Origin of the sequence: Sinomonas humi (assembly GCF_000802235.1) — a bacterium.
Lineage (GTDB): Bacteria > Actinomycetota > Actinomycetes > Actinomycetales > Micrococcaceae > Sinomonas > Sinomonas humi.
The window spans coordinates 1-57671 of sequence record NZ_JTDL01000089.1 but is presented as its reverse complement, the minus strand read 5'-3'; the positions used below and the strand labels follow the sequence as shown (position 1 = coordinate 57671).

Annotated in this window: 45 protein-coding genes (1 of these 45 running past the window's edge); 14 read left to right on the top strand and 31 right to left on the bottom strand. The window is 68.8% G+C overall.

Annotated elements, in window-relative coordinates; translation table 11 throughout:
• From LK10_RS07705 to LK10_RS07690, 4 genes are all read right to left on the bottom strand, one after another.
• Window positions 1–3391: the 5' portion of an ATP-binding protein gene (locus LK10_RS07705; RefSeq protein WP_043121952.1), read on the bottom strand. 41 nt of this gene lie to the left of the window's left edge; 3391 of the gene's 3432 nt are visible here — the first part of the coding sequence; it begins with the start codon at window positions 3389–3391; its stop codon lies off the left edge, out of view.
• Window positions 3388–4179 carry a DUF4194 domain-containing protein gene (locus LK10_RS07700; RefSeq protein ID WP_043121950.1) on the bottom strand — a complete coding sequence of 264 codons (792 nt, stop codon included), beginning with the start codon at window positions 4177–4179 and terminating at the stop codon, window positions 3388–3390. Before LK10_RS07700 ends, LK10_RS07705 begins: the two co-directional genes overlap by 4 nt.
• Window positions 4176–5717, bottom strand: a complete 1542-nt coding sequence (locus LK10_RS07695) for a DUF3375 family protein (protein WP_081998373.1) — start codon at window positions 5715–5717, stop codon at window positions 4176–4178. Before LK10_RS07695 ends, LK10_RS07700 begins: the two co-directional genes overlap by 4 nt.
• A gap of 203 nt (window positions 5718–5920) precedes the next feature.
• Window positions 5921–6844 carry a hypothetical protein gene (locus tag LK10_RS07690; RefSeq protein ID WP_043121947.1) on the bottom strand — a complete coding sequence of 308 codons (924 nt, stop codon included), beginning with the start codon at window positions 6842–6844 and terminating at the stop codon, window positions 5921–5923.
• Between the two features lie 288 nt (window positions 6845–7132).
• Between LK10_RS07690 and LK10_RS07685 the strand changes: the two genes are divergently transcribed.
• On the top strand, window positions 7133–8332 hold the full coding sequence (locus LK10_RS07685) for a toxic anion resistance protein (RefSeq protein ID WP_043121944.1): 1200 nt from the start codon (window positions 7133–7135) through the stop codon (window positions 8330–8332).
• Window positions 8333–8354: 22 nt separating this feature from the next.
• Here LK10_RS07685 and LK10_RS07680 read toward each other — a convergent pair whose 3' ends face one another.
• The 4 genes from LK10_RS07680 to LK10_RS07665 form a co-directional block, all read right to left on the bottom strand.
• Window positions 8355–9536 (bottom strand): hypothetical protein, encoded by a 1182-nt coding sequence (locus LK10_RS07680; RefSeq protein WP_043121942.1) that lies wholly within the window; start codon window positions 9534–9536, stop codon window positions 8355–8357.
• Between the two features lie 82 nt (window positions 9537–9618).
• Entirely contained in the window at window positions 9619–11049 is a 1431-nt protein-coding gene (locus LK10_RS07675; protein ID WP_197061888.1) for an MFS transporter, read from the bottom strand.
• The gene (locus LK10_RS07670) at window positions 11046–11630 is read right to left on the bottom strand and encodes an isochorismatase family protein (protein ID WP_043121937.1); all 585 of its coding nucleotides are present in this window, start codon (window positions 11628–11630) and stop codon (window positions 11046–11048) included. The genes LK10_RS07675 and LK10_RS07670 overlap by 4 nt, the downstream gene beginning before the upstream one ends.
• A 47-nt stretch (window positions 11631–11677) precedes the next feature.
• Window positions 11678–12145, bottom strand: a complete 468-nt coding sequence (locus LK10_RS07665) for a MarR family winged helix-turn-helix transcriptional regulator (RefSeq protein WP_197061887.1) — start codon at window positions 12143–12145, stop codon at window positions 11678–11680.
• A gap of 94 nt (window positions 12146–12239) precedes the next feature.
• Between LK10_RS07665 and LK10_RS07660 the strand changes: the two genes are divergently transcribed.
• The 3 genes from LK10_RS07660 to LK10_RS07650 are packed head-to-tail and all read left to right on the top strand — an operon-like array spanning window position 12240 to window position 13974.
• Entirely contained in the window at window positions 12240–12758 is a 519-nt protein-coding gene (locus LK10_RS07660) for a hypothetical protein (RefSeq protein ID WP_043121935.1), read from the top strand.
• Window positions 12758–13345 (top strand): TerD family protein, encoded by a 588-nt coding sequence (locus LK10_RS07655; protein WP_043121933.1) that lies wholly within the window; start codon window positions 12758–12760, stop codon window positions 13343–13345. Before LK10_RS07660 ends, LK10_RS07655 begins: the two co-directional genes overlap by 1 nt.
• Entirely contained in the window at window positions 13345–13974 is a 630-nt protein-coding gene (locus tag LK10_RS07650) for a hypothetical protein (protein WP_043121927.1), read from the top strand. Before LK10_RS07655 ends, LK10_RS07650 begins: the two co-directional genes overlap by 1 nt.
• A gap of 37 nt (window positions 13975–14011) precedes the next feature.
• On the opposite strand, the gene LK10_RS07645 is transcribed toward LK10_RS07650, so the two are convergent.
• Window positions 14012–15037: an LLM class flavin-dependent oxidoreductase gene (locus LK10_RS07645; protein WP_043121925.1), complete on the bottom strand. Its 1026-nt coding sequence runs from the start codon at window positions 15035–15037 to the stop codon at window positions 14012–14014.
• Window positions 15038–15271: 234 nt separating this feature from the next.
• Between LK10_RS07645 and LK10_RS07640 the strand changes: the two genes are divergently transcribed.
• Complete coding sequence (locus tag LK10_RS07640) at window positions 15272–15745, top strand: hypothetical protein (RefSeq protein WP_043121922.1); 474 nt, start codon at window positions 15272–15274, stop codon at window positions 15743–15745.
• 96 nt (window positions 15746–15841) lie between these two features.
• On the opposite strand, the gene LK10_RS07635 is transcribed toward LK10_RS07640, so the two are convergent.
• From LK10_RS07635 to LK10_RS07600, 8 genes are all read right to left on the bottom strand, one after another.
• Window positions 15842–16303: an Lrp/AsnC family transcriptional regulator gene (locus LK10_RS07635; protein ID WP_197061886.1), complete on the bottom strand. Its 462-nt coding sequence runs from the start codon at window positions 16301–16303 to the stop codon at window positions 15842–15844.
• Window positions 16304–16589: 286 nt separating this feature from the next.
• A complete protein-coding gene (locus LK10_RS07630; protein WP_043121918.1) occupies window positions 16590–17510 on the bottom strand; it encodes a hypothetical protein in 921 nt (306 codons plus the stop codon).
• A 23-nt stretch (window positions 17511–17533) separates the two neighbouring features.
• Entirely contained in the window at window positions 17534–18037 is a 504-nt protein-coding gene (locus LK10_RS07625; RefSeq protein WP_043121915.1) for a DUF456 domain-containing protein, read from the bottom strand.
• Between the two features lie 113 nt (window positions 18038–18150).
• A complete protein-coding gene (locus LK10_RS07620; protein WP_052207088.1) occupies window positions 18151–19344 on the bottom strand; it encodes an NAD(P)-dependent malic enzyme in 1194 nt (397 codons plus the stop codon).
• Between the two features lie 395 nt (window positions 19345–19739).
• Window positions 19740–20357: a TetR/AcrR family transcriptional regulator gene (locus LK10_RS07615; RefSeq protein ID WP_043121913.1), complete on the bottom strand. Its 618-nt coding sequence runs from the start codon at window positions 20355–20357 to the stop codon at window positions 19740–19742.
• A gap of 121 nt (window positions 20358–20478) precedes the next feature.
• Window positions 20479–21756 carry an MFS transporter gene (locus LK10_RS07610; protein ID WP_043121910.1) on the bottom strand — a complete coding sequence of 426 codons (1278 nt, stop codon included), beginning with the start codon at window positions 21754–21756 and terminating at the stop codon, window positions 20479–20481.
• A gap of 231 nt (window positions 21757–21987) precedes the next feature.
• A complete protein-coding gene (locus LK10_RS07605; RefSeq protein WP_043121908.1) occupies window positions 21988–24459 on the bottom strand; it encodes a beta-glucosidase family protein in 2472 nt (823 codons plus the stop codon).
• Window positions 24460–24627: 168 nt separating this feature from the next.
• A complete protein-coding gene (locus tag LK10_RS07600; RefSeq protein ID WP_052207081.1) occupies window positions 24628–29106 on the bottom strand; it encodes an ExeM/NucH family extracellular endonuclease in 4479 nt (1492 codons plus the stop codon).
• A gap of 791 nt (window positions 29107–29897) precedes the next feature.
• Here LK10_RS07600 and LK10_RS07590 point away from each other — a divergent pair.
• The 3 genes from LK10_RS07590 (at window position 29898) to LK10_RS07580 (ending at window position 33531) form a co-directional block, all read left to right on the top strand.
• On the top strand, window positions 29898–30569 hold the full coding sequence (locus tag LK10_RS07590; protein ID WP_043121906.1) for a GntR family transcriptional regulator: 672 nt from the start codon (window positions 29898–29900) through the stop codon (window positions 30567–30569).
• A 3-nt stretch (window positions 30570–30572) separates the two neighbouring features.
• Window positions 30573–32255: an ABC1 kinase family protein gene (locus LK10_RS07585; protein ID WP_043121904.1), complete on the top strand. Its 1683-nt coding sequence runs from the start codon at window positions 30573–30575 to the stop codon at window positions 32253–32255.
• Between the two features lie 79 nt (window positions 32256–32334).
• A complete protein-coding gene (locus LK10_RS07580; RefSeq protein WP_043121901.1) occupies window positions 32335–33531 on the top strand; it encodes an MFS transporter in 1197 nt (398 codons plus the stop codon).
• A 2-nt stretch (window positions 33532–33533) separates the two neighbouring features.
• On the opposite strand, the gene LK10_RS07575 is transcribed toward LK10_RS07580, so the two are convergent.
• From LK10_RS07575 to LK10_RS07565, 3 genes are all read right to left on the bottom strand, one after another.
• Window positions 33534–34163, bottom strand: a complete 630-nt coding sequence (locus LK10_RS07575) for a DUF305 domain-containing protein (protein WP_052207080.1) — start codon at window positions 34161–34163, stop codon at window positions 33534–33536.
• Window positions 34164–34242: 79 nt separating this feature from the next.
• Complete coding sequence (locus tag LK10_RS07570; RefSeq protein ID WP_043121898.1) at window positions 34243–34650, bottom strand: DUF6153 family protein; 408 nt, start codon at window positions 34648–34650, stop codon at window positions 34243–34245.
• Window positions 34647–35543: an SMP-30/gluconolactonase/LRE family protein gene (locus LK10_RS07565; RefSeq protein ID WP_043121895.1), complete on the bottom strand. Its 897-nt coding sequence runs from the start codon at window positions 35541–35543 to the stop codon at window positions 34647–34649. The genes LK10_RS07570 and LK10_RS07565 overlap by 4 nt, the downstream gene beginning before the upstream one ends.
• 451 nt (window positions 35544–35994) lie before the next feature.
• On the opposite strand from LK10_RS07565, the gene LK10_RS07560 reads away from it, so the two are divergent.
• A complete protein-coding gene (locus tag LK10_RS07560; RefSeq protein WP_043121892.1) occupies window positions 35995–36915 on the top strand; it encodes a hypothetical protein in 921 nt (306 codons plus the stop codon).
• 103 nt (window positions 36916–37018) lie between these two features.
• Here the strand turns inward: LK10_RS07560 and LK10_RS07555 are convergent, their stop codons facing one another.
• From LK10_RS07555 to LK10_RS07520, 8 genes are all read right to left on the bottom strand, one after another.
• Window positions 37019–38341: an alpha-hydroxy acid oxidase gene (locus LK10_RS07555; protein WP_231567678.1), complete on the bottom strand. Its 1323-nt coding sequence runs from the start codon at window positions 38339–38341 to the stop codon at window positions 37019–37021.
• Window positions 38338–39312 carry a C-terminal binding protein gene (locus LK10_RS07550; protein ID WP_043121890.1) on the bottom strand — a complete coding sequence of 325 codons (975 nt, stop codon included), beginning with the start codon at window positions 39310–39312 and terminating at the stop codon, window positions 38338–38340. Before LK10_RS07550 ends, LK10_RS07555 begins: the two co-directional genes overlap by 4 nt.
• A 178-nt stretch (window positions 39313–39490) precedes the next feature.
• Entirely contained in the window at window positions 39491–41023 is a 1533-nt protein-coding gene (locus tag LK10_RS22575; protein WP_081998371.1) for a carboxyl transferase domain-containing protein, read from the bottom strand.
• Window positions 41020–42216 (bottom strand): CaiB/BaiF CoA transferase family protein, encoded by a 1197-nt coding sequence (locus LK10_RS07540; RefSeq protein WP_043121886.1) that lies wholly within the window; start codon window positions 42214–42216, stop codon window positions 41020–41022. Before LK10_RS07540 ends, LK10_RS22575 begins: the two co-directional genes overlap by 4 nt.
• Window positions 42213–43655, bottom strand: a complete 1443-nt coding sequence (locus LK10_RS07535) for a sodium:solute symporter family protein (protein WP_052207079.1) — start codon at window positions 43653–43655, stop codon at window positions 42213–42215. The genes LK10_RS07540 and LK10_RS07535 overlap by 4 nt, the downstream gene beginning before the upstream one ends.
• Window positions 43655–44008 carry a hypothetical protein gene (locus LK10_RS07530; protein WP_043121884.1) on the bottom strand — a complete coding sequence of 118 codons (354 nt, stop codon included), beginning with the start codon at window positions 44006–44008 and terminating at the stop codon, window positions 43655–43657. Before LK10_RS07530 ends, LK10_RS07535 begins: the two co-directional genes overlap by 1 nt.
• Window positions 44005–45441, bottom strand: a complete 1437-nt coding sequence (locus LK10_RS07525; RefSeq protein WP_043121881.1) for an amidase — start codon at window positions 45439–45441, stop codon at window positions 44005–44007. Before LK10_RS07525 ends, LK10_RS07530 begins: the two co-directional genes overlap by 4 nt.
• Before the next feature lie 212 nt (window positions 45442–45653).
• A complete protein-coding gene (locus LK10_RS07520) occupies window positions 45654–46418 on the bottom strand; it encodes a dienelactone hydrolase family protein (protein WP_043121879.1) in 765 nt (254 codons plus the stop codon).
• A gap of 101 nt (window positions 46419–46519) precedes the next feature.
• On the opposite strand from LK10_RS07520, the gene malQ reads away from it, so the two are divergent.
• Complete coding sequence (gene malQ / locus LK10_RS07515) at window positions 46520–48712, top strand: 4-alpha-glucanotransferase (protein ID WP_043121876.1); 2193 nt, start codon at window positions 46520–46522, stop codon at window positions 48710–48712.
• Here malQ and LK10_RS07510 read toward each other — a convergent pair.
• Window positions 48709–49809 (bottom strand): AI-2E family transporter, encoded by a 1101-nt coding sequence (locus LK10_RS07510; RefSeq protein WP_081998369.1) that lies wholly within the window; start codon window positions 49807–49809, stop codon window positions 48709–48711. The genes malQ and LK10_RS07510 overlap by 4 nt on opposite strands.
• Window positions 49810–49844: 35 nt before the next feature.
• On the bottom strand, window positions 49845–50813 hold the full coding sequence (locus tag LK10_RS07505; protein WP_043122026.1) for an Lrp/AsnC family transcriptional regulator: 969 nt from the start codon (window positions 50811–50813) through the stop codon (window positions 49845–49847).
• 233 nt (window positions 50814–51046) lie between these two features.
• Here LK10_RS07505 and LK10_RS07500 point away from each other — a divergent pair, with 233 nt between their 5' ends.
• The 3 genes from LK10_RS07500 (at window position 51047) to LK10_RS07490 (ending at window position 55489) form a co-directional block, all read left to right on the top strand.
• Window positions 51047–52504, top strand: a complete 1458-nt coding sequence (locus LK10_RS07500) for a sugar porter family MFS transporter (protein WP_043122023.1) — start codon at window positions 51047–51049, stop codon at window positions 52502–52504.
• A 118-nt stretch (window positions 52505–52622) separates the two neighbouring features.
• Window positions 52623–54287: an MDR family MFS transporter gene (locus tag LK10_RS07495; RefSeq protein ID WP_043121874.1), complete on the top strand. Its 1665-nt coding sequence runs from the start codon at window positions 52623–52625 to the stop codon at window positions 54285–54287.
• 134 nt (window positions 54288–54421) lie between these two features.
• Window positions 54422–55489 (top strand): hypothetical protein, encoded by a 1068-nt coding sequence (locus tag LK10_RS07490; protein WP_043121871.1) that lies wholly within the window; start codon window positions 54422–54424, stop codon window positions 55487–55489.
• A 160-nt stretch (window positions 55490–55649) separates the two neighbouring features.
• On the opposite strand, the gene LK10_RS07485 is transcribed toward LK10_RS07490, so the two are convergent.
• The gene (locus LK10_RS07485; protein ID WP_043121869.1) at window positions 55650–55868 is read right to left on the bottom strand and encodes a hypothetical protein; all 219 of its coding nucleotides are present in this window, start codon (window positions 55866–55868) and stop codon (window positions 55650–55652) included.
• Window positions 55869–56060: 192 nt separating this feature from the next.
• Between LK10_RS07485 and LK10_RS07480 the strand changes: the two genes are divergently transcribed.
• Window positions 56061–57503, top strand: a complete 1443-nt coding sequence (locus LK10_RS07480) for an amino acid permease (protein ID WP_052207077.1) — start codon at window positions 56061–56063, stop codon at window positions 57501–57503.
• The last annotated feature ends 168 nt before the right edge of the window (window positions 57504–57671 follow it).

The window sequence follows — 57671 nt, the reverse complement described above, 5'->3', positions numbered from 1 at the left end:
GCGAAAGCGGGCTTCCCTCGCCCTCCTCGCGAGCCTTTCCGAGGCCCTCGAGGAGCCCCGAACGGTTGGTCCGGCGGTCGCGGAGGATCTCCGTCACGGAACCGAGGTGCCGTGAGAGGTCGATGACGTTCTCGGGTGCGGCGAGCAGGAGCTGGAACCCGAATTCGTGCAGCGCCGAGATCCCCGCCCCTGCGAACTCCTCGGATGCCAGCACAAAGGCCTCGTCCATCATCACGGTGCCGTACGTCGTGAAGCCCTGCTCGGCGATGCCGAGCTGGTAGCTGAGCGCCGCGGCCATGATGAACGCCGTGAAGCGCTGCCGCTCGCCGCCGGACATGCTGCCGGTGTCGGAGTGGACGAACACTTCGTCCCGCGTCTGGCCGCCCGGAAGGCTGACGGCACGGTGCTCCTTGCACGAGATGAACACGTGAGTCCGGACGTCCAGGACCTCAGCCCGCCAGCGCCGATCCTCGGGAGCCGACGAGGCGAGGCGCTTCACGAGCGTCTCGAGCGTCTTGTAGCGAGCGGCTAGGGCATCCTCTCGGGCGGGTTCGGCAGTCTCGACGGCATGCCGCGCCTTGAGCGCCGACACGATGGCCTCCTTGAACTGCCGCGCCGAGGCTGGAACGGTCTGCTTGATGTCGAGCTCGAGGTAGCTCCCCTCGTGGAAGCCGACCCCGCCGAGGATGCTGTTGAGCGGCAGGATCCTCGCCGAGATCGCCCGCCGCTCCTCGTCGAGCAGATGCAGGAGCGTGCTGAACGATTCGTGCGTGCGCTGCTGGAAGAACCGGCGGAACTCGGCCTCCTGCGTGGGCAGCCCTTCGGAGACGATCTCGTGGTAACGCGCCTCGAACGCGCTCGCCGCCGCCACCGAGACGCCGTGGTCCGCGGAGACGCCCGGGCCCCAGTCCCGCTCGAATGCCTCGAAGATGCGGGTGAGCCGTTCCGCCGCCGACTGGCCACGGCTCTCGGCCGCGTGCAGTTCCTCGAGCAGGCGGGCCCTGACGTCTGCTGCGAGGGTGTCGAGCGCGTGGAGCTCGGTGAGCTCGGCGGCACCTTCGAAGTACGGCACGAGGGCCTCGTCTCCCGAGGAGGACTCCGCCCCGGGCCGCATCTCGGCCAACTTGTCCCGCGCCGCCTCGAGCAGACGCGCCGCCGAGGACGCGGCGGCGTCGAGATGCCGATGCTCACTCTGGAAGACGGCCGCTGTCTCGGTGGACGCCTGATGGTCGGCCCGCGCTCGCTCGACCTTCGCGCGCAGCGGCTCGAGGTCCGCCTGCCCGGCGCGGGCGTCTTCCAGGCGCTTCTCGGCGCGCCGGAGTTCCTCCTCGGCGACGGCGGCAGAGACTTCTTCCCAAGGCCGCGGGTCGGCCGCCACGCGGCGAAGAGCCTCGAGACGGCGTGCCATGCCCTGATGCGAGTCCTCGCTCGCCTGCGCGGCTTCCGCAGCGCGGGCGAGAGCGGCCTCAAGCTCCGCGATGCGGGCCGTGAGGTCGGCGACCTTCACCGCATTGTCGAAGCCGAGGACCCAGTCCTGGCGCGAAGCGAACCGGTCGTCCTTCTCGACGGTGCCCCGGTGCCGCTTCACGACGCCGCCGAGGCTCAGCCCCCGGTCCAGCAGCGCGAGCTCGTCCGGGTTCTCCAAGCAGGGGTAGGCAAACTCCGTTGCGATGCGGCCGCGCACGTAGTCTCCAGCCTCCCCGTCGAGGATCTGGAGCTTCGTGAGGAGGTCGTCGCCGCGCACGTCGGCGAGCGCCTGGGCAGAGCCGGACACGGGCACCGAGAGGTCGACGGCGCGCAGCGCACCACGGACGGTATGGGCGTCGAGGTAGCGGGTGACGGCGGCGAAGTGCTCGCCGGGGACGAGCAGCGTCGTCGCGAGCGAGCGGAGGGCCCGCTCGGCGGCGGGCCGCCACCTCTCCTGGCCGTCCGCGAGGTCGATGAGCTCCCCCGCGAACGGCATTGCTTCCTCGGGGACGCCGGTGGCCGCGGCGATCGCGGCGCGGTTCTCGACGGACGACGGCGGCAGCAGGCTCTTGCGCACGGCCATCGACTCGAGCTCGCGGTGGGCTTCGGCGAGGTCGCGTTTGGCGGAAGCATGAGCGTCGAAGGCCTCGAAGCGCGCCTCTCGCAGAGCTGCGGAATCGCCCTCGAGCGACTCGGTCGCGGCCGCGGCCTCCTCGTGGGCCGCCGCCCAGCCCTCGGCGGACCATGGAAGCTGCAACCCGGCGTCGTCCAGGCCCTGGCGTGCGGCAGCCTCCACCTCCCGACGAAGCCGCAGGCCCACACGAGCGTTCTCGGTCTGCTGCTCGAGGGCGCTGATCTGGTTCCCGCCCGCGTTGTTGTACTCGGCCTCGAGGGCGCGGAGCTCCTTCGCGAGCGCGTCGCGGACCTTGCGTTCGGCGGCGAGCTCGGCCGCCTTCGACTGGGCGGCCTCGGCGGCCCGTGCCGTAATCCGCTCCTGCACGCCCACGGTGAGCTGCTGCCGCACCCGCTCGAACGCCTCGCCCGAGAGATCGCGGAGGCGGTTGGCGTCGAGGAGGGCCTGCGCGTACTGCTGGTTGAGCGCAGGCACGGGCGCGAGCTGGTCGCGCTGCTCGCGCACGTCCTCGAGGCGCTGCCGTATGGACATGAGGTTGCTGAATTCCTCGACCACCTGATCCGCGGCCGCGAGCGTCTCCGGCGGGTCGAGGACCTGGTCGCGGAAGAAGCTGTTGACGCTTCCGCCGAGCCCCTTCCCAGCCTGGATGACCCGCAGGAGCGGAAGGGCCTGGTCCGACGAGATGCCGAGGAGGCGGCGGAAGCGCTCGGCGAAATTCTTGTGGACGTCGAACACCTGGGCGCCGGGGAACAGCGCTTCGAGCGCCCCGCGCGTGAACCGCCGGTCGGCGATGCCCTCGATGGCGTGGACGTCGAGCGGGGCCTGGTCGATGAGGTAGAAGCGCCCGAGGCTCGATTCGGTGCCGTTCTTCGGCAGGTCGAACAGGGCCGTGAGCGTGTGGCGGGTGCCGGCGGCGTTGTCGAACGTGAGGGCGATCGCGCTCCACGTCGCGCCGGGGCGCTGGAACGCACTGGCCTGGCTCTCGCCGACGGCCACATCGCCGACCTTCCCGCGCATGTACGTGAAGGTCGTACGCCGGTCCTCGCTCTGGCCGGTCCGCGCCGCTGCCGCCTCGTTCGAGCGCGGCCGGGCGTCGAACACCCGGGCGATCGCATCGAAGAGCGTCGACTTGCCGACCCCCGAGTTGCCCGTCAGGAGGGTGCCCGCGCGGTCCACGTGCATCCTGTGCGCACCGTGGAACGTGCCCCAATTGACGATCTGGACCTGGGTCAGCCTGAACTGTCCCGGGTTGATCTGGTCGTCGAGCGGGAGCATGGTCGCGATGCTCATTCGATCCCCTCCTCGTCAGCCGGATCCTCGTCGCCTTCCTGACCCGGCACAACGCCGTCGAGGTCAAGCGTGGGGTGCGCTCCGTCGTCGTCCTCTCCGCCGGCGTCCGCACCGTCCAGGGTGCCGGCGTCCGGGGCCTCTGCGAGCGCCTCGAGATGCCGCGCGACGTCCCCGATGTTCTCGAACGGGAGCGCGAGCGGGAGCGCGTTCGAGATGAGGTAGACGTCGTCGAGCGGTGTGGGCAGGAGGAGCCGGCGCGCCTGCAGCTTCTGGACGGCGCGCGAGATGGTGTCGGCGTCGCGGAGGGCGTCGCGCTGATCGGAGGGCTGGTAGTGGGCGACGACGTCGGAGAGTTCCTCGAGCGTGACCGTCGGCTCGGTCTGGGCTGTCGTGTGGCGGTCGAGGAGCAGCCGGAGGCGCAGGAGCAGGATCGTCTCGACTCGGCTCAAGGCGCGCTGCTGGCGCAGGATCGTCGACCGCGAAGCCGTACCGAGCAGCTCGGGGTCGACGGGGCGGACGACGGCGATCTTCCGCGCGTGGTCGACGTGCAGGCTCAGGAAGAGCTCCGACAGGCGTGAACGCAGCACGTCCTGGCTGTCGAGCAGGGTCGTCCACAGGCGCTCGTCGCGGCCGCCGTCCAGATAGGGACCCTTGAGAAGGCGCACGAGGACCTGCCGCACGCGCAGCGGTAGGAGACCCGTGTCGCCGTCGTACAGGGCCGCCGCGTTGGCGAGCCGGCCAGAGGAGGACTCGGCCTCGCTCACGTCCGGCTCGATGTCCTCGATCATGCCGTGCCCCTCTCTTGGATCTCGCCGACCCTCATCTCGCCGCCCTTCATCTGCCCGCCCCTCGTCGGCGCCCCGTGGACCTCCACGGCCGGCACATACGCGCGGCGCGTCGAGCCGTCCACCTGCTCAAAGTCGAGGGCCTCCCACTCGGCCGCCGCGCCGTCGTCATCGGTTCCGGCGAACAGCGCGCCTCGATGCAGAAGCTCGCCGAGCAGCGCGCGGATCGAGTTGATGTGCTGCTCCTCGGGCGGCAGCTCCCGCCAGACGCTCGCGGCGGTGGCCCGGCCGCCTCCGCCGGCGAGCGCGACGTCGAACGCCTGCCGCAGCGCCGCGGCCCTCGCCTTGCCCGTGCGCGCCGAGCGGACGCGGTCCTCCTCCGCGAACGCGATCGGCTCGGCCAAGCGCGGAGGGGCGACGTACTCGTCGGGATCGAAGAGCTTCACCATCGAGAGCGAATCGAATTCGGCCCCGAACAGCTCAGGCGCGGGCGCAAACGCGGCCTGCTCGCGTTGGTACGGAAGCCGCCGCACGGCCTGCTCGGCGCGCCGGATGGCGTCGCGGAGGCGCACGGACTGGCGGTAGTCGTCGCTCTGAACGTACGTGTTGAGGCTCTCCGAGAGCTTTCCGTAGATGCCCTGGATCTCGGAGTGCTGGTCGCGGAGCTCGGCGACGAGGTGCCGAAGGGTTTGGCGTTCCTCAGCACCCAGGCGGTCGGCGAAATCGCGCGAGAGGACCTCAGCGATGGCGGACCGGAAGCGGAGCTGCTGCTCGGGATTCTCGAGGAACGCGGTGAACGAGCGGAACGTGCGGCCCTCGCTCGACTCGCGCAGCCGCCGGTCGGCCTCGAGGACCTGCGCCATCGTGGCGCCCTTGCTGAGCGACTCCTCGATGATCTGGTTGCGCAGCTGGCCGACGGATTCCTCGATCCGGTCGCGCATGCGTTTGAAGTCGGCCGGCAGCCCGGCCGCGAGGTCGAGGATGTTCTCGGCGGCCTCGACGGCGTCGTCGGCCTCGAGGGCCGCGTCGATCTCCCCGGTCTCGAGCCCGCGGATCATCTCGCGTCGCTCCCCGATCTCGGTCTCGAGCGCCTCGACGCGCGCGCTCGTATCCGGGTTGGTCTCCTGGGCGAGCTTCTCGACGTCCGCGAGCAGGGTGCCGAGGCGCGAGCCGGTCAGCGTGGAGCGGTCGGAGGAGAGCGAGTCCAAGAAGGCGAGAACGCGAGCAGCAGGCTCGGTGAGCTCATAGACGATGCGGCCGCCCTGTGCCCGGCGTGCGAGGAAGCGGCGGCGGGTCCAGTCGTCGGCGACGAGGCGGCCAGTGAGCGCTCCCGCCGTGCTGGGGGCCCCGATCGCGGCATCCCGCGCCCGGAGTTCTGCGAGGAACTCGTCGATCTCGTCGTGGAAGGCCTCGAGCTCGACATGGGGCCGGTTGCGCGTGAACGCAGTCTGGAGGGCTGCGATGACCCACGGCGCCGAGCGGGTGAGGGCCCACGCGGGGCCCTTGGTGAGCACCTCGAGTTCCGCGAGGCGCCCGAGCATCGCGGCCGACGACGGCGCCCCGGAAGCAGGGCGGGGTCGACTCGCGGCGGGTTCTGGCACGGCAGCCCAGTCTACCGGCGCCGCGCCCCGCGCTCGTCCGACGTTCTGCGCGAAACCCGAGCAAACGGACCAAACCGCAGTCCCTTACCTGCGCCGCCGTCCGTTACCTGCGGTGTCGTCACCTGCAGTGTCGGGAACGCCGATCACCGTCCCGCCGCCGCCAGAGCTGTGCCGATCCGCCGACGAAGCCCGATCTCGTCGAAGAGGTCCTTCCACTCGACTCTCAACAGGATCCATCCTTCCTCGATGAGGGCACGCTCACGCTTCCGCTCTCGGAGCAGCACCTCGGCAGTGGGACCGTAGGCGAAGTACTTGATGTCACCGTCGAACTCGAGCCCCACCTTGATCCTCACCCATGCAAAGTCGAGCCTGTAGGTCCCAAGGCGCGTCGGGACCCCTACCTGCTGAGCCGGCAGCTCGAATGGCATCCGACTGAGCAGGTAGCGCAGGAGACTTTCGCCGGGCGATTCGCAAAGGCCGGAGGCCATTTCCCATGCAGCACGGGCTATGCGCACGCCCCTCTTCCCTTGGGCTTCGGCCAGGAGATCCGTGATCCGAGAAGGATCGGCCCCGAGACGGACACCGTGATCCATGACAATCTGTGCTTGGCCGCGCCGCAGAATCCGCGCACAGTCAACCAGGGTTCGATCGAGCGAGGTCGCCGGCAGCCCCCGGATGGTGCTGCGATCGTCGTCAGCCAGGATCGCCGAGTGGATCCTGACGTCATCCGCCCGCCCCTTGGTGCTCGGGCACCGCGGCATCGTCAGGTGCACGTGGGGGTCTGGATTCCAGAGGTGGATGCCGTGGAGTCTGGCCGCGCTCAGGTGGCTGTAGTCGAAGCCGATCTCGCGCCGGCGCGACGCGTTGTCGTAGTGGGCCGACAGTACGGCCAGGTGCTGGTCCTCGGGTGGGAGACTCTTCCATTCCTCGGCCAGATAGTAGGAGCCACGGCGGATCCGCGTGAGGACGCCGGCCTGGACAAGGCGTTCTGCCGCTTTGGGCGACCCGAGCCGGTCTGCGAGGTCTGCGGCCAGCCAAGGCCCTGGGTGTGGAAAGTCGAGGTGCATCTCTCGAATCTCCCAGTTTCCGCCCGGCAGAGGGTCGATCACAGCGCCTATGTGGATAATGGAGGGCGTTCGCACACCGAACGCGGAGCAAAGTGACGAAACCAGAGGTAATGCGGTGCGGCGTCGTCCGTTTCGTGGGGCGTCGCTGTCAGGCCAGGAGGCTCGTCGCTGGCCCCACCGCGGCTCGAGCTCAGGGGTCGCTCAGGGAACCCTCCGGGAACCTCCCCTGATGCTTCCCCGTTTGGCGAGATAGCCTGACTTCGTCCGGGCAGTGACAAGGAGAACCCGATGAGCACCCCTCTGACCCCTCCAGACCCCAGCGAAGACGCCCTCGTGCTGCAGGCTTCTGACGCGGCCCCCGTGGTCCGCGAAGAAGACGCGCCCGGTATGGTGCCTGTCGCGCCTGACCGGCAGGCCCAGATCGCTGAGCAGGCGAAGGCATGGGTGGCCGAGGTCGCGGCGATGGACTCGCGCAGCCCCGAGTTCGCGCGGAAGGTCGAGGGCATCAACAAGGTCGCTGGCCGCGAGATGATCGCTTCCTCGGACGCGTCCGGCCGCCTCCTCGACCGCGCCTCGACGTCCGTGCGCGGCGCGAAGAAGTCCGGCGACAGCGCCCAGACCTACGTCGCAACGACCCTCGGAGACCTCCGCAGCACGGTGGAGAGCCTCACCCCGAACCGGGCGGACCTCGGCACCGGGCGCAAGATCCTCGGATTCGTGCCGGGAAGCAAGAAGGTCGCCAAGTACTTCCAGCGCTACGAGTCGGCGCAGACGCAGCTCGACAAGATCATCAAGGCCCTCATGTCCGGCCAGGATGAGCTCCTGCGCGACAACGCAGCGCTCGCGCAGGAGAAGCAGAACCTGTGGGAGGTCATGCAGCAGCTCTCCGAGTACGCCGTGTTCGCGGAGCAGCTCGACAGGGCAACGGTCACGAAGATCGGTGAGGTCCGGGCCCAGGGCCAGGCCGAACACGCTCAACAGCTCGAGGCCGACGTCCTCTTCCCGGTGCGGCAGCGCCGTCAGGACATCCTCACGCAGCTCGCCGTGTCCGTGCAGGGCTACCTCGCAATCGACGTCATCCGGAAGAACAACAACGAGCTCATCAAGGGCGTCGACAGGGCCCGCGCCACGACGGTCTCCGCACTCCGGACGGCAGTGATCACGGCTCAGGCCCTCTCAAATCAGAAGCTCGTCCTCGACCAGATCGACGCGATCAACACGACGACAAACGCGATGATCCTGCGCACGTCGGAGATGCTCAAGGAGCAGACGGGCCGGATCCACCAGCAGGCCACAAGCTCAGGTGTCTCAGTCGAGACCCTCGAGCGCGCCTTCTCGAACCTCTACCAGACCATGGACGCGATCGACACTTTCCGCTCCCAGGCGGCCAAGAGCATGGAGAGCACAGTCGAGGCGCTCGAACAGGGGCTCGAGAAGGCCCGCCCGCACATCGAGCGCGTACGCCGGCAGGAGGGCAACGCGGGCTGAGCGGGCGACGACGGCGGCTGGGTCAGTCGGCGTCGTCCTCCCAGTCCTCGTCGCCCTCGGGCGACTCGAAGGCGTCGTACACGGCGTCGAGCGCCGCGGCTGGCACGTCGACGAGACCCGCGCGGAGGTCGACGAGGCCGAGGGCCGCGAGTTCCCGAAGCTCGTCGAGCAGGACCACCGAGACGGTCTGCAGCTCGGCCGGGTCCGCGTCGTCGGGCGCGTCGACCGCGAGGTCCTGGACCACGGTGAGGGGCAGGGGGTCCTCGAGGACGGCGCGCGTCAGGAGGGTCGCGAGGGCAGCCTCGACTGCGTCTCCCTCGGGGGTATACAGGGCGCGCGAGCACGTCGTGATGATGAATTCGGTCGCGAGGAACTGGGCTTCGAGCCGACCGAGGGCGTCCCCGGACCCGAGGCGCGCGGCATCCTCCCCGAGGCGCACGGTGCTCCCGCTGTCGTCGGCCGCCCGCGTGTCGTCGACCTCGATGAGCTCGGCGTGCCGGAGCGCTGCCCAGAGCCGTGCGAGACGTCGGTCCGAGTCCGCGGCGCCGTCGCCGATGAGCGCGGCCGCCTCGGCTGCCTCGGCCGGCGGCAGCGCGCCGTCGGACGCGACGGCCCGCCCCTCGCCGACCCAGTCGAGCAGGGCTCGCGCATGGCGGACGAGCGGCGACGACGTCGCGAACGCGAGCGCCTCCTCCTCGGTGGGCTCGCGCCGCGGCACAAACTCCTCGTCCTCGCCGGAGCCAATGTCCACGATGCCGCCCACCGCCTCGGCCTCCTCGTCGAGAAGCTCGGTCACCGCCTCGAGGTCCTCGGCCGTGCCCTCCCAGCGCCGGGTCTCCTCGAGGAAGGAGACCCAGTCGACGAGGGTCCCGATGTAGTAGCGGAGGTCATCGACGTCGTCGGTGTCGAGCAGCGCGTCGAGCGCATCGGGCAGCGCGAGCGGATCGATCCTCAGGTTGGGGACCAAGCGCTCGCCAGCGCCTAGCAACCCGTACAGGAGCTTGACGGTGTCGAGCTGTCCCCGCGCGAACGCGATGAAGTCGCTGCGCCCGTCCTCGTCGATGCCGTCTGCCTCGGGCGTGTTGGCGGCCCAGGCTGCGTAGTCGTCAGCGAGACCGTCGATGAACGCGTCGACGCGGCGCTGCCGCCGGTCCCCGGGGCTCGTCGAACGGCTCTTGGGCTTGCGGGTGCGGCTCTTGGGCATGCCAAGAGAGTACGCCAGCTTCAGCCCGGAGGCGCCAACGATCGCTCCTCACCTCGCGACTCGTCTCACCTCGCGACTCGTCTCACCTCGCGACTCGCGGAATCCTCCGGTCCACGATCGTCATGACGAGCACGGCGGCGCCGATCCCCACGAGAACCCACGCGAGCGAGTGGAATCCAGGGTCCGTCGCGCGCGCACCGAAGACGAGGCCGATAAGGCTGGAGGAGAAGATGGCGCCCATGTAGTTGAACGTCCGGTAGAGGCCGGCCGCAACGGCGATGCCGTCCCCGGGCGCCTGCACGTAGAGCGCAGTCTGGTTCGCGAACCCTGCGAAGCCGTTCGTGAGGCCGAGCAGGCTCGTCATGACGACGAGCAGCACCACAGAGGTCCCTGCGTTCGTCATCCCCATCATGGCGGCAGTCCCCACGAGCGCGGCACCGGCCAGGATGAGCGGCACCCGCACCCAGCCGCGCAGCGACACGAGCCTGGCGACCACAATGCTCACGAGCGAGAGCGGAATCATGATCACCCCGACCGCAGCCGCATCGAGGCCCCGCCCCTCCTCCATCCACTGGCTCATCCCGTACATGCACGCATAGATCCCGAGGCCCACCAAGAGCTGCCGTGAGTAGGTCCGCTGGAGGGGGCCGTTGCTCGCGAGCGCGCGGACGTCGATGAGCGGGCTCGACGCGCGCCGCTCGCGCCAGATGAACGCAGCCGCGAGCACGAGGGCGACGGCGGCGAGCCACCACTGCGGCTCGGCGAGGCCCGAGAGGAACACGAGCAGGGCGACGACGGCGCCGCCGAACAGTGCGATTCCCGGCAGGTCGAGCGCGTGGACGAGCGCCTTCCAGGACGCCTGGTTCCGCTTGGCGTCGCGTTCGACGCCAGTGAGGGTCGCCACGAGCGTCACGAGCGCGAGCGGGATGTTGACGCTGAACAGCGCGCGCCATCCGAGCGTGCTCACGAGGATCCCGCCGAGCGGGAGGCCGACGACGATCGTCACCTGGGCCGCGATCGAGAAGGCGCCGAGCACCCGGCTCGGGACGCCGACGCCGCGTGCATCGGCGCGGGCCCGTACGAGCGCCATCGCCGTGGGATACGCCGCGGACGTTCCGATGCCGATGAGTGCGCGTGAGACGAGCAGGAATGCGAACGACGGCGCGAGCGCGCCCACGAGGCCCGCGACGAGCAGGATGACGATTCCCGTAACGAACACGCGCCGAGGGCCCAGCAGCGTAGCGAGCTTGCCCATCGTGGGCTGCATGACGGAGCTGAACAGGTACAGCACCGAGATGAGCGAAGCCGTCTGGCCGGGCCCGAGGTGGAACTCGCTTCCGATCCCGATGAGGCCCGTGGCGATCATCGAGCTGTTGATGGGATTCAGCGTCGAACCGAGAAGGAGGGGCCCGAGGTAGCGGACGCCGAAGGCCTTGGCCTCCGGCGCCTTGCCCCCCGAGGCCTCGCCCCCCGTCGTCGTCGCCTGCGGCGTCTTGTCCTCGCGGTCCGTCAAGACCGCTCGGCGAGGAGGCCGAGGATCTCCTCGGTCGTTCCGGACTCGCCGATCCGCGGAAAGACGGTGCCGACCGCATACTCGTGAGCGGCCGCCGTGAGGTCCGTCATCGCGTCCCGGGCGAACGCCAGGTTGTAGCCGAGGTCGTACGCGTAGCGGGCCGTCGACTCGACCCCTATGCTCGTCGCAATGCCCGTGAAGACGAGCTGCGTCACTCCGCGCTCACGAAGGCGGGCGTCAAGATCGGTCGTCGCGAACGCGCCGATGCTCCGTTTGGTCACGAGGATGTCCTCCGAAGAGGTGTTGAGGCCGTCGATGAGGTTGAAGTAGTCGGCCGGAATGTCCGCCGGCATCCGGCGCGGCGTCTCGTTGCGACCCGCGGGTGCACCCGCAACGTTCACGAGGACGACAGGCAGGCTGTTCGCCCGGAACGCGTCGGCAAGGGCCTTCGAGTTCGAGACGACCTCCGGGATCGAGGGGGCGCTCGAGCCGTCAGCGGGAGGCTGCGGGCGGTTCACGATCCCGTTCTGCAGGTCGATGACTACGAGGGCGGTCTTCTGGTCGAGGGCAGGGATGGTCACGCGGACTCCTTCGATTGCACGGTTGGAAACGGCGGAAGCTGGCCTAGTCAGGGGTTGCCCACGATCCGCGTCAGCAGCGCGACGGCCTGGTGCACCTGCTCGAGTTCCTCGCCCGTGAGCTCCCGGTTCAGTGCCCGCTGGAGCCAGTCCTGGCGGATCAGGCGGCTCGCGGTGATTTGCTCTCGGGCGGTCTCGGTGAGCGAGATGGCGCTCTTGCGGCGGTCTGCGGGATCGGGGTCCCGGCGGAGGTATCCCGCCTCCTCAAGCGCGCTGACAGTCGCACCCATCGACTGGGGGCGTACGCCTTCGGCCCGGGCAAGGTCGCTCACCGTCGCAGGCCCTTCGCGCTCTATGCGCGAGATGACGTTGAGCTGTGAACGGGTGAGGTCGCCGACGTCGGCCTGCTGCCGCAGCCGCCGATTGAGGCGGCCCAGCACCCCCCGCAGTTCCGCCGCCACTTGCGCTGATGTCGCACGCGCGAGCGCTACGCCCGCCGTGGGCACAGAATCTTCCACCCCTCCATCCAAGCACACTTGAAGGAATCTTTGCAGTTTGCCTTCAGATCTCTGGGCACGGCCGCTACTCAGGCCGAGCGGCTATCGTGAGTCCATGGCGAAGTTCTTCGGCTCGCTTTTCGGCGGCGGACGGGAACCAGAGCGCATCCTCGATGACGACCTCCCCGCGACGCAGGCCCAAGAGCTCGAGCAGACGCGCGAGGCGCTCGCTGAGCTGCGCAGCTCGATCCGGCGGGCCGGCTCGCTCCTGCCACCGCTCGCGTCCTCGCACATGCGCCAGATCGACGACGTCCTGCGCCTGCTGCTCGACTACGTCGCGGAGCATGGCGCCTCAACGGAGCAGCGGGTTCTGCTCCATGCGATCGCCTCGGACTACCTGCCCACCTCGCTCCGCGTGTACCGCGCCCTCCCACCCGAGACCCAGACGGATTCGAGTGCCGAGACGGAGAAGCTGCTCGAGCAACTCGACATCCTCTACGCGACCGCCCTCGACCTCGACCACCAAGTGCGCACTGGCGCCATCGCCGAGCTGAGCACCCACGGACGCTTTCTGCGCGACAGGTTCGACGTCGACGGCGTCCGCATCCACCCCGGCACGAAGGAGTCACGCTGATGGGCACGCTTACGGCCGGGGAGAGCGTCGGCCTCACGGGGCAGGACCCGGGCCTCACCGGCGTGATGGTTGCCATGGGCTGGAGAATCGACCCCGCCCCCGGGGCCCAGCCCGAACCGGTGCCCCTCGCGATCGTGTGCGGCGACGACGGGCGAGCACTCACACCCGAGCACCTCGTGTTCTTCAATCAGCTCACGACGGCGTCCCCCGGCGTGGCCTTCGCCTCCCAGGGCACGAACGGCGCGGCTTACGGGGATGAGGCGCCGGCCGATGCCGAACAAGTGGACGTCGACTTCTCCCAGGTGCCCCCCGAGGTGGCCCGCATCGCCTTCGTGACATACATCGATCCCGAAGTCCGCGGCGCTGGCTCCTTCGCCCAGGTCGGCGGGCTGCACCTGCGCGTGGTGCGCCCGGACGGCTCGGAACTCGTCCGGTTCGATGCCTCGCCGGACAGCCCCGAGGAGGCCCAGGCCGTGCTGTGCGGCGAGCTGTACCGCTACGAGGATGGATGGGCCTTCCGAGCCCTCGGTCGGGCGTACGAGAACGGCCTCGCGGGCGTCGGCGCAGAGTTTGGGCTGGATGTGTGATGCCCGAACAGCACCCGCTCGACTTCCCTTACCTCACTCGCAGAATCGCGCCCGGCCATCACGACGACGGCCTCACCCTCCCCCGGACTGGCGGCGCGGATTTCGCGTCCGCCCCTCCCGAGCCACGCCTCTACCCGGCCCCCGCCTTCGGGGTCCGGCCCGAGCTCACGGCGAGGGACGCCGTCGTCCGCCTGAACGCCCGGCAGTCGGCCATCGGCTCGCTCTTCGTCACGGGCTCCCGGGGCACCGCGTGGGAGGACAACGCGCGTGTCACCGGCGCGCAGAGCGTGCATCGGGAGCAGATCGGGACAACTCTCCAGACCGCTGGCGGGCGCCCTCTCGTCGGCTATGTGAACCGGGACGCCGTCGTCGTGCTGCGGCACGTGCGCGAGCTCCGGCGGGCCCTCTTCATCGCCGGCGCGGGGGCGCTCACGGTACAGACGTTCGACGGCGCGACTGCGGCGATCGCCGGTTCGCTCGCCCAGGGCCAGCGCACGGTGCTGACCCTCCTGCGCATCGGTTCGGTGCTCGAACTGCGCGCGGAATCCGTGCCCGAGGAGTGGGACGACGGGCAGATCTGGCGCGAGTTCGGCTTCACGATGACAATCGGACTCGTCCGGAGGCGCTGAGGGCCACCGCGGGCGCTGACGCTGCGCCGAACGGTGCTCAGGCGGCGGGGACCTTCCCCCATTCCTCGGCAAGCAGGCGGAAGCTGCGCTCGCGCAGAGCGGGATCGTGGGAGTAGCCGGTGAGGATGATCTCGTCCACACCATAGGAGGCCGCGAACGTCCGGAGGAACTCGGCCGCCTCCGCAGGCGCTCCAACCGCTGAGACGCGCAGAGCAGACTCGGCCATCTGCTGCTCGTGCGGTGCCCAGTCCATCTGGGCAACGGGAGGCTTGATGGGGCCGCGCTCACCGCGCCGGATGCCAAGGAACATCTGCTGGTGCGACGTGAACAGGTACTCGGCCTCCTCATGAGTGGGCGCGACCATGAGGTTTGCACCCGCCATGACGTACGGCTCCTGGATCTGCGCCGTGGGGGCCGACGGGTTGAACATCTGGCGGTACGTCCAGATCGCCTCGCTCAGCTGGAACGGCGCGAAGTGGCTCGCCGCGGCGTACGGGAGGCCAAGCTGGCCGGCGATGGCCGCGCCCGCGGTCGAGCTTCCGAGGACCCACAGCGGAACGTGCGTGTTCCGAGCCACCTCGGCGTGCACGCCGAACGAGAGCTGGACGCTCTCGGCGTCATCCTCCTGCTCCCCGAAGTACCACGCGAGCAGCTGGATGCTCCGGGCGAAGTGCTGTTCGTCGTCGTCCCTCGCACCTCGCCGCAGGATCGCCGCCGTTCGGGGGTCGGTGCCGGGGGCTCGTCCGAGGCCCAGATCGATGCGGGGCCCGTAGAGGTTTGCGAGCGTGCCGAACGCCTCCGCAACGGCGAGGGGCGAATGGTTGGGGAGCATGATCCCGCCCGAACCGACTCGCAGGGTTTTCGTGTTCGCTGCCGCATTCCCGATGAGGAGTGCGGTCGCATTCGAGGCCAGCGCCGCGGTGTTGTGGTGCTCCGCATACCAGAGCCTCTCGTAGCCCGCCTCCTCGACGACCTGGGCGAAGCGCGTCGCGCTCGCGAGCGCGTCGGCGACAGTGGAGCCCTGGACAATGGGAGCGAGGTCGAGAACGGAGAGCGCAGTCACGCACTGGGCAACCCCGAGACCGCTGGTCTTGTTCCCGGCCCAACTGCGAGTGTGGCCCTCTTCACAAAGTCAGGGAGAGATTTGTCACGTTCGATAACGTCTCCATTGCTTTTCCACAACATCACTGTCACGCCATTGAAAAGCACCTGACGGGGTAGGCAACAATGGATCTTGTCCGGGTGCAGGCGGCTCTCAGGACTTCCTTCACACACTTCTCTGGGGATGGGAGACAGCGTGGACGACGCAACCGTTGTGGCAAACCTCGTGTATGGCGGCACGCTCATTATCGGCGGTGTCATGCTGTTGATCATCTTCGTCTCGCTCGTCGGCACGATGCTTATTGCCGGCTTCACGCAGACGCTCATCTCCCTCGTCAAGCTCGGCTCGCGGCTCTTCGTGTACCGGCCCGAGCGGACGACGCCGGCCGAGGAGGCGGCGCCGGCTCACGTGCGGAACGCGGTGCTCGCCAAGGCGGACGCGATCCTCGCGGCCTCGCGGGTGCAGGCCGAGGAATCGGCGGCAGTGGCCAAGACTGAGGAGGCCGCGGCCGCCGAGGCCGAGCGGATCCGCCGGGCAGCCAAGACGGAGGCCGAGAAGGCCCCGGCCGCCCGTGCGACTGCAGTCGCGGAGAAGGCAGCCCGCACGCTCGCCTTCCCGGAACGCACCGGGCCCTTCACGGGAACCCAGCCGCTCGTCAAGGCTGGCTGACACTACTCGATACTTCGGATCGATCCGTCGGAAGGACGGGACCCCGCAGCCGCGGGGTCCCGTCCTTCGCTTTGCAGCGCCCTTGTCGCGGCGCGTTCAGGCCTCGGCGAGGAGCGCCGTCGTCCGGTATGGGATCACGGTCCGCAGGATCATCCGGGTCGAAGTCCTCGTGATTCCCGGGCACAACCGGATCTCCTCGGAGACCCGATAGAGATCGTCGGGGCTCGTCGCGACGACACGGATCAGGAGGTCCGTGTCGCCAGCGGGCGCGAGGCACTCGAGGACCTCGGGGATCTCGCGCAGGGCCACAATCGCCTCGTTGAGGTGGCTCTGGTCGAGCTCCGCGGCCACCTCGGCGGAGACCCCGCGGCCGAGCGCCGTCGCGTCGACCCTCGTGCTGTGGAGGCGGAGCGCACCACTCGCCGTCATTCGCTCAAGCCGGGCCTGGACGGTCCCGCGGGCCAGTCCGAGGCGTTGGGCCAGCACCATGATCGGCATGCGCGGATCGGAATCGAGCGCGAGAAGGATCCTGCGGTCCGTCGCGTCAAGCTGAGGCAATCTGATCACTTCTCTCGGAAGGGGGAGGCTGCAGTTGGTCAGATCGACCACTCTAGCCCCAGACTCTTGCACGAACTGCGTCCTCACTGTTGGAATACTGGCAATCCGCTCAATGGTTCACGAGACCGTTGAGCTAGGCTACGGCCCCTGCGCACACCACCGCAGGGAGCCGGACAACGGGCAGCCACCGGCCCGGCCGCATTCGCAGCTTCTTGTTCACACAGCTGAGGGCCCCTGACCTGACCGCACGATGCGGTCGGATCAGGGGCCCTCGGCGTGCGGCTGCCTACTGCTCGGGGCGCTCGCCTGTGAGCCGCTCGAAGTCCCGGAGCCACAGCTCGCGCACCTCGGCGTCCTTGGTTCGCTTCGCGCCCTGGCGCACCCCGCCGTCGTTCGCCCTCCGAAGGGAACGCCGGCGGCCGACGCCGACGAGCAGGAGCGCGCGCTCCGTCATTGCCGCGTGGCGCAGCACGAGCGAGGTACGACGACGGCGCATGACCTCGCGCACGGCGTTCTGGGCGTCGGCGCGGTGGCCCAAGGAGCGAAGCACCCGTGCCCGCAGCAGGAGGAGGGCAGCTGCGAGATCGTCGCGGTTGGTGAGTCCCTCCGTCCACGAGACGACGTCGACCGGGCGGCCCAGGATCTCGGCGAGCCGAGCGCCTGCGAGCGTGGTCGGCAGCGAAGGCGGGAGTGGGGCGAGGGCCGCGAGGGCCTCGCCCGGGTGGCCGATCTCGCGGAGGCTGTGGGCGAGGGCCAGGCACACCGCCTCCTCGCTGAAGAGCACCTCGACGCTCACGCCCTCGGAGAGCTCGATCCACTGGGACCAAGCGCCGAGGTAGTCGGCGGCGAACTGTGCCGCGGCCTGCTCGTTCTCGCCCGCGAGGCCACGCTGGAGGAGCTCGGCGGCTTGGGCGTGCTGGTGGCTGCGGTACGCGAGCAGGCCGGCGAGGACGTAGCAGAGCCCCGACCAGCCGGGGTGGGATCTGGAGAGCCCGACCAGGCGCTCGGGCTCTTGGGAACGGAAGACGGCGTCGAAGACAGCCCGCTCGACCTTCGCCGGGAACCTTCGTAGCCGCGGGCTCCTCCCCCGCCGCCCGAAGCGGTCGAGGACGCCATGGACAGGCGTGGATACCCGCACGCCGCGGAAGGGCGTGAGGTCGCGGGGGTCGTGAAACGTGTGCTGGCGGTCCACATCGCTGGAAGCCATGGCTTCCATGCTAACGAAGGCGCTCACCGGGTAGAGAAGTAGATCCAGGCGGCAATGACCCACAGCGTGACTGCGGCGGCGGCGCACGCGAACTCGACGATGTGGCCGATCCCGATGGCTTTGAGGGCAACGAGCGACGACGACGTCGCAGATCTGAAGTCTCGCGTGCGCAACCATTCGCTCCCGAGAAGCCCGAGGGCGAAGCCGATGAACAGGCCGAGCACCGGCACGACGAACATCCCGACGACGCCGACGACGGTCGCGGCGAGGATCGAGCTGTTCGGGATATTCCGCGCGGCGAGCCTCCGCCCGGTCAGCACGTACGCGGCCGCCATCCCAGCGGCGAACAGAACGGTGCCGACGGCGAAGACGATCCACCCGCCGGACCCCGAGCGGCCGAAGAGGGCCCATTCGAGGAGCGCAAGGATTCCCAGCAGGCTCCCCGGCAGGACCGGCACGATCGTGCCGACCACAGCGACAGCGAGGGCCAAGCCGGTCAGTAGAGCAGCGAGAGCGGGTCCATCCACGGGACCCCAGCCTAGCCCAGCGGCCTGTTCGCCTAGCGAACCCCCACTTGCCGGACGAGACCGCAGGTAACGAGCTGCGGTCTCGTCCGGGAAGTGCGGTCTCGGCGCCGGGCCTACTCGCCGACGACGACGGCGGCGGCCACGGCTGCGGTGACGGCGGGGGCGACGCGCGGGTCGAGGGGGCTCGGGACGATGTAGTCGGCTGAGAGCTTGTCCTCGGCGAGCGCGGCGATCGCTCGGGCTGCGGCGAGCTTCATCGCGGGGGTGATCCGGCGGGCGCCGGCGTCCAGGGCGCCGCGGAAGATGCCCGGGAACGCGAGGACGTTGTTGATCTGGTTCGGGAAGTCGCTGCGGCCCGTGGCGACGACGGCCGCGTGCCGGCGGGCGACCTCGGGCGCGACCTCGGGGTCGGGGTTGGACAGGGCGAAGACGATGGAGCCCTCAGCCATCGCCGCGATGTGCCCCTCCGGCACTGTCGAGGACGAGACCCCGATGAACACGTTCGCCCCCGCAAGGGCCTCCGCCGTGCCGCCCGTGACGCCACGCGGGTTAGTGCGGGCCGCGAACTCGGCCTTCATCCCCGTCAGGTCGCCCCGGCCGGCGTGCAGGGTGCCCTTGGAATCCAGCAGCACGACGTCGCGCACGCCCGCCGTGAGCAGGATCTCGGCCACCGCGATCCCCGCTGCGCCGGCCCCGGCGATCACCGCTCGCAGCGAGGCGAGGTCCTTGCCCACGACCTTGGCGGCGTTCGTCAGGGCAGCGAGGGCCACGACCGCGGTCCCGTGCTGGTCGTCGTGCATCACCGGCATGTCGAGGGCCTCGATGAGGCGCCGCTCGAGCTCGAAGCAGCGCGGGGCCGAGATGTCTTCGAGGTTCACCGCGCCGAAGCTCGGGGAGATCCGGACGAGGGTCTCGATGATCTCGTCCACGTCCGTGGTGTTGAGCACGATCGGGATGGAGTCGAGGCCCCCGAAGGTCTTGAACAGGGCACTCTTGCCCTCCATCACAGGCAGCGAGGCCGACGGGCCGATGTTCCCGAGGCCCAGCACCGCGGTCCCGTCCGAGACGACCGCGACGAGCCGCGAGGCCCACGTATGGGTCCGGGCCACGGCAGGGTCCGCGGCGATCGCCCGGCTGACCTGCGCGACCCCGGGGGTGTACGCAATCGAGAGGTCGCGCTTGCTCGCAAGCGAGCGATCGACGGCGACCGAGAGCTTCCCACCCTCGTGCGCGGCGAAGATCTCCTGGCCCGTGATCGGCTCGGTGCCCTCGACGCGCCCTTCGTGCGGCCGGGCGGACGGGGTGATCCCGGCGGAGGCGGAAGAAGTGGAGGCGGAAGAAATAGATGCGGACGAAGTAGGTGCGGAAGAACTAGACACAGCGCTGTCTCCTGGATCATCGCCGGCACGGGCGGCCGACGGCGCCACTCGGCTGCCGCGGGAGCGTCCTGTACGTCGTCGGGCAGGCACGCTTTCGCGTCACACGCGTGGCAAGGAAGTGGTTCCGGGGGTAATGCGCCGGATGAGGCGCTTCCGGGAGACTCGGCGACGCGGGGATGTCCGCGCGGCGGGCCTCGGGGAAGGAGGTAACCCCATCATACGAGGCCAGCAGGAAGATTCCGCAATGCGAATTTCCACGCACCGGAAGTCAAGGGTTGCGCGGTCTCGCGCGAACGCCTCGCGCGGCCCTCGCACCCGGCCGGTCAGGCGAGCCGTGCGGCGGAAGGCCTCGACTCGAGGAGCGCGCACGCTTCCTTGAGCTGCTGCTCCGCCTCGTAGGGCAGGAGGCGTCCGGTACGGATCGCCGAGACGAGTCCGGAGACCATGAGGACGATGCTCTTGCCCCGCGGGGCACCCCCGCCGAGGCGGCCGAGCACGGACCATGAGAGCTCATCGACTTCGCCGATCATGCGCGCGAGCTCGTGGTCCGCGGGGACGACGAGCTCGTCGAGGCAGCTGTTGACGGCGGGCTGCGAAAGTCGCATCTGCAGCAGCTCGATTGCGGCGCCGGCCAATTGCCGCGAGCGCTCCTCGATCCCGCGGCCCCTCGCGTTGCGCGCGCGGCTCTCCACCCGTTCGCGGAGTTCGAGAAGCTGCCGACGGTGCAGCGCGAGCAGGAGATGGGCGGTGGAGGGAAAGTACCGGTAGGCCGTGCTGAGGGAGACGCCGGCACGGGTGGCAACGGCTGAGACCTCAACCTGTGGGTATTCGAGCCGGGCGAACTCTGCGGCGGCATCGAGCAGTCTGCGGTAACGCTCGGCCAGGCGAGGTGTGGTCGGTGGAGCCTCCATCGACACCAGGTCCTTGGGCAGTTCGAGCACTCGCAGCAACCTCTTTCCGGCGGTCGTCCGGCAACGGTTCGGACCCATGGCTGCGCCCCGGCTCATGGCGCAATGGGTCCCCCCAACTATAGCGCCAGAGCCTGAAGGCACCGTGCTGGGTTCACTCCACGGAGCGGATGCGGGTCACGAAGACCGCCCCGAGCAGGCCGATCACGGCCGCGGCTACGTAGAGCGAGATGTAGCCGCCCCAGTACGCGACGAACGGGTAGGCGATGAGCGGGGCGATGACCTGCGGGAGTGAGTTCGCGATGTTGATGACGCCGAGATCCCTGCCGCGATCGCTGGCTTTCGGGAGGACCTGGGTGATGAGCGCGAAGTCGACGGCGAGATACGTGCCGAAGCCGATGCCCAGGATGCACGCGCCGACAATCGCACCGGGCCACATCGGAAAGAACCCGATCGTGAGGGATGCGATCGCGATGATGACCGACGAGCCGATGACAAGGGGCTTCCGCCGTCCCATTCGATCCGAGAGCTTCCCGCCGATCACGCTCGTGATGATGACGAACACGGCGTAGAGGCCGGTGAGGATGAGCACGCCGGTTGCCGGGTCGATGCCCTCGGTCTGCTTGAGCCGCACGGCGTCTGTGAGGAAGAACAGCAGATAGAGCGTGACCATGTGGTTGCCTACGTTGACGAGCAGGCGCGTGATCCACGCCCAGGCGAAATCCGGGTACCGGGCCGGATTGACCCAGAACCCGGCGAGGAACCGGCCGAGCGAGAAGGGCGGAACAGCTGTCCGCGGAAGGGGATCGTCAGCCGCCGTCGTGAGATAGAGCACGACGCCGACCATGAGGGCCACCCCGCAGATCACGTAGCCGAGGGCGAAATTTCCGGAGACGACGGCGGCGATCACCGCCCCGAGGAGGATCCCGGCGGTCTGGCCCATGGCTGCGAGGCCGCCGACGGTCCCGCGCTGCTCGACGGGTGCCCGGTCGGGAACAGCGGCCGTAATGGCCGCGTAGGCGCCATTGGCCCCCAGCTGGACGAGGCACCACAGGGCGGTCGCCGCGGCGACATTGGGCGCACCGGCAAGCGCGACGAGCGCGACCGTGCCGAGCAGTGCCCCGATCAGCACCCACGGACGACGGCGGCCGAACCGGCTCCACGTGCGGTCCGAGAACGCGCCGAAGAGCGGATTGGCCACGAGGGACACGCCTGCACCCGCACCCGTGATGAGCGCAAGGATCGCTTCCTTCTGGCCCGGGTCGAATGCCTGCGCCTGGAGGCCGAGGAGGACCTGGATCGGGCCGAAGAACGCGGCATTGATGCCCACGTTCACGAGCACGAGACCCGTGATCCACAATGGCCCGGCACGCTCGACTGGCTCGGCGAGCGCAGACTGGGGAACGGGCTGCGGCGAGGCGTCTGCGCTCATGAGTGGCTCCCGGCTGTCATGGCCACCTCGGTGCAGAGGTGGCGCCCGGACTCAGAGTAATCCGAGGTGGTCCCATACGAAGGGCAGCTCCGCGTAGTGGAGTGCCAGCCCAATGCCGGGAGCGGCGTACCGATAGTCGTACAGCCAGGTGGGCGCAGGACGCGACGATGCCCAGGACACCATCGGCAACCGGAACGTCGCGTCCGTGACGAGCTGCGCGAACCCTACCGGTCAACGCCGCACGAAACCCGCTCGTGTGCGGTCAGCGACCGATGCCCCCACCTCGACGGTGAATTCGCCCGGCTCGACGGCCCACGCGTGGGCGTCGGAGTCCCAATGCTCGAAGGCCCTGTCCGGGATCGGGATCTCGATGCGGCGGGTCTCCCCCGGCCCGAGCGCCACTTTCGCGAACGCTGCGAGCCACGCCGCCGGGCGTTCGACGGCGGAGTCCGGCCGCGAGACGTAGACCTGGACGACCTGGGCGCCAGCCCGGTCACCGCTGTTCGTGACGCTCACGCTCACCGTCTCACCCCGGACCTCGGCTTCCGAGAGACGCCACGTCGTGTAGCCGAGGCCATGGCCGAAGGGGACCGCTGGCTCGATTCCACGCCGCAGATACGCCTTGTACCCGATATCGAGACCCTCGTCGTAGCGCACCGTGCCGTCCGCAGGAATGTTCTGGGGTTGGACGATGGCCCCCTCCGCCGGCCACGTTGTCGGCATATGGCCCCCGGGCTCCACGGCTCCCGTCAGGACGTCCGCGAGCGCCGCGCCCATCTGCTGGCCGGGGAACCACACGAGGAGCACGGCCTTCGCCTTCTCGAGCCACGGCATGAGGACGGGTGCGCCCGCATTGACGACGACGACCGTGTTCGGGTTCGCTTCGATCACTGCTTCGACAAGCTCGTCCTGCCGCCCCGGGAGGGCGAGGGACTCTCGGTCGTAGCCTTCCGACTCGACCTCTTCAGTCGTGCCAACGACCACGACGGCGGCGTCCGAGGAGCGTGCGAGTTCGACGGCGGCTGCGATCTCCTCGTCGTCAGTGCCGTGCGGACCTTCCCCGTTGACGAGCGTCGCCCAGAAATGGGCGCCGGTGACCGGGTCCGCGACGGCGGAGAACGTCGTCGTGAGGAGCACTGACTCGCCCTCCCCCAGCTCGCGCTCGACGAGGAGCTGAGGCGGCAGCATGAGGCCCTCGACGATGTCGGCGCCCTCGCGGAGCCGGACATTCTCGTCCGCCACGACCTCGCCGTCGAGCGCAACGGTGATGTGGCCGACCCCGGACGCCCCCAAGCGGTGGGTGCCGGAGTCCCGGGCGGTGACGCGCGTCGTCGTCCGTACAGTGGCGACGCGATCTGCGGGAATGCCCGGCGCGAAGTCGCCCATCCACACGAACTGCCCGATGCGCCGCTGCTCGCTCGCGAGGACGGCGCCGTCCGCGTCGGGGAATTCGACGAGCATGCCGCTCCCCGAGCCGTCGGGCAGTTGGGCGGCGGAGCCCTCGAGGATGCCGACGCGCTCGGTGGACCGCGCGCCGAGCGCCGTGCGGACGGTGGCGTCTGGGAGCGCTGCGGTCAGGGCCTCGGCCGGATGCACCACGTGCTTCGGCATGACGGACGCCGAGCCGCCGCCCGCAATGCGGCCCCGCACGGCGTTGGGGCCGACTACCGCGAGCGAGGTCACGTCCCGAAGCGGGAGGACGTCGTCGTCGTTCTTGACCAGCACGAACCCGGCAGCGGCGGCTTCGCGGAGGAGACCGTCCATCTGCTCCTCGGAGACGGGCTGGGCCTCGGTGCCATCGAAGCCCTCGAGTTTGCCAGTGCGTGCGGCGAGTCGGAACAGGCGGAGCAGCTTCTCGTCGATCTTCGCCTCGTCGACCCTGCCCGCGCGGACCGCGTCGACGAGCGCCTGGCCCCAGGGCGAGTCGGGGCCCGGCATCACGAGGTCGAGGCCCGCATTGGCCGACTCTTCTGTGGAACGGGTCGCGAACCAATCGGACATGACGAGTGCGTCGGAAGCCCACTCTCCCTTGAGGACATCGTCGAGGAGGGGGGACTCGGTCATCGACGTTCCGTTGACCTTGTTGTACGCGGCCATGTAGGACCACGGCTGCGCCTCGCGCTCGATCCGCTCGAATGGCGCGAGATACAGCTCGCGGAGGGTGCGCTCGTCGACAATGTTGTCGACGCCCATGCGCTCGGTCTCCTGATCGTTCGCGACGAAGTGCTTGACGCACGTGCCCACGCCCTGGCCCTGCACGCCGCGCACCCAGGCGGCGCCGATCGCACCTGTGAGCAGCGGGTCCTCGGAGTAGCACTCGAAGTGGCGGCCGCCGACAGGCGTGCGGTGCAGGTTCACGGTCGGGGCAAGAATGACGTCGACGCCCTTGCGTCGCGCCTCGGCACCCATCGCGTGGCCGATCCGCTCGACGAGCTCGGGATCCCACGTCGCTGCGATGGCCGTGGGCGAGGGGCCGTTGGCGGACCAGTCGCGATCGTCCCAGGTCTCGCCGCGGACCCCGACCGGTCCGTCCGAGACGACGAAGCGGCGGAACCCGGCCTTGGGTTCGGCCTCGATGGACCAGAACGAGCTGCCGGTGAGGAGGCGGACCTTCTCCTCGAGGATCAGGCGAGCGATCCGCTCGCGGAGGGACGCCTCACTCGGCTGGTTCCGGGACTCTTGCTCGTCGAGGAGATCGGTCATGGGATGGCCTTTCGCTTAGACGGATCGCTTACTCGTCCCAGTCAGGATATGACGGGGGTCACAATTGGCGCCCTCCCCGCTCGTGCAGATGCAATTGCCCCGCCGGCTCCTGCAGATTCAAATCGGCAGGAGCTGACGGGGCAACGGGGCCTGCGTTAGGAAGCGCTTCTAGCTGCAGAGCCGCGCATAGTTGCGCTTCAGTGCTTCATAGGCCTTGGGGCTGTGCGGGCTCATCCCCTCCGTGGCGATCTGGTCCTCGAGCGCCCGGCACTGCGGCGGAAGATCGACCACAGGCACCGAGATGGGCAGCGTCGCGGTTGTCCCAGACTCAAGGGCGGAAACGACGTACTTCCCGCCCTGCGGGTACCGGCCGACCGCGAAGTCCAGCTGGGCCTTTCCGCCCGTTGCTTGGAACGTACCGACGAACTGCGGGCTTCCGGTTGCAGGGTAGTACGTCAGCGAGACCTGCGTGTTCGTCGGGCTGCCCAAGGATGTCAGGTCGAGACTGCCTACGGCGATCGAGATCCGCTGCCCGGCCGCGACGCTTGACGGCGCTCCCTGAACCTCCGCGCTGCGCTTGGCGAAGTCCGGCGAGACCGGCGAGGAGGCCTTGAGGTAGGCGATCCATGCGTCACGGTCGATGAGCCCCGAGTCACGCGTCCCGGAGCCCTGCTTGAAGACATGGAAGTTGTCGCCTCCCTGTGCGAGGAAGCTGAACGTCCCCACACGATACGAACGCTGCGGATCAATCGGCTGCCCGTTGACCCGGACCGAAGTGACCCGATCGCCTTCCGGCCGCGTCGAGTCGAACGTGTACACGAGGTTCTTCGAGAGGCTGAGCTGGAGATATGGCCGGCTCGGGACTGACCCGTCAGCTTGGCGCTGCCACTGCTGTTCGAGCATCGTCTTGACCTGAGCGCCCGTGAGCGAGGTGGTCCAGAGATTGTTGACGAACGGCAGGACCGCGTTCGCCTCGGCGTACGTGATCGTGCCGTCGGGCGCGTAGTAGAGCTCGCCGCGGAGGCCGCCCGGATTCACGACCCCGATTTCCGCGCCGCCCAGCGCGGGATCCTCGAGCGAGGCAAGGAGCGCATCGGCAACGAGGCCGCCGAGCGTCGAGGCGTTGGCGCGATCGTCGCGGTTGCCTCCGGAGAACGCGGTCGTGATGTCCGCGGTGACCTTGCCGATCGGCTGGTTGCCGATCTCCGCGGCCTTGGCGAGAGCACGGTCCGCGATCGCCTTGACCTCTGCGACCCGTGGGTACTTTGCCACGAGCTCGGCATCCGCGGTCGTCGCGCGCTTCACGTTCGACTGCGAGTAGCTCACGACCTGCTTGGTCCCCCGGTCCACCTTGAGATCGACCAGGCCGACGTTCTCTCCATAACTTCCCGTCTGCAGTACGGGCCGGGTCTTGCCCGGCTGGCCGGGAACGGGTGCGTCCCACGCGTATTGCTTGTGGGTGTGGCCCGTGAAGATTGCCGCGACGTCTGCCGTCGTCTGCGTGACGAGCTTGGCGAATGGGCCGCCGGCAGCGACCTCCTGCTCGAGGCTCGCCCCTTCGGGCGTGCCCGCACCGGCGCCGTCGTGGTACTCGGCGACGATCACGTCAGCAAGCCCCTCGGCCTTGAGCTTCGCAGCGACGCGGTTGACTGCGTCGGTCGGGTCGCCGAAGTCGAGGTCCGCTATCCCGCCGTGCGAGACGAGCGCGGGCGTCTCCTGCGTCACGACCCCGACGACCCCGATCTTGAGCCCCCCGGAGGTGACGATCGAGTATTCGGGGAGAGCCGGCGTCGTCGTCCCCTTCTCGTAGACGTTCGCTCCGAGATAGGGGAACTTCGAGTTCGCACCGCCGTTGACCACGCGCCCAGTAAGGTCCGAGAAGCTGCGGTCGAACTCGTGGTTGCCCACCGCGCTCGCCGAGAGCCCGAGGGCGTTGAGGACGTCGATCGTCGGCTGGTCGTCCTGGCTCGCAGAAGCGAAGAGCGAGGCCCCGATGTTGTCACCGGCGGAGAGGAACACAGCGTTCCCTCCCGGAGCATCTGCCTTGAGCTGCTCGACCGTCCCTGCGAACTTCACGGTGTTCCCGTCGATCCGTCCGTGGAAGTCGTTCAGATTGACGAACCGAACGTCTGCCTCGGTCGGCGCCTCCGTGAGATTGAGCCCCACGACGAACGGATCATGGTCGGACGCGCGGAACTGGTCCGGCGCGTAGTAGCTCGTGGCGTTGTAGCTGTAGCGGCTGTACTCGAAGGCCACGGATTCCACTGAGTTGATGTTCCAGATGTCGGCCCCGGTGACGAGCGCATCCGCGGCAGGCGACGCGAGCACATGGTCGAGCGAGCCGACCATGCCGCCGAACGCGTACGACTGCTTGTCGCCCGTGCGCGATGACTGGTCCACGTAGCCCGCGCCCTTGAGGACGTTCATCGGATCCTCGAACGCGTAGGCGTTGAAGTCGCCGACGAGGAATACCCGGTCGGTACCTGCCTCCTTCTTCATCGAGTCCGCGAAGCTCACGAGGGCCTTCGCCTGCGCCGTACGCGCTAGGTTCGACGCACCCTGGCCTTGGTCCGTGTCGTCCGGCGTCGCCGCAGAGCCCTTCGACTTGAAGTGGTTCACGATCGCGAGGAACTTCGTCCCATCACCCGCGCCGGCCGCCCTGAATGCCTGGGCAAGGGGCTGGCGTGCGATACCCGTGAACGCGGCGTCGTCAAGGATCGCCGAGGAGCCCGCCGGCTCGACGGCGCCCGGACGGTAGATGAACGCCGTCCGGATGAAGTCCTCTGACGCGGGGACGTTGGCGGGGCTGGGCACGAACGCCCACGTTCCGGGTGCCGCCGCGTTGAGAGCGTCGACCAGATTCGAGAGGGCGGCGTCGCGCGGCTTCCCGAACTTCGCGGAGTTCTCGATCTCCTCGAGCGAGACGACGTCAGCACCGGATGCGTTGATCGCCGCCACGATCTTGGCCTGCTGACGGAGGAAGTTCTCCTGATTCGCCGCGCCGCGCGCGTCGCAGCCGTCACGAACCGTGACCGGCTGGCCGGCCCGGTCTGTGTAGTACGTGCAGCCCGTGAGCTGATCGCCCGTCGTCGGGAAGTAGTTGAGCACGTTGAACGTTGCGAGCTTGACGTTGCCGCCCACGGAGGCCGGCGCTGAGGGACGCGTGTTCCCGAAGTGTGCGGGCTGGACCGTCGCCGCGTTCGACGGCGTGAGCTGCTCGAGCGGCTCGAACTTCCACGCGCTGTTGCGCCAGTCGAGCACCACGTCCGACGTGAAGGTCACGGGCGATCCCACCCGGACCGGATCCGTGGCGGTGAGGTACGGGAGCGGCTGGGCCTTCGTCGCCGCGTCCTTGAGGAAGTTCGTCGACGCCCCGTCATCGAGCACGATCTTCTTGGCTGCGTTGGCCTGCGTCGTGGCTGTGTACTCGGGCGAGCCATAGGGCGCAACGGCGGTCGGCGTCACGAGAGGGCTTGTCCCCGCGGCGAGGCCGACCTCTCCATAGTTGTTGAGCGAATAGTTGTCCGTGACCGTGTAGGCGCCCTCGGGTGTTACGAGCATGCCTTCGAGTGCTTCCTTCGCGGCTTCGGCTAGGGGGAGGTTAAAAGCGGTCGGCTTCACCTCTGGCACCGGTTCGGACAGGATCTTCAGGCCGCCCGCGCTGACACTCACCTGCGTGAGGTCGAAGTACTCGCTCACGTTGCCGGTGATTTCGACATAGTCCCCTCGGTGCACTGAGCCGACCGTGGCCGGAGAGTAGACGAAGATCGCATCGGAAGCGGTTCGCTCAGCCGCCGGGATTCCCCCGGAGCCGGGCGTCTGGATGTAGTAGCCGTTGAAACCACCCGTGGGGAAGACCGCGGTGACCTTGCCGCGCGTCGTCATGGTCTGGCCGACAAACGGGCTCTGGGTTCCGGGTCCCTGGATGTCGGAGATGACCTTGACGGCAGGGTTGGCGCCCGGGGCCGTGCCGCCCGAGTCCGGGTCTGGGTCCGTCCCGCCGTCCGAGGTCATGTTTTGGGGTGTGACCGCAGTGCTGAGCGAGAAATCGCCCTGGTTGTTGTCGGTGTCGCGGCCACCCGTTCGGCTCAGGCCGCGGGGATCGCCCGTTCCGGAGGGGGCGCTGGCCGGCGCCGTCTCGAAGGTGTTCGAACTGCCGTAGCCGAGAAGATCTACGACGCTCGCATTGCCCGTCACGCTCCCGATCGGCAGCGTTAGGGCGTTCGCACTTCGGGCCAGGACGATCGTGCCGCCGCCGGCGGCAGGATTGAAGCTGGGAGCGTTGACATCCGCCGACGGCAGTTCCGCCCCCGCGGCGCCGTTCGAGCCGCCTTGGACGAGCAGATAGCCGTGCGGCTTGATGATTTTCCCTGTCAGGCTTGCGACTCCAGAGGCTGCGCCGGTCCCCGTGGCGGGCCTGTACTGGAGCGACCAGCCGTCCAGACTCACGTCTTGGGGCGAACTGTTGTAGAGCTCGACGAACTTGTTCTTGTAGGCTGCGCCGGCGCTTCCGCCGTTGACGTAGGCCTCATTGATGACGACGCCGGGCGGCTGCTCGGCGGCAGATGCCGGCAGCGTCGGCAGAAGCGGTGACACGACGGCCACCGCGAAGAGCGCAATCGACGCTCTCCACTTGGAGTTCCCCATATTCAGTTCTTTCTCACGAGGGTGGATGGATGGAGGGTGCAGGGTGAATGAGACCATCGGAATCTGAACGAAGGGTTTCGTTTTCGCGACTACGCCCTAACTTCCGGCGTCGCCTACCGCCGCACCTGGACGATCCGAGAAGCGGAGCGCCCTGGCTGGCCAGCCGGCCGCCTTGACGGGGAGTCGCGGAACGTCGGGCGTAGGCCTCCCGCCCCCTAGACGCCGCAAACTCCGCCACCTATCTCGCTATCCGTGGGCCCCTAGATTCCCCGGGCCCTGCCACGCAGAACCAGGGCGGAACTCGTTGGGAGCCATGAGCTTCGGTATCGTGGGTGCCGCCTGTGGGGCGGTAGCTTGGTCCGCCGGAATGAGGATCAACTGGGACGACGCCTGCAGATGAAGGAGCACGTGATGACGTTCCGCCTCCGCGACGCGAAGACACCCGGAACCATCGGGGGCAGAGCATGTACATATCTGGCCTGTGTCGGAGGCGTTTGGTCAGCTCAATGGCTGCTTTGGTTTCTCACCAGGGAAACCACTCCGCAACCCGACCTATTCAGCCTGATGCTCTTGGCCATCGTGTTCCTCTTCTGGTTTTTCATGCCTCAGCGCTACTGGTTTCGTCCCGGAGCGCCTCCCAAGAAGCCGTAAGGCGAAGGCGCACGTTTCCTCCGAGGGCGCACGTTTCAGCACCGTCAAACGTGCTCTCTGGGGCTAAACCTGCGCCTTCGCGTCAAACGTCCGCTCTCGCATCAGCGACCCTCGACCGCAGCCCCGGTATTGTCTCCCTCATGGAGACCCCTGAGCAGGCCGCCCCCGAGGAGGCGTTTGCGAGCCACGTCTACCAGCTCATCCTCGAGGACATCGTCGCCGGAAGGCTCGCCCCGGGACAGCGCCTGCGCGAGCGGGAACTATCTGAACAGCACCGCGTCTCGCGGATTCCCGTGCGGGAGGCCCTGCACCGGCTCGAGCAGGACGGGTTCATCGTCACCGCGCCGCGGCGGGGCGCCGTCGTCCGGCAACTGACCCTCACCGACGTCGAGGAGCTCTTCGACCTCCGAGTGATCCTCGAATCCTTCGCGGCCCGGCGCGCCGCAGAGCGCGTCGCAGCAGGGGCCGACGGCGGTCGGTTGAGCGAGCTGCTCAAGCTCGCCAAGGAGGCCACGGCGGCGGGCGACGACGAGCTGGCCTCGGACCTCAACACGGAGTTCCACGCCGAGATCGTCAATGTCGCGGGCCACCGACTCCTGGCTCGATCCCTCCGCCCCCTCCAAGGCCTGACCCGCTGGATCTTCGGCTTGGGCGTGAGCCGGCCTGTCGAGCTCAACACGATCGAGCACGACGAACTGCGGGAAGCCATCCTCGCCGGCCGAACGCAGCTCGCTGAATCGCTCGCCGCGTCCCACGTCGAGCTGGGCCGCCAACCCGTCCTCGACGGCCTCGCCGGAAGACTCCCGGAGTAGACCATGGCCTTCGGAATCTCCGGCTCTCGCGCCGCACGCTACGCCCAGATCGGCGAGGTCCTGACCCGCCACGGGCTCGGGCACCTCCTCCACGCGACCGGCCTCGGCCGCTGGTCGCCCACGAACCTCCTCGGCGACGCCGTCGACGCCACGGCCGGGGGGCCCGAGCATCTTCGCCTCGCGCTCGAGGAACTCGGGCCCACGTTCATGAAGCTCGGGCAGATCCTTTCCACCCGGCCAGACCTCGTGCCCGAGGCGTATCAGGCAGAGCTCGCCAAGCTGCAGGACGCGGTGCCGCCGATCCCCGCGGAGGAAATCCGCGCCGTCGTCCGCGAGGAACTGGGCGTCGACGCCGAGGAGGCGTTCGCGACGTTCGACGACGAAGCGATAGCGAGCGCGTCCATCGGCCAGGTCCACGGCGCCCGCCTCGCGGACGGGACGCGCGTGGTCGTGAAGGTCAGGAAGCCGGGCGCCGTGGACCGGATCCGCGAAGACCTCGAGATCCTGCGAAACCTCGCATCGTCGGCGAGCCGCCAGTGGTCCGCTGCGGCCGACTACAACCTCGTGGGCCTCGTCGAGCAGTTCGGCCGCACGATCCTCGCGGAACTCGACTACCTCCAAGAGGCCCGCAACGCCGAGCGCTTCGCCGCGAACTTCGCGGAGAGCCCTGACATCCGGATCCCCCGCGTCTTCTGGGGGACGACGACGTCCCGCATGCTCACGCTCGAGCGGGTCGAGGGCCTCAAGATCAACGACGTCGAGGCCTTGGACGCAGCCGGCTTCGACCGTTCTGCGCTCGCGCTCAACGCGGCCAGCGCGCTCGCCCAAATGATCTTCCACGACGCTTTCTTCCACGCGGATCCGCACCCCGGCAACATGTTCGTGCAGTCCGATGGGGCGATCGCGGTCATCGACTTCGGCATGGTCGGGGAGATCGACGCTCAGCTGCACGACCAGCTGAGCCGCCTGCTCCTCGCCGTCGCCCGCAAGGACGCCCGGCGGCTCGCGCGCACGCTCCTCGACATGTCGGCCGGGAGCCACGAAGCCGATCTCCCGGATCTGGCCGATGACGTCGCTGACTTCATCTCGCTCTACGACCGAGTGGATCTGCAGGATCTCGACACGGCGCGACTTGTGCAGCGGCTGCTCGCGGTGGTGCGGACGCACCGGCTGCAGCTGCCGGAGGAGATCGCCGTGATCTCCAAGATGTTGGTCATGGCCGAGGGCCTGGGCCGCGTCCTCGACCCAGGCTTCCGGCTCAGCCAGGCGCTCCAGCCGTACGTCGTCGAGCTGTTCATAGAGAGGCACTCCCCGCAGGCGCTCCTCAACGGGCTGAAGGATGCCGGGCTAGGGGCGATGGACCTCGTCGAAGATCTCCCGCACCTCGTGGACGGGCTCGTGCGGATCGTCGATTCAGGTGGCTTCGAGGTGCGGCTGCGCGCCGCCGAACTCGAACCGCTCCTCATCCGCGCCGAGAAGATCGGCGACCGCGTTGTGGCCGGGGTGATCACGGCTGCGTTCATCCGCGGCATCGGGGATCTTGTCTCACTGGACCGCGAGCGGTGGACGGGGTGGCGCGTGCCGTTCATGCGGACCGGCCTCACCGCACTCGGAGGCCTTGGTGGCTACCTCGCGTGGAGTGCGGCGAAGCGACGGCGGCGAGGGCGAAACCTGCCGCACCGCTGATCTGCCTTCCGAATAGTGAGACGAAAATGCTCACTTGGTGGACGTAGGAGCACGATGGCCGTGGCGGAAGGGGCGCAGCATGGCCAACGGGACGAATCTGGAGACTACGAACGGGACGGCGTGGCGCATGCTCGCGCTCGGCGTCGGAGCGCAGACTGCCGGAACCGCCTTCGTGAGCGCTCCGGCCTTCCTCATCCCCGTGCTGAGCACTGAACGTGGCCTTCCGCTCGCGCAGGCGGGCCTCCTCGCTGCGGCCCCGACAGTCGGCATGGTCCTGACCCTCATCGCCTGGGGCGCCCTCGCCGACCGCGTTGGCGAGCGTTGGGTGATCTCCGCGGGCCTCGGACTGACCGCACTCGCCGCGCTCGGCGCCGTCCTCGTCCCGGGCTACGCGGCGCTCGGCGCTTTCGGTCTGCTCGGGGGCGCGGCCGCGGCGAGCAGCAACGCGGCGAGCGGGCGCGTCGTCGTCGGCTGGTTCCCGCGGAGCCAGCGCGGGCTGGCCATGGGGATCCGGCAGATGGCCCAACCGCTCGGCGTGACGGTCGCGGCGCTCACGGTCCCGTGGATCGCCGCGGGGCACGGGACGAGCGCGGCGCTGGTCCTCCCGCTCGTGTTCAACGCCGTGCTCGCGATCCTCTGCGCGGTCGGGCTCGTGAACCCGCCCCGGCCCCCGGCCCGCAGCGCGGCCGCGAGCACGCCGAACCCGTACCGCGCGGGCTCGTTCCTGTGGCGGATCCATGCGGTCTCAGTACTGCTCGTCGTCCCCCAGTTCACACTCTCGACGTTCGGCCTCGTGTGGCTCATCGCCGACGTCGGTCTCGACAGCGTCTCGGCCGGCGCGGTCGTGAGCGCGGCTCAGGTCGTGGGCGCGTTCGGCCGGATCGCGGTTGGCGTGTGGAGCGACCGGCTCGGCAGCCGGGTGCGGCTCCTCCGCTGGGTCGCTGTCGCGGCCGCCATGACCATGGGCCTGGCGGCCGCGACGGATGTGGCGTCCCTACGGGTTGCCGCTGTCGCGGCGTTCGTGATCGCCACCATTGTCAGCGTTGCGGACAACGGCCTCGCGTTCACATCCGTGGCAGAGGCTGCGGGACCGCGGTGGTCGGGCAAGGCGCTCGGGGCGCAGAACACCGGGCAGTTCATGGCGGCGTCGGGCGTGGGGCCCGCGGTGGGCGCGCTCGTGGCCTCGCTCGGCTACCCGCTCGCCTTCTGCCTCGTCGCCGCCGCGCCGCTCGCGGCGATCCCGCTCGTTCCCCCGCGGGACGTCCACGCGGAGTAGGGCTACGGCTGAGCGAGGATCGCCTTCATCTCGTCGATCTCCTTGCTCTGCGACGTCACGATCGCGGATGCCATCGCGACCGCGTCACCGTGTTGGCCCGCCTCGGTCTCCGTCCGCGCCATCTGGACGGCACCCTCGTGGTGGGCGATCATCTGCGTGAGGAACAGCTTCGCGGCCACCGCCGAATCCGCCGCGCGGAGTTGACCGAGATCCTCGTCCCTCATCATCCCGCTCATGACTCCGCCCGAATCATGGTCCGCCATGCTCACCGGCTGACCCCACGCGGCGAGCCAGTTCTTGAGCGTGGCAATCTCGGGAGCCTGCGCGGCCTTGATCTGCTGCGCGAGGGCGGCGACGCGTGGATCGAGCCCCGGCTTGGCGAGGACGATCTCGCTCATCTCCACCGCTTGCTCATGGTGCGGGACCATCATCTGCGCGAACATCGCGTCCGCGCTGTTGAAAGAGGCTGACGGGCTTGGCATCGAGTGCGCGCCGTGAGCCTCGGCAGGGGCGGACGACGACGGCGGTGCGGCGGCGGGCGCCCCGCAGCCTGCGAGCGCGAGGGAGCTCGCCGCGAGGAGTGCCAGGCCGAGCGAACGGCGGCGGGCATGGGTGTGCTGGAGAGTGGTCATGGTCTTCCTGTCGATGAGATATGGGAGGGACGCGGGCGCGCCAGCGTCCAGGGGATCGATGGCGGGGAGCGGCCTCGGCCTACGTCCGGCTGATCGACAGGTCGTGGAGCTCGGGCGCGCCAGAGGCACGCAGAGCGCCGGGGTGTACGGGGGCAGTGCCCACGGGTCCGGGCTGGACGGCGTCGGAGCGGAGGAGAACGACGACGGCTGGCACCGAGGGCGCTTGAGCTCCCGGGGCGGGGATGCAGTCAGAGGGGTGCTCTGCTCCGGAAGGTGGGCAGCCGGGGTGGCACGCGTCGTCGTCCGTCCCTGTGCTCGCGATCTGGCCCGCGGCTGTGTGGCCTGCAGCTGTCTGGCCCGCAGCTGTCTGGCCGGCAGCTGTCTGACCGGCGGCCTCGACGGGCTCGATCGCATGCGCTGCCACGGCGTGCATGCCAAGGAGCCCCAGCACCAGAGGCAGCACGAGGAGCGCGAGCAGGCGCCTCATCCGACGCGGCTGGCTTGGGCTGCGTCGCGGGTGGTGGTGCGCAGGCGGTAGAGGCTCGTCGTGGCCGTGATGTAGAGCTCGTGCCCGTCCGGGCCGCCGAAGCACACGTTGGAAACCGTCTCGGGCAACTCAGTTTCGGCGAGGAGCGCCCCGTCGGGCGCGTAGACGCGCACCGAGGGTCCGGCCGAGGTCCAAACCCGGCCCTCGACATCGACTCGGAATCCGTCGGAAGGGTGAGCGTCGTCGAGCTCCACGAAGGTGCGGCCGTTGCGGCAGCTGCCCCCGACGACGTCATAGACGGCGATGCGGAACGGCACGTCGTGACGCAGACCGGCGGTGTCGGCGACGTAAAGGAGGGACTCGTCCGGCGAGAACGCGAGCCCGTTCGGATGCACCATGTCGGTCACGACCGGCGTGAGGTCCTCTCCTCCGGGCCCGCACCGGAAGACGTAGCAAGCACCGTACTCCTGCTCCCCCTCGTGGCCCTCGTTTGTGCCTGGGAGGATGCCGTAGGGCGGGTCCGTGAACCAGACCGTGCCGTCGCGCGCAACGACGACGTCGTTCGGCGAGTTGAGCCGCCTGCCTTCGAAGGAATCGACGACGGCGGTCACCACGCCATCGCGGTCCCGCTCGACCCTGCGCCGGCCGTGACTGCACTGCACCACGCTCCCATCGGCGTCGAGCGTGCGGCCGTTCGTGAACTCCACCCCTGTGGCGTACTCGCGTGTCTGCCCGGTCGATGGCTCGAACTCGAGGATTCGGTTGTTGGGGATGTCGCTCCATCGGACGGTCTGCGACGACGGGACCCATACTGGACCTTCAGCCCAGATCGTGCCCGTGAAAAGAAGCTCGAGCGGTCCCATGAGACCCTCGACGGTCGATTCTGCGCGCATAGCTCCCCCTGCTTTCGGAGAACGAGTCGGTTGCATCGACCCTAACCGACGCGGGCATGGTTCGGCCTCTCTGTGGCAGACTCCCCGACCGAAACCCCCGCCAGATCCACCTCTCCCCCGCCGAAACCCCCGCCACCCGCCGAAACCCCCGGCAGCCCCACCTCTCTCCCGCCGAAACCCCTGTCAGCCGCCGAAACCCCCGCCGACAACGAGGGGTTTCGGCGGTCGTCGTGGGCCTCGTGACATCGCGGCGCCCGTGGGACTCGTGACATCGCGGCGACCATAGGCCTCGTGACATCGCGGCGCCCGTGGGACTCGTGACATCGCGGCGACCATAGGCCTCGTGACATCGCGGCGCCCATAGGCCTCGTGACATCCATCGCCTCGGCAGTTATCCACATAGAGCCGGACCGTGCGGCGCTGCCCCCTCCGCCCCTGACAGATTCAACACATGGAACTCGTGCTGCCCCACCCTGGCCCGTGGCTGACCTCTCAGCTGAACGATCGCTTTGGCTCCTCGAAGGCCGCCGACCGGCTGCTACAGGCAAGGGCTGTAGCAAGAATCAGGCGAGGTGCTTACTACGAAGCAGCTGCGTGGACCGGCCTCTCAGAGGAGGAGCGCCACCTCATGGTCTTGGCCGCTCATCACGAGGAGGCCGCCCGGCGCAGGGAGGCGGCGTACGCCTACAGCCACGTGAGCGCAGCCCGGCTCCACGGCCTCCACCTCTGGAACGTGGACAGCAGCATCCACGTCACAACACCAAGGTGCCCCGGGCGGAGCGGCCGCGCAGAGGATGTGAGGATCCACAGCGGGACGCTGCTCCCTTCCGAGCTGTGCGTCCTGCGTGGCTTGCCGGCGACCACCCTCGAACGAACCCTCGTCGATTCCGCTCGCATCATGCGGCGCGGCCAGGCACAGATCCTGCTTGACCACGGGCTCAGGCTCGGAGCGGACCGTGAGGCGGTCGACGCCCTGTTGGCCTCGGCGGAGGGCAAGAGAGGCATCCGAACTGCACGAGCCGCTTGGGGCCTGGCCTCGGAGCTGAGCGAATCCCCGGGGGAAAGCCTCCTCCGGTATCTCCTCACCCTCATGCCTTTCGAGATGCCCGATCAACAGGTCGAGGTCTCCACCCGGCTCGGAAGATACCGCCTCGACTTCGCCTGGGTGAAACTCAAGGTCGGGATCGAGTTCGACGGCGACATCAAGTACTTTGCGTACGAGCCGACCGGCGAGGCACTCCTACGGGAGCGAAAGCGCGAACGAGCGCTCATGGAAGGCGGTTGGATCCTGCTCAGGATCGAGTGGCGCGATCTCTTCGACGAGGCCGGCCTGCGCCGACGCATCGCCGCGGTCCTCAAGGCTGGTGCCTGACCGTCGCTGCGCCGAAACCCCCGCCGGCCGCCGAAACCCCTGCCGCTATCGCGGGGTTTCGGCGGTAAGCCGGGGTTTCGGCGGTAAGCCGGGTTTCGCGAACTTACGCTCGTACGTGGCGCGACGAGATCTGCTGAGTCTCCTTGAGTCCGAGCAGCTGCAGCGCGCGGCGGTACTCGGTCCGCAGGATCTCGACGGCCCGCTCCACCCCGCGCTCCCCGCCAGCCATGAGGCCGTACAGGTATGCACGCCCAATCATCACAGCGTCCGCCCCACGGGCAATCGCCGCAACGATGTCCTGGCCGTTCCGTACGCCGCTGTCGAGCAGCAGGGTCGCCTCGCTTCCGACCGCGTCGCGGACCGCGGGAAGGACATCGAGCGTCGCTGGCGTCCGGTCGAGCTGCCGGCCGCCGTGGTTCGAGACGACGACGCCGTCAGCGCCGAGTTCGACGACGCGCGCCGCATCCTGGGGATTGGTAATGCCCTTGACGAGGAGGTTGTGCGGCCACGCCTTGCGCAGCCACTCGAGATCCTCGTAGTTGAGCCCCGGATCGAAGAGCATCGCGGCGACATCTGCCGAGGTCCCCGGGTAGTCGCGGAGCAACGCGAAGTTGATCGGCGGCGTCGTGAGCTTGTTGAACCACCAGTACGGGAAGCGCGACATGTCGAGGAACGTCTTCACCGTGAGCGACGGCGGGATCGTCAGGCCGTTGCGCGTGTCCTTGTGCCGTCCGCCCGCCACGGCGGTGTCGACAGTGAGAATCACGGTCTTGCAGCCCGCGTCGAGCGCGCGGCCCACCATCTCCTCGTTGAGGGCCTCGTCATTCGTGAGGTAGAGCTGGAACCAGTTCTGCCCGTTCGGGGCGGCGTCCCGCACCTCTTCGATCGTCGTGGTGCCGACGGTCGAGAGCGAGTAAGGGAGGCCGTTGCGCTCCGCGACGCGGGCCACGGCGGCCTCGCCCTCGTGGTGCATCATCCGCGTGTAGCCGGTGGGTGCGAAGACGAGCGGGAACGCGATGCGCTCGCCGAAAAGCTCCGTCGAAAGGTCGGGCTCGGCCACCGAGTTCAGGGTCTCCGGCACGAACTTGACGTCCCGGAACGCCGCTAGGTTGCGCTGAGCCGTGACCTCGGATTCGGCGGCGCCGTCGACGTAGTCGAAGACCGCGCGCGGCGTGGTCCGGCGGCTGATCTTGCGCAGATCATCGATCGTGAGCGCGCCCTCGAGGCGACGCCGGACAGGGTCAAGGACGGGGGCACGGAACTGTAGGAGTTCGCGCACCTCGGAGATCTTGGGCAGCTGGCGCCGCACGGGGACGCGCGCATCGGGTGCCGACACTGCGGGCGCGCTGCCCGGCTTGCGGCTCGCCTCGAGCTGTGGGGCCGCCTTGGCCTCTGGCGTATTCGACATTGCGTTCGTCGTCGTCATGCCAATACCTCCGGGTTCACGATGTTCCTGAGCTTTCTTCCCGCGAGCACGTCCGCGACATTCTGCGCGGTGCGCCGCTTGAGCTCAACCTGCGACTCCTCGCTGTACCAGGCCGCGTGCGGCGTGAGCACGGTGTTGGGCAACGCGAAGAGCGGGCTGTCCTTCGGTAGCGGCTCCTGCTCGAAGACGTCGAGCCCGGCGGCACGGATGCCTCCCGAGCGCAGTGCCTCAACCAACGCCTCCGTGTCGACGACGCCGCCCCTGCACGTGTTGACGAGGATGGCCCCCGGCTTCATGGCCGCGAGGACGTCGGCATTGATGAGGTGACGCGTGTGCGCATTGAGCGGCACGTGGAGCGAGATCACATCGGCGCGGCGGATCAGGTCGTCGAAGCTCACGACGGCGGTGCCCCCCGGCGTCGTCGTCCCCGGCTCGAAGACGGGGTCGAAGCCAATGGTCTCGTAGCCGACGCCGCGCGCCTTGCGCGCGGTGGCGGCGCCGATGAGGCCGAGCCCGACGACGCCGAAGATGCGTCCGGCAACACGGTGCAGCGGCTGGACGGGAGCGAGGGAGTAGTTGCCGCTGCGCATTTCGCGGTCAAGACCGACGACGCCGCGGGCGAGGCTAAGCGCGAGGGCGATCGCGTGATCGCTCACATCCTCGGTACCGTAATCCGGCACATTGCAGACCGCGACGCCGGAGTCCGTGGCGGCCTCGAGGTCGACAGTGTCGACGCCGACGCCGTACCGCGCCACGACCTTCAGATGCGGGAGGGCTTTGAAGACCTCGCGAGTGATCGGCGCGTACTGCACGATCAGGGCGTCGGCTCCCTCGCCGGCCCGGATGACATCGTCCTCAGTGCGACACTCGGCCCGCACGAGTTCGAACCCCTCGGCGGCGCTGACCGCTTCCTCCTCCGCCAGCGACGGCTGGTCCAAGTCGGTCACGACGACCCGGGGCTTCCGAACCACGGCGCACTCCTTCCCTCAGGTGCTGGTCTTACCCGCGGCAGTGGCGCACGAGATCCCAAACAAACCTCTAAATCCTATATCGGATATCCGATAGGTATTGTCCGCAGCCCACGGCAGCGGCCGCAAACCAGCCCCCGCAACGGGGTGGTTCGCGGCCGCATTCGACTGAGCGCAAGGCTCACCGATCGAGCTGTCGCACCACCGCCTCCGCCAGACGCCGACAGAATCCGCGGGCATCCGGCGCCTCCTCGACGATCTCGTCCACGGCGCCGGAAACCGCGAGCTCCCAGGCCGTGATCCGCTGCCGCTCCGCGACGTCAGCGGCGCGAGAGGGGCCGCCGTGCACGATCACGCTCGCCCCCTCCGGAGGGAGGGGCGCAAGCCACGCGTGTTGGGCGGCAACCATCCGCCGTCCGGCCGCGAGCGCAAGCGCGCCGCCTCCCGTCCCCTCGCCCAGGAGCACGGCAACCGTGGGGACAGGCAACTGGAGCATCTCAGCGATGCAGTCCGCAATCCCGCCCGCGATCGCGTGTTCCTCGGCCCGCTGGGACAGTTCGGCTCCGGGGGTGTCGATGACAGTGACGACCGGCAGGTCCAACCCGGCAGCCAGCCGCATCCCGCGCCGGGCCTGCGCGAGCGCGGCGGCGTCAAGCGGGTGCCCGGCGCGTTGCGCGGCGCGGTCCTGGCCGATGACGACGACGGGTCGCCCCGCGAGCGAGGCGAGGACGACGGCGATCGCGGCCGAGGCCTGACCGCGCCCCGTTCCGTGGAGGGGTACCAAGCGGTCGAAACCCTCCGCGAGGAACTCCGTGAGCCCCGGACGGTCCGGGGACCGCGACTCAAGAACCGCCTGCCAGGCGCCAAGGTGGCGGGCCTCGCCAAAGGCGATCGCGTCGTCGTCCGCTGCAGGCTCTTGCCCCTCAGGCGGCGCCGAGGGCACGGCCGAGCCGGGCATCGCGGGCGAGTGCGTTTCGCGGCTCGGCGCGTCAGGGCCGACGCCGCGCTCCCCGCCCTCGTCCCGGAGGATCCCGAGAAAGTCGCTGACGAGCCGGCGGAATCCGGCAAGGTCGACGACGGCGTCCAGGGTTCCGCAGGTGAAGAGGTGCTCGGCCGTCTGGATCCCGCGCGGGAACTCGTGCCCGGTCAGCCCCTCGTACACCTTCGGCCCGAGGAACCCGATGAGCGCCCCGGGCTCCCCCGCCGTGAAGTGCGCCCGAGACGCCCATGACGCGAAGACGCCCCCGGTCGTCGGGTGCCGAAGATACGCGAGGTAGGGCAGGCGGTGCGCCTTGAACCGCTCGATCGCGGCGGTAATCCGGAGCATCTGCAGGAACGCGGGAGTCCCCTCCTGCATCCTGGTGCCGCCCGACGCCGTTGCTGCGACAAGCGGCATGCCGCGCCTTTGCGCCTCGTCGACAGCCGCGACGATGCGGTCCGCGGCCGCCCGTCCGATCGATCCGCCGAGGAAGCCGAACTCGCTCACGATCACAGCAACTTGATGCCCGTCGACGAGCCCCTCCCCCGTCACGACGGCCTCGTCGACTCCGCTCCGTTCCATCGCACGGGCGAGGGCGGCCCGGTAGTCCGCATCCGCCTCGGGATCGACCCCGGGCGCGGTATCCCACGCGGTGAACGTGCCGGCGTCGAGCAATTGTCCGAGGAACGCGTGCACACCCGCCCGGGGCGTGACCGCACTCGTCGCCACCGTCACCTCGCCACCCCCTCGAACGCGCCAAGCCAGGCGAGGATCTCGTCGTCGTGCTCCCCGAGGCGGGGCGGCGTCGAATGGGCACCCGGAGTCGTCTCACTGCCATCCGGGCGGAAGAACCGCAGCGGCGGCCCTGGGACCTCGATGCGGCCGAGAGTGGGGTGGTCGAGGCCGAGGGCGAGCCCCTGGCTCTTCGTCTGCTCCCACGCGAACACTTCGTCGACGCTCCGCACTCGCCCTGCAGGAATCCCGGCATCGGAGAGCCGCTCGAGCAGCGCATCCGTTTCCCATCCGGCGAACGCTGCCTCGACCGCCTCCGTCAGCTCTGCCCGGTGCGAGACGCGCGTTGCATTGCCCCGCCAGCGGGGATCCTCAGCGTCGAGCCCGAAGGCCTCCGCGAAGCGCGCCCACAACCCCTCCGACCCGACGGCGATCTGCACGGCGCCGTCAAGGCAGCGGAACAAGCCGTACGGCGCGATGGAAGGGTGGTGGTTCCCCTGCGCGGCCGGGACTTCCCCGCCGACAGTCCAGCGGGTGCCCTGGAACGCGAGCACGCTCACGATCGAAGACAGGAGGGACGTCCGCACCACCCCGCCCCTGCCCGTGCGCTCCCGCTCGAGTAGAGCCGCGAGCACGCCGTAGGCGCCATGGATTCCGGCGAGCAGGTCGCCGATCGGGACGCCGACTCGCTGGGGGTCGTCGGGCCCTGAGCCTGTGAGGGACATGAGGCCGGCCTCGCCCTGGGCGATCTGGTCGTACCCCGCACGCTGGCCCTCGGGCCCGTCGTGGCCGAAGCCGCTGATTGAGAGGACGACGAGCCCCGGGTTGAGCCGCTCGAGCGCCTCGGGGTCGAATCCCAGCCGGTCAAGCGTGCCGGGCCGGAAGTTTTCGACGAGCACGTCCGCCCGGCGGACGAGTTCCCTCAGCGCATTCCGCCCCTCCTCGTTCTTGAGGTCGAGCCGGAACGACTCCTTGTTGCGGTTGCACGAGAGGAAGTACGTCGATTCGCGCCCCTCGGGGGTGTCAACGAACGGCGGCCCCCAGCCCCTGGTGTCGTCGCCGCCGTCGGGCCTTTCGACCTTGATGACCCGCGCACCGAGGTCTCCTAGCATCATGCTCGCGTGCGGCCCGGCGAGCGCGCGGCTGAGGTCGACGACGAGCGTTCCCGCAAGGGGCCCCTCGGCGGGCCGGCTCATGCGGCGCCCTCCGCGGCGAGCACGGCGTCCGTTTCGCCGGTGGCCCGGCCGCCGCGCGTCCGGCTCCGCCGCACTCCCTCGGCGACGGCGAGCACGAGGAGGTTGGGGGCGAGCGAGACGAGGCCCGAGTCCCAGCCTCCGAGCGGCACCTTGCCGAAGGCGAGCACCGCGACGGACACCGTCCCGACGAGGATCCCGAGCAGGACGGGGATGGCCCCGGCTCGGACGCGCTGCGGCAGAGCGAGGACGACGGCGGGTGCGAGCTGCGTGAGGCCGCCGTACGTGAGCAGGAGGAGCGAAGCGATGTCTGACTTCGCGAGGCCGAAGAGGAGCGCGAGGCCGACCGCCACAACGACGACGGCGTGGTTGAGCCGGAAGCGCAGCGCCTGGTTCTTCAACCGGATGAGGTTGTTGGAGACGAGCGAGGAGATCCCCATCGCGATTGCGGCAGCCGGCACCATCGCGGCGGCGGCGCCGGCGACCGCGATGACGGCGACGAGCCAGTCCGGCAGCGTGTGCTGGGCCACGGTGAGAAGCACGTTGTTGCTGGGCGTCTTGGGCTTGAGGACGAGGAACCCGGCCATGCCCGCGAGGATCGGGACGAAGAGGAGCAGCTGGTAGAGCGGGAGCCACGTGTAGTTGCTCCGCAGCACGGACCCGCTCTTCGCCGCGAGGACGGGCGGCCACAGGTGCGGGAAGGTGCTGAAGCCAGCGCCGATGCTCGTCACGAGCGCGGAGGTGACGAAGAATGTCGTGCCGAGGCCCGGCGTCGTAATGGTGAGGAGGCGCGGGGCAGCCTCGCCGACCTTCGCGAAGACGTCCGGAACCCCTCCCACGCTGCCGATCACGCCGGCCAGCACAATGAGCAGCGCCACGAGCATCGCCAAGTCCTTGAAGACGGAAACGCGTGCGATGCCACGAATGCCGGCCCAGATCACGAAGACCACCACGAGTGCCGACGCGACGACCATGCTCAGCCCGCTCGCAGAGGTGCTTCCCGTCGCGAGCTGCACGATGAGGCCGAGGCCGGTGATCTGGAGTTCAAGGTACGGGATGAGGAACACCGCACCGACGAGCGCGACGACGATCGAGAGCGAGCGGCTCTTGAAGCGGTCGCCGAAGAAGTCGGCCATTGTGAGATAGCCGCGGTTTGCGCCGAGCGCGCGGATCCTGGGGGCCACGAAGTAGAGGATCGCGGAGCAGATGGTCAGGTAGACGAGTGCGAACAGCGCACTCACGCCTCCGCCGTATGCGACCCCAGCGAGCCCGAGGAAGCTGAAGGTGGTGAGCGACTCGCCGGCCTGGAGGAACCACGAGGTCCATCTCGGGAAGTCACGGCCGCCGACGGTCCAGTGCGACATCTCGCGCTGGCGGGCGCGGCCCAGGATGCCGAGGGCGCCGATGAAGAGGATTCCGATGATGATGACTGTCGTGAGCATCAGTGGGCCGCCTCTCCCGTGGTGGGGCTCGCGGCATCCGCTTGGCTGAGCTCAGCGCCGGCCAGTCCAGCCCCGGCCAGCTCAGCGCCGGCCAGCTCAGCGCGGTCGCGCTCTGCGCCGCCGGCTCGGAGATACGAGCGCTCGACGAGCCGCAGAGCCACGACGGTCAGGACGATCATGAGGCCGACCCACACGAGCGGAGCGGGAATCCCAGCCCAGATCGTGGGGTGGGAGGCGAAGGGCAGGAAGGGCGTGATGAGCATGCCGACGGACGGTATGGCCGGGAGAGCCATTCGTCCTGGGCTTGCCAGGACGGCACCTCTTGCAGGGTTCTTCGGAACGACGGTGTTCACAGGACTGCAGCTCCTTCAGGACGACGGCGCAGGGCCGGGTTGACGTTTTCGATGGCTGCCGCGAGGCGCAGGAGGCGCACGTCGGCGCCGCGACGCGTGAGCATCTGGAGACCGACGGGCAAGCCTGATGGCGTAAACCCCGCGGGGACGGACAGAGCAGGGACCCCTAGGGGCGTGAAGAGGTAGGCGGCCCGCATCCAGTCGAGGTAGTTCTCAAGCTGCTGGCCGTCCACGGCGGTCGGGAAGTCGAGCTCGACGGGGAACGGGGCGACCTGCGCCGCAGGCGCGATGACGAGGTCGTACCGGCCGAAGAACTCCTCGGCCCTGCGCACGAGCCGGGTCAGCGACTCCTGCGCCCGGACGACGTCGCGGCCGGACAGCTCTCCGCCGTCCCGGATGTTGCCCGCGAGGTAGTAGTTGAAGGCGTGAGGGTCCGCGCGCAGCTCGTCGCCCCACAGCGAGTCGAACGCGGCTGCGCGCAGAGTGCGAAACGCCTCATCCGAGCCGTCGAGGTCTGGGCAGTCAAGCTCTACGCTCGCACCCAGCTCCTCGAGCCTGCGGGCCTGGCGTTCGACGACGTCGAGCACCTCGCGCTCGACGGGGACTCTCCCGCCCAGCGTGGGCGCGAAGGCGACGCGCAGACCTCGGAAGTCTCCGCCGTCGTGCGCAGCCGATTCCACCTCGGCGACGATGGCCTCCGCACGCGCGGTGAGCGCATCGGCGTCGTGCGCCTCATTGGCCGACATCACTGCGAGCAGGAGGGCCGTGTCCCGCGCGGTGCGCCCCATCGGCCCGACGACGCCGAGAGGGCACAGGCCGTTCGGGGCGTTGTCGGGGACGAGGCCGGGCGTGGGCCGGAGCCCGACGACGTTGCAGAACGACGCCGGGTTGCGGAGCGAGCCGCCCATGTCGCTGCCGTCTGCGATGGGCTGGAAGCCCGAGGCGAGCGACGCCGCCGCTCCCCCGCTGCTGCCGCCAGCCGAGCGGGTGGGGTCGTAGGGGTTGCGGGTCGCTCCGAAGACGCGGTTGACGGTGTGCGAGCCGGCCGCATGCTCCGGCACGTTCGTCTTGCCCAGGCGGATCGCGCCCGCGGCGAGGATCGAGCGGACGTGGGGGTCGTCGCCGCCCGGAACGTGGTCCGCGAATCGGGGGTGGCCGAACGTGGTGCGCAGGCCCTTCGTGCGGGCGGTGTCCTTGAACGCGATGGGCAGGCCGTGCAGGGGCCCGACGGCATCCCCTGATGCGAGGGTGCGGTCCGCCTCGGCGGCGGAGCGCCGGGCTCCCTCTTCGTCGAGGGTCACAACGGCGTTGGTCCTCGGGTTGAGCTCGGCGATCTGGTCGAGGTGCGCCTCGAGGAGCTCGCTCGCAGAGATCTCCCGCGAGCGGATCAGGGCCGCGAGCTCCACGGCATCTCGGGTTACTAGTTCATTCACTACGTGCCATTTCTTTTCTAGCTGCTTTCTGTTCGAGCCATCTCGTGGCGACTCAATAGGTACAATGGACCAAGGTAGTGCGCTCGATCACATTTGGCTAGAGGGCACTGGCGGTTGGCGCGGAAAGAACTCCTCTGGAAGACGTCAAAGCAAAGGCGGGGCCGGCGGAGGAATCCGCCGGCCCCGCCTGGGGGTGTTCGCGAGGTCGCTGACTAGCCCTGGGGAAGTGCCCGCTCGAAGAGCGCGAACAGTTCCTTCCAGTGGCGCTCCGCCGCGTCGCGGTTGTACGAGGCGGTGTCAGCCTGGGTGTAGCCGTGGTTGGCCCCCTCGTACACCTCGGCACGGAACCGCACGCCGGCATCCGTAAGCGCCTTGTTGAGCCGCTCGATCTGCTCGGGCGGGAGGGAGTGATCGTGGTCGGCGTGCCCGAAGTAGAGCTCGGCCCTGACGCGGTCGGCAACCAGGTGGGGGCTGTCGGCGTCGTCGGTCGCGAGGTTTCCGCCGTGGAAGCCCCCCGCAGCCGCCACCCGCTCCGGGAAGGCGCCCGCGGTGCGCAGTGCGAGGCGTGCACCCATGCAGTAGCCCGTGAGCCCGACGGGACCGTTGGCGACCTCGGGACGGTCCGCGAGCCAGGCGAGATAAGCCTCGGCGTCGCTCACCGCCCGGTCAGCCGTCAGTTCCTGCATGGCAGGGCCGATCTGGTCGAAGATGCCCGTCCGCTGCGAGGTGTCGATGAACTCGGGAAGGTCGAAGACGGGGGCCGGGCCAGTGCGGTAGAAGACGTTCGGCACGAGGACCGCATAGCCTGCCTCGGCAAGGCGATCAGCCATCGCCTCGAGGTGCGGACGGAGGCCGAACGCGTCCATGTAGAAGAGAACGCCCGGGTGCGCCGCGCCGTCGTCAGGATGGGTGAAGTAGGCGTCTGCGACGCCGTCGGCGGTAGGAATCTCTACCTTGGTCTTGTTCACGGAAGTCACAGACCGACACGGTACTCCCTCTACCTAGGGAGAGCTCCCGAGCCGCCCTTCCGAATCGGGCCTTCCTAGTTGCACGCCCCGCCGCCCCCTAGAGTGGGGCCATGGCCGGAACCGAGCAGATCCAGCACGACCGCACCGACACCCTCCTTCGAGAACTTGCCTCAGCCCACCGCGTTGCCACCTCCTTCTGGGGCTTCGACGGCCAAGAGCATGCGGTCTCCTCCGCAACCTTGCGCAAGGTCCTCACCGCGCTTGGGGTCCCGGCAGACACGGCCCAACAAGTCGAGACGGCCCTCGCCGACGCCTCGCTCGAGCCGTGGCGCCGGCTCCTGCCGCCCGTCGTCGTCGTGCGCGAGCGCGCCGAAAGCCGCGTCAAGCTCCATGTCCCCCACGGCAGTGCGGTCCGCGTGTGGATCTCCACGGAGGACGGCCGTCGCTTCGACGTCCCGCAGGCGGATGACTGGGAAGCGCCACGAGAGGTCGACGGCGTCCTGACCGGCCGGGCGACATTCGGCCTCCCGCTGGGCCTCGCGCTCGGGTGGCACACCTTGTATGCGGAGAACGAGGGCCGGATCGCCGAATGCCCGCTCATCGTGACCCCCGCCCGGCTCGGGACGACCGAGCGGCTCCAGGACCGTCGCCGCTGGGGCCTGATGGCGCAGCTCTACTCCGTGCGGTCGTCCCGCTCATGGGGAATAGGCGATTTCGCCGACCTCGACGACCTGGCGGCGGTCTCGGGGGCAGAGGGCGCGAGCTTCGTCCTCGTCAACCCCCTGCACGCAGCCGAGCCCAAGCCTCCCGTAGAGGATTCGCCGTACCTCCCGGCCACGCGCCGGTTCTTCAATCCCCTCTACGTCCGGATCGAGGACATTCCGGAATACGGCTACCTCGAACCCACCGCGCGCGAGGAGGTCGAGCGCCTCGCGGACCGCATCCGCCCCGCCAACCAGATTGCCGACCTGCTGGACCGAGCCACGAGCTTCGACGCGAAGCTCGCCGCGCTCAGGCTCGTCTTCGCCGTCCCGCGCAGCCCCTCACGCGAGCGGCAGTACGAGCGCTTCCGCGCCGAGCTGGGCTGTGGCCTCGACGATTTCGCATTGTGGTGCGCGCTCGCCGAGACGCTGCCGCCGTCGTCCCCGGAGTGGGTCGCGGCGTCGTCGCCCTCCTCGCCGCGCGCTCAGGAGCTACGCGAAGAGCTCGCGGAGCGCATCGAATTCCACCGGTGGCTCCAGTGGATCTGCGACGAGCAGCTCGAGCGGGCGCAGCGCAGCGCGAAGCAGGCCGGCATGGAGATCGGGATCGTCCACGATCTCGCCGTGGGTGTGAAGCTGGACGGCGCCGACGCCTGGATGCTCTCCGAGGTCCTGGCTAAGGGCGTGACGGTGGGCGCCCCGCCGGACGTCTTCAACCAGCAGGGCCAGAACTGGAACCAGCCGCCTTGGCATCCGACGCGGCTCGCGGCGGCCGGCTACGCGCCGTACCGCGACATGCTCCGCACGATCCTCCGCCACGCTGGTGGGATCCGAGTGGACCACATCCTTGGCCTGTTCCGCCTGTGGTGGATCCCCGAGGGCGGGGGCCCTGATGAAGGCACATACGTGTACTACGACCACGAGGCACTGATCGGGATCCTCGCGCTCGAAGCGCAGCGCGCCGGAGCGATCGTGGTCGGCGAGGACCTCGGAGTGTTCGAGCCGTGGGTTCGGGACTACCTTTCCGAGCGGGTCATCTTCGGCACCTCCATCCTGTGGTTTGAGCACGACGACGGCGGCCCGATTGAGCCGGAGAAGTACCGGCGGGCGTGCCTCACGAGCGTCAACACCCACGATCTGCCGCCGACCGCCGGTTACCTCGCCGGCGAGCACGTGAAGCTGCGCGAGTCGCTCGGTCTCCTCCGCCGCCCAGTCGAGGAAGAGCGCACCGCGGACGCAGCCGAGCAGGAGGCCGTGCTCGCTCGCGTCCGCGAGCGGGGTCTCCTGCCGCCAGTGGGTTCCGACGTCGACGTACAGCGCACTGTCGAAGCCCTCTACGCCTTCACGGCCCTCACGCCGTCTGCCCTCCTGGGCATCGCGCTCGTCGACGCCGTGGGGGAACGGCGCACCCAGAATCAGCCGGGCACCGACACCGAGTACCCGAACTGGCGGATCCCCCTCGCGGGCCCGGACGGGCGCGCGATCCTGCTCGATGATCTCCCGCGGAACGCGCGGTTCGGTTCGCTGCTCAGGACGGTTCGGGAGGCGCTCGCGGAGGACGGGGCTCGGGACGACGGCCTTGCGGAGGGCAGCGGCCGCTAAGCGGCCTGCACCTCGTCCCGCCCGGTCCACGTCTTGATGATCGTCCAGCCGACCGCTGTGACGGGCACGGCGAGCAGGGCTCCCACTATTCCGGCCAGCATCGTGCCAGCCGCGAGCGAGAGGACGATGGCTAGGCCGTGGATGCTGAGCACCCTGCCCATGAAGGCCGGCTGGAGGACGTGGTGTTCGAGCTGGTTGACGGCGATGAGCACGGCGAGCACGATGAGCGCCGAAACGGGGCCGGTGGAAACGAGGGCGACGACGACGGCGAGGAAGCCCGCGACGGTGGCGCCGATGATCGGGATGAAACCGCCGATGAAGACGAAGACGGCGAGCGGCACCGCGAGCGGGACGTGGAGGATGAGGAGCGCGACGACGACGATCACGGCGTCCGTGAGCGCGACGAGTGCGGTTCCGCGCACGTATCCGCCGAGGACGTGGGCGCTGCGCTCGAGGGCCCTGTGTGCTTTGGACTGGTGCTGGGCCGGCATGAAGCCGATGAAGAAGCCGCGGATCTTGGGGCCGTCCTTCAAGAAGAAGAACAGGATGACCACCATGAGCACGACTCCAGCGAAGAGCTCCCCCACCGTCTTCGCCCCGCTCAGCGCCTCCGAGCCGATACTGCCGCTCGTGAAGAACCGCTGGATGGAATCACGGGCGCTGTTGAGCTGGGCGTCGCTCACCTTGACGGGCCCGTTGTTGAGGAAGTCGTGGAGCTGCTGGATCCCGTTCGTGAACCGGACCGCCAGCTCCTTCGCCTGAGCCCGGATGAGGTAAGCGATGCCCGTGACAACTCCGCCGAAGACCACGAGGATCGCGAGGAAGGATGTAGCGACGGCGAGCGCCTGCGGCCAGCGGCGGCGCGTGAGAAGGTGCACGAGCGGCGAGATCGCCGAGGCGAGGATGAGCGCGAGGGTCACCGGAATGAGGACGAGCGGCACCCGGGTGATGGCCCAGAGGACGACGACGACGAGCGCCGCAACCGCGAGGGCCTGAACTGAGCGGATGCTCGCCCGGCCCAGGCCGTCGGTCCAGAGGGTTGCGAGGGTCGGGCGCGACGCAGTGGGCGCCTCGATGGGCGGTGTGGGCTGCGGCATTCTCGGGCCTTTCCGCTAGTGAACGTGCGGTCTAGCTACCCCGTCGCAGCTGAAGCATGCATCGTGACACCCCCGCGCTTGAACGCGCGCACGACGAGGGACGTCCGGATCGCTTGCACTCGAGCGGTCCATGGGCTCTCGGTGAGGAACGAGCGGAGCTCCTCGAGCCCCGCCACTGTGACGTTGACCATGAGCTGGAACTCGCCGACGGCCATGACGGCGTACCGCACCCCGGGGGCCTCTGCGACCAGCCTCCCCACCTCTCGCGCCTCCGAAGGCGCTACACGGGCCCACAGGACCGCTTCCACCGGGAACCCGATGTCAGCGGGATCCACGATCGCGCGGACGCTCAGGGCGCCTCTTTCAAGCATCGCGGTGAGGCGGCGGCGCACAGCGGGAGGGGTGAGGCCGACGGCGGTGCAGATGTCTGCGACGGGAACGCGTCCATCGGCAACGAGGAGGCGGACGATCTGGCTGTCGATCCCGTCGGCGTCCGACGGCGCGACGGGCCGCGCGGGAGAGGGCGGGGCGTCCCGCAGCAGCTCGGCCTCGGACTCCGTGATGGGGCCGGGGTGCCAGTCGGCAACGGTGCGGAAGTATTCCAGGACTGGGGCAGCGTCGACCTGGAGCACGCCCTCAAGCCGCGGCAATTCGTCGAGCACGAGTTCGGCGAGCTGCCCGGGACGGGCGTGGACCTCCACGATGAGGCGCATGGGGCTCGAGAGGGCGTAGACGAAGATGACGTCCGGATTCTCGGCGAGCCTTTCGGCGACGTCTTCGAGGCGGCCCGGCTCGCAATCGAGCTCGATGAGGTGGGTGGGCCCCAGGGCTGCAAGCCCCGCGATCCGTACGGAGCCTGATTCGAGGAGCGCAAGGCCCCGCCGCGTAACGGTCCGGAACGGCTCGCCGAGCACATCTGCGATCCGCCGCCACGACGCGCGCCCGTTCACCTGCAGCGCCGCGACAATGCGCCGGTCCAGCTCGTCGAACTCCCGACTTTCCACGCACCCGATTATGCCTTCCGGGATGCGCGGCACCCCGGAGCCCCTTCCTAGCGTGCCCCGGCGAGGACTGACTCGATCACGGTAGGGACACGTCTCGCCGCCGGGCATTGGTGGTGTGACACGAGGAGTGGCAGACTGGCACGGCGCTCTGCGCGCCCGCTGGTGGGTCCAGCGCGCGCACCTGTTCGTCCAGGCAGGTGCAAGGTGAACATGCGAAGGCAGGGCCCACTGTGGTGCAGGAACCTAAAGAACACGCCGTCGCCCCGTCGGCTCCGAAGGCCTCTCACGGGAAAGTCGTCGGCTTGGCCGTCGCCGGAGCCGTGGGCGGATTCCTCTTCGGCTTCGATTCTTCGGTCGTCAACGGCGCCGTCGACGCCATTCAGGGGAGCTTCTCGCTCTCCCACGCCGTCACCGGCTTTGCCGTGGCAGTCGCGCTGCTAGGGTGCGCCGTCGGCTCCTGGCTCGCCGGCGCCGTCGGCGACCGCTTCGGGCGCATCCCGGCAATGAAGCTCGGGGCGCTCCTCTTCCTCGCGAGTGCCATCGGCACCGGCTTCTCGACCGCACTGTGGGATCTCATCATCTGGCGTCTCATCGGCGGCCTCGGCATCGGCCTGGCGTCGGTCATCGCGCCGGCGTACATCTCGGAGATCTCGCCCCGACAGATGCGCGGCCGCCTCGCCTCCCTCCAGCAGCTCGCCATCACGACCGGCATCTTCGCGGCTCTCCTGAGCGACGCCCTGCTCGCCAACGGGGCGGGCGGAGCCACCCATATGCTGTGGTTCGGCATGGACGCTTGGCGCTGGATGTTCATCGCGGGCGCCGTGCCCGCCGTCGTCTACGGTTGGATCGCGTTCGTCCTCCCCGAGTCACCGCGGTTCCTCATACTCCGCGGCAACGACGATGCCGCTCGCAACGTCTTCCGCTCGATCGCCCCTGACGATGACATCGATCGCGAGATCCGGGACATCCGGCAGGCAATCGAGGAGGATCGGCTCTCCGAGCGGCGCGGCGCCCTCCGCGGCCATGCCTTTGGCCTCAAGCCAGTCCTGTGGGTGGGCATCGCGCTCTCGGTGTTCCAGCAGTTCGTCGGAATCAACGTGATCTTCTACTACTCGACGACCCTCTGGAAGTCGGTTGGGTTCCGTGAGGAGTATTCGCTCATCATCTCCGTGGTCACCTCGATCACGAACATCCTCGTCACGCTCATCGCCATCGCACTCGTGGACCGCGTGGGCCGCCGCCCGATCCTGCTCGTCGGGTCCATCGGGATGGCCATCTCGCTCGGCACCATGGCCCTCGCGTTCTCGACCGCGAGCCTCGTGAACGGCGAGCCCACCCTCTCAGGAGCCTGGGGGCCCATCGCGCTTGTAGCGGCCAACGTGTTCGTGGTGTGCTTCGGCGCCTCGTGGGGCCCGCTCGTGTGGGTGCTGCTCGGCGAGATCTTCCCGCCGTCGATCCGCGCGCGGGGTCTCGGCATCGCGGCGGCAGCCCAGTGGATCGCGAACTTCCTCATCACGGTCTCGTTCCCGCCCATGGCCGCGTGGTCGCTTCCACTTACGTACGGCATGTACGCCCTGTTCGCCGCGCTCTCGTTCTTCTTCGTGCTCGCGAAGGTCCCGGAGACGAACGGCATGTCGCTCGAGCAGGCCGAGACCCTCTTCGTGCGGCCGGGGAAGGCCAGTTCGCGCTGACTTTCAGGGAATCGGGAAGAGAAACAGCAGTACGATCGTTACGGCTCGCAACGATGTTCAAGCGCTTCTTCCCCCTCTCTTCTCCTCCTGATTCCCTTCTCCACTTCGGGAGCACATCGTGTCCCACGCCGCGCCGTCCGCCGCCACTCCGAATGCACTGAATCGTCGCCAGATCACCGGCGTCATGGTCGGGCTCATGCTGGGCATGTTCCTCGCATCCCTCGACCAGACCATCGTCGCAACCTCCATCTACACGATCGCCAACGACCTGGACGGCCTGAGCCTCCAAGCGTGGGCGACCACGGCCTACCTCATCACCTCAACCGTCAGCACCCCGCTCTACGGCAAGCTCTCGGACATCTTCGGCCGCCGCCCGCTCTACATCGCCGCCATCGCAATCTTCCTCGGCGGATCGATCTTCTCGGGCTCGGTGCACTCGATGGGCGAGCTCGCCGTCGCACGCGGCATCCAGGGCCTGGGCGCCGGGGGCCTCATGGCCCTCGCGCTCGCGATCATCGGCGACATCGTGCCCCTCGAGGACCGCGCGAAGTTCCAGGGCTACTTCATGTCCGTGTTCGGCATCTCCTCCGTGCTGGGCCCCGTCATCGGCGGGGCCTTCGCGGGCACCAGCCAGATCCTCTGGATCACCGGATGGCGCTGGGTGTTCTACGTCAACATCCCCGTCGGCATTGCTGCCCTCGTCACCGTCTTCCTCTTCCTTCACCTGCCGTCGCGGCACACGCGCCAGCGGATCGACTATCTCGGCGCCGCCGCGATCACGATCGGCCTCGTGCCGCTCCTCCTGGTGGCAGAGCAGGGCCGGGGCTGGGGCTGGACCTCCGTGGACTCCTTCGCGTGCTACATCGTCGGCGCGATCGGCCTTGCCGCCTTCGTGCTGTTCGAGAAACGGGCCGGGGACTACGCCCTCATACCGCTTCGGCTGTTCAAGAACCCGCAGTTCAGCCTCTCGGCGCTCCTGAACTTCATCATCGGCATTGGGATGTTCGGCGCGATCGCCATGCTCCCGCTGTACCTCCAGCTCGTGCAGGGACTGACCCCGACCCAGGCCGGCCTGCTCATGATCACTTTCACGGTCGGCATCATGACCGCGTCCATCACGGCTGGTCGCACGATTTCCCGGACCTCCAAATTCAAGATGTGGCCAGTCCTCGGAACGCTCCTGCTGGCCGCTTCCTCGACCGCTATGGGCTTCGCGCTCACGGCCGATTCGCCCCTGTGGGTGCCCGCCGCCATCGCCGTGTTCTTCGGCATGGGGCTGGGGTGCTGCATGCAGCCCCTCGTGCTCGCGATGCAGACATCGGTTCCGCTCAAGGACATGGGCGTGGGCACCTCGACCGCGGCTTTCTTCCGGTCCATGGGCGGCGCCCTCGGAACAGCCGTCTTCATCTCGATGCTGTTCAGCCTCGCGGCAGACAGAGTGACCTCGGCAATGAAGACGGCCGTGACGCAGCCCGATTTCCTCAAGACACTTCACAACCCCGCGGTCTTGGCGGACCCAACCAACAAGCCGCTCTTCGACCTGCTGAAGGGCGGCACGTCCGGCGGTGGCCTCGGCGCCGACAACCTCAACGACACGAGTTGGCTCTCCAAAGCGAACCCAGTTCTCACCCATCCGATCAAAGACGGCTTCTCGCAGTCAGTGGACATCGTGATGCTCACGGCCGCGGCCCTCATGGTCCTGGCGTTCCTCATCACGCTGGCCCTCCCCAACGCCAAGCTCCGGGACCCGAAGGAAGCGCTCAAGGAACCCGCGACAGCGTAGGGCCAAGGCCGTACACTCAGGAACTTCCCACCGCTGGTCCACCGCGCGTTAATGCAGCCGCTACGGCGGGGAAACCGTGGCGCCCAAGAGTTCCCTGAGGGGGACGGAACGCGACCATCACGGAGGACCACGTCATGACCATCTCCCTCAAGACCTTGCTGCCGGCTGTCGCGATCGCCGCCTCGGCCGCCCTCACCTGCACAGCGGGGCCCGCGCTCGCAACCTCGGGCCCCCTCAGTCCAACGCCAGCGGCACCCAACCAGGACTACACCGTCAAGGCCTTCGCCGCCCAGAACGGCGAATCCGGACCAGACGACATCGCACGCCTCGGCAACAGCGTCTACGTCGCCTATCAGAACGGCGTGGGACCCATGGGCGAGCCGTCGGCGAGCGGGGCCACCGCAAGCACCATCCAGCAGTACTCCCTCGACGGCACTCCGGGGGCATCCTGGAGCATCACCGGCAAGATCGACGGGATGGGCTCCGACGAAGCCGGGCAGCGCCTGCTCGTCACGACGAACGAGGACGGCAACTCGTCCTTCCACACAGTCACACCGATGGCTGGCCCTCAGGCCGTCAAAGACTACGTCTACAAGGGGCTGACACACGGCGGTGGCACCGATTCCGCCAAGGTGTACGAGGGCAAGATCTTCATCACGGCCTCCAACCCCACGGGCAGCACGGGCCCGGCGCTCTACCGGGCAACGCTCTCGGGTTCGACCGCTGCGCTGTCCCCGGTTTTCGCCGACGACGCGAAGGCCGTGCTTGCCAACGGGCCGAAGGCCGGTACAACTGCCACCCTCGCGCTCACGGATCCGGATTCCTCGACTGTCGTACCGGGCGTCAGCCCGCGGTTCGCGAACGATTTCCTGCTCGACTCCCAGGGCGATCAGCAGCTCATCTTGGCGCGGCAAGCCGGTACGCCCCAGCAGCGGCTGAACGTGCTGAACCTCCCCGCGCCCGTCGACGACACCGTGTTCGCGACCAAGTCCGCACAGACCCTCTGGGTCACCGATCCCGACCACAACGCGGTCTACGCGGTGAGCGGGAACTTCCGTGCCGGGGAGGCGGTCACGTCTGTGACACCCGACTCCGGCCCTGACTACCTCGCGGCCGTCAACCTGGCGGACGGCTCGCTCACACCGATCCCCCAGCTCGCAGCGATCCACGCGAAGGGCCTTCTCTTCACGGGCTCGCGCTGACCGTCTGCGCCACGCTGGCGGGCGCTCCTAGCGTCGCTCCCAGCAACAGACGACGACGGCGAACAGACGACGACGGCGCGCGGCTCCTTCCGCTGGAAGGGTCCGCGCGCCGTCGTGGTTCTGCAGCTGAAGCGGCCGCTGGGAGGCCGGTCGCCTCGACTCAGGCGATGCGCTGGTGCGTCATCCCGAACGGGACGCTCGTGTCGTGGGCCACGGTGAACTGGCCGGCGGCCTCGCGGGTCACGAGAATCCCGCAACAGGGGTTGGCTACAGCCGTCTGCTGAAGCGTCTCAATTGCGCTGCCCAGCGCGGCGTCGATCTCATGGGCATGGTCGACGACGACGCTCAGGCTGCGGTGGTGGTGCACATCGGGGGTCATGCGCACGCTCCTTCCGAGTCAAGAGTTGTGTTTCAGATCGTCCAGTCTAGGGTAACGAGGCCGGCTCTCCGCAAGTGGTAAGACCATCTTCGGCAGGTTGCATCGTCTTTGCGCCTGACAGGTAGCGGTAATGTACCTAGAAACCTGTTATAGGAATCACATTTCCAGCTATCGCAAGAAGGTCACAGCAATATGAGTAAGATCACACCTGAAAGAGCTGTTTCGGAGGGGCTGAACCGCGGCCTCTCTAATCGCCACATCCAGCTCCTGGCCATCGGTGGCGCCATCGGCACAGGGCTCTTCATGGGGTCCGGCAAGACCATCTCGGTAGCGGGGCCGTCGGTGATCTTCGTCTACATGATCATCGGCTTCATGCTGTTCTTCGTCATGCGGGCCATGGGCGAACTCCTCCTGAGCAACCTCAACTACAAGACCTTCAGCGACTTCGCAGGGGATCTCCTCGGACCTTGGGCGGGCTTCTTCACGGGCTGGACCTACTGGTTCTGCTGGGTCGTGACGGGAGTGGCGGACGTAGTGGCAATTGCCGGCTACGCGGACACGCTCTGGCCGGGAATCCCGATGTGGATCCCCGGACTTGCGACGATCCTCATCCTCCTCGCCCTCAACCTGCCCACCGTCAAGGCATTCGGTGAGGTCGAGTTCTGGTTCGCGCTCATCAAGATCCTGGCCATCCTCGCGCTCATCGTGACCGGGCTCGTCATGGTGTTCTCAGGGTTCACGTCATCGGCGGGCACAGCTTCATTCACGAACCTCTGGCAGCACGGCGGCCTGTTCCCGAAGGAGTTCATGGGCTTCGTGGCCGGGTTCCAGATCGCAGTCTTCGCATTCGTCGGCATCGAGCTCGTCGGCACTGCAGCCGCGGAGACCAAGAGCCCGGAGAAGAACCTCCCGAAGGCGACCAACGCCATTCCGGTCCGCGTGGGCCTGTTCTACGTCGGGGCGCTCATCATCCTCATGTCCGTCACGCCGTGGACCCAGTTCCGGGCCGGCCACTCGCCGTTCATCGGGATGTTCTCGCTGGCGGGCCTCGGCGCCGCCGCAACTCTCGTGAACCTCGTTGTCCTCACCTCGGCCATGTCCAGTGCGAACTCAGGCATCTACTCGACCTCGCGCATGGTGTTCGGCCTCGCGCAGGAGGGCGACGCGCCGTCGGTCTTCGCACGCCTCTCGTCGCGCAAGGTTCCCCAGAACGCACTGTTCCTTTCGTGCATTCTGCTGCTCTCCGGCGTCGTGCTCCTCTACGCGGGCAAGGACATCGGAACGGCGTTCGACATGGTGACCACAGTCTCGGCCGTGTGCTTCATGTTCGTGTGGTCGATCATCCTCGCGAGCTATCTCGTGTTCCGCCGGCGCCGCCCCGAGCTGCACGCTGCCTCGAGCTACAGGATGCCCGGCGGGCCTGTGATGGTGTGGGTCGTCTACGCGTTCTTCGTGTTCCTCGTGTGGGCGCTCACCACCCAGCCCGATACGCTCATCGCGCTCCTCGTGACCCCGATCTGGTTCGCCATCCTGTTCGTCGCGTGGTTCATCCTCCGGCGCTCGCCTGTGCATCAGGCACGCATTGCGGCCCACGCGGATGCGCTTCGAGAGGCAGACAAGGCGCGCGTCGCCTAACCCCACTCGTTTCGGGTACGCCAACTCCCCACCCCCTCCTAAGCGGCCAACCGGCGCATCTGCGTCCGGGAAGGGGATCCGCCGCAAAGGAGGGGGTGGCCACCCCCTCCTAACCGGCCAACCGGCGTATCTGCGTTCCCAGCCCCGCCCGCCCCCCCCCCCCCCCCC

What these genes read in the sequence shown, in the direction of transcription:
- LK10_RS07480 (WP_052207077.1), top strand. Translation starts at nt 56,061, where the DNA reads ATGAGTAAGATCACACCTGAAAGAGCTGTTTCGGAGGGGCTGAACCGC.
- LK10_RS07605 (WP_043121908.1), bottom strand. Translation starts at nt 24,459, where the DNA reads ATGACCGATCTCCTCGACGAGCAAGAGTCCCGGAACCAGCCGAGTGAG.
- LK10_RS07485 (WP_043121869.1), bottom strand. Translation starts at nt 55,868, where the DNA reads ATGACCCCCGATGTGCACCACCACCGCAGCCTGAGCGTCGTCGTCGAC.
- LK10_RS07510 (WP_081998369.1), bottom strand. Translation starts at nt 49,809, where the DNA reads ATGCCGCAGCCCACACCGCCCATCGAGGCGCCCACTGCGTCGCGCCCG.
- LK10_RS07680 (WP_043121942.1), bottom strand. Translation starts at nt 9,536, where the DNA reads ATGCCCAAGAGCCGCACCCGCAAGCCCAAGAGCCGTTCGACGAGCCCC.
- LK10_RS07560 (WP_043121892.1), top strand. Translation starts at nt 35,995, where the DNA reads ATGGAACTCGTGCTGCCCCACCCTGGCCCGTGGCTGACCTCTCAGCTG.
- LK10_RS07600 (WP_052207081.1), bottom strand. Translation starts at nt 29,106, where the DNA reads ATGGGGAACTCCAAGTGGAGAGCGTCGATTGCGCTCTTCGCGGTGGCC.
- LK10_RS07590 (WP_043121906.1), top strand. Translation starts at nt 29,898, where the DNA reads ATGGAGACCCCTGAGCAGGCCGCCCCCGAGGAGGCGTTTGCGAGCCAC.
- LK10_RS07535 (WP_052207079.1), bottom strand. Translation starts at nt 43,655, where the DNA reads ATGCTCACGACAGTCATCATCATCGGAATCCTCTTCATCGGCGCCCTC.
- malQ (WP_043121876.1), top strand. Translation starts at nt 46,520, where the DNA reads ATGGCCGGAACCGAGCAGATCCAGCACGACCGCACCGACACCCTCCTT.
- LK10_RS07565 (WP_043121895.1), bottom strand. Translation starts at nt 35,543, where the DNA reads ATGCGCGCAGAATCGACCGTCGAGGGTCTCATGGGACCGCTCGAGCTT.
- LK10_RS07655 (WP_043121933.1), top strand. Translation starts at nt 12,758, where the DNA reads ATGGGCACGCTTACGGCCGGGGAGAGCGTCGGCCTCACGGGGCAGGAC.
- LK10_RS07585 (WP_043121904.1), top strand. Translation starts at nt 30,573, where the DNA reads ATGGCCTTCGGAATCTCCGGCTCTCGCGCCGCACGCTACGCCCAGATC.
- LK10_RS07570 (WP_043121898.1), bottom strand. Translation starts at nt 34,650, where the DNA reads ATGAGGCGCCTGCTCGCGCTCCTCGTGCTGCCTCTGGTGCTGGGGCTC.
- LK10_RS07630 (WP_043121918.1), bottom strand. Translation starts at nt 17,510, where the DNA reads ATGGCTTCCAGCGATGTGGACCGCCAGCACACGTTTCACGACCCCCGC.
- LK10_RS07575 (WP_052207080.1), bottom strand. Translation starts at nt 34,163, where the DNA reads ATGACCACTCTCCAGCACACCCATGCCCGCCGCCGTTCGCTCGGCCTG.
- LK10_RS07610 (WP_043121910.1), bottom strand. Translation starts at nt 21,756, where the DNA reads ATGAGCGCAGACGCCTCGCCGCAGCCCGTTCCCCAGTCTGCGCTCGCC.
- LK10_RS07540 (WP_043121886.1), bottom strand. Translation starts at nt 42,216, where the DNA reads ATGAGCCGGCCCGCCGAGGGGCCCCTTGCGGGAACGCTCGTCGTCGAC.
- LK10_RS07690 (WP_043121947.1), bottom strand. Translation starts at nt 6,844, where the DNA reads ATGCACCTCGACTTTCCACACCCAGGGCCTTGGCTGGCCGCAGACCTC.
- LK10_RS07580 (WP_043121901.1), top strand. Translation starts at nt 32,335, where the DNA reads ATGGCCAACGGGACGAATCTGGAGACTACGAACGGGACGGCGTGGCGC.
- LK10_RS07660 (WP_043121935.1), top strand. Translation starts at nt 12,240, where the DNA reads ATGGCGAAGTTCTTCGGCTCGCTTTTCGGCGGCGGACGGGAACCAGAG.
- LK10_RS07555 (WP_231567678.1), bottom strand. Translation starts at nt 38,341, where the DNA reads ATGACGACGACGAACGCAATGTCGAATACGCCAGAGGCCAAGGCGGCC.
- LK10_RS07650 (WP_043121927.1), top strand. Translation starts at nt 13,345, where the DNA reads ATGCCCGAACAGCACCCGCTCGACTTCCCTTACCTCACTCGCAGAATC.
- LK10_RS07695 (WP_081998373.1), bottom strand. Translation starts at nt 5,717, where the DNA reads ATGCTCGGGCGCCTCGCGGAACTCGAGGTGCTCACCAAGGGCCCCGCG.
- LK10_RS07700 (WP_043121950.1), bottom strand. Translation starts at nt 4,179, where the DNA reads ATGATCGAGGACATCGAGCCGGACGTGAGCGAGGCCGAGTCCTCCTCT.
- LK10_RS07490 (WP_043121871.1), top strand. Translation starts at nt 54,422, where the DNA reads ATGACCATCTCCCTCAAGACCTTGCTGCCGGCTGTCGCGATCGCCGCC.
- LK10_RS07685 (WP_043121944.1), top strand. Translation starts at nt 7,133, where the DNA reads ATGAGCACCCCTCTGACCCCTCCAGACCCCAGCGAAGACGCCCTCGTG.